Source organism: Pseudomonas oryzihabitans NBRC 102199, from assembly GCF_000730625.1.
GTDB lineage: Bacteria > Pseudomonadota > Gammaproteobacteria > Pseudomonadales > Pseudomonadaceae > Chryseomonas > Chryseomonas oryzihabitans.
This window is the reverse complement of sequence record NZ_BBIT01000021.1, coordinates 56,247-96,723: the sequence shown is the minus strand read 5'-3', so window position 1 is coordinate 96,723 and position 40,477 is coordinate 56,247. Positions and strand designations below refer to the sequence as shown.

Here is a 40,477-nt window from a genome sequence, read left to right as displayed (position 1 = left end):
CCTTTGAATAGGCTATCAGGGTGTCGGTGGGCCTATCCGCCACCAATGCCGCACCTGGCGCTGCCCGCGTGGTGCCTCCCAGCGACCCAGGGTCCAGCTCAGGGCGCCCCGCTCGGCGGTGTCGTAGGGCAGCACGCCGCGCTCGCGATAGCGCGCCAGTACCTGGGGATGGGGATGGTCATAGCGATTGTTCAGCCCCCGAGAGATGAGCACGCCACGTGGCTGGACGGCGTCGATGAAGGCGGCGCTGGAGCCGCTGCGACTGCCGTGGTGCGGAGCGATCAGCCATTCCGCTGCCACGGGCACACCGCTGGCCAGCAGTTCGGCTTCACGGCGGGCGTCGATGTCGCCGGTCAGCAACAGGCGCTCGCCCCTCGCCACGACGCTGAGCACGCAGGAGGAAGCGTTGGAATCCGCCGCGGGGCGCCACCAGGTGGTGAAGGCGACCTCGTTCCAGCGCCACTCGGCCCCATCCGTGCAGTCCCGGGCGTGCAGTTCCGGCGTGAGGCGTCCCGCCTCGCCACTGAGCACCTGTCCTGGCGGCAGTCCCCTGGCCACGGCCGGCGCACCACCGGCGTGGTCGGCATCGGCATGACTGAGCAGCATGACGTCCAGGGCGCCGATGCCGAAGGCCTTCAGGTTGGGCAGGACGACCCGGGCGCCGCTGTCGTAGCTGCCCTGGCGCGGACCGGCATCATAGAGCAGTGCATGGTCACGGGTGCGCACCAGCACTGCCAGGCCCTGCCCCACGTCCAGCACGGTGATCCGTGCCAGGCCCTCCGCGGGTAGCGGTGGCGGGGGAAACAGCCCCGGCAGCATCAGCAGCGCGCCGAATAATCGCAGCGGCACCCCCGCGGGCAGCAGGGCCAGCAGCGCGCCCAGCCCCGCCAGCCATAGCGCCCAGGTGGGTGCCATTACCGGTTGCCAGGCCGCCCCCAGGTGCGCCAAGCCGCCCAGCAGCCAGAGCAGTCCCTGCAGCAGGCCACCCGCCAGCAGCAAGGCCGGAGTTCCCAGCGGCGACCAGAGCAGGGACAGCAGCGTCCCCACCAGGGCCAGGGGCACGATGGTCAGGTCCATCAGCGGTACGGCCAGGGCATTGGCCAGCGGACCGCTCAGACTCAGCGGCAGGCCCAGCGCCAGCAGCAGCGGCGCCAGGCCCACGGCCATGCACCACTGAGCGCGTCCGAGGGTGAGCCACCAGGGCAGGCGGCCCAGGCGGCCAGCAAAGCTCCACAGCAGCAACAGCACGGCGCCAAAGGACAGCCAGAAGCCGGGCAGCAGACTGACCAGCGGATTGGCGGCCAGCACCAGCACCAAGGCCAGCAGCACGGCATCCGCCAGCCGCACCTGCTGGCGCCCGAGTTGCCAGACCAGGCCCAGGGTGACCATGACGCAGGCCCGCTGCACCGGCACCTCGAAGCCGGCCAGCAGTCCGTAGCCCAGCGCGGTGGCGATGGTCAGCGCCGCCGCGGACAGGCGCCAGGGCAGCCGGCGCGGCCAGCAGCCACGCCGCGCCAGGAGGACCACTCCGGCATAGACGCCCAGGGCGATCAGGCCGATGTGCTGCCCGGAGATGACCATCAGGTGCACGGTGCCGGTGTCCTGGAACAGCTGCCACTGGGCATCGGTGATGCCCGAGCCGTCACCCACCACCAGGGCGGCGAGCAGGCCGCCCTGCCCGGCCGGATCGCGCCTCTGCAGGTATTGCCGGATGCCGTCGCGCCAGGTCGCCAGGCCACTGGCGGCGGCCAGGCGCTGGCCATCCTTGACGCTGCCGGTGGCGCCTATGCCCTGGGCCAGCAGCCAGGCTTCGCGGTCCTGGCCGAGGGGGTTGACCAGGCCCGCCGGGCCGCGCAACTCCGCGGCCAGGCGCCAGCGTTCGCCGGCCAGCGGGCGCGGCCCGCCGTGCCAGCTCAGGCGGATCCGCGCCGGCAGCTCAAGCGCGCGGCGGCTGGTCGCCCCGGCGAGCACGAAACTCACCGAATCGGCGTCCACCGTGGGCAGCCCGCTGATCTGGCCGTCGATCCACAGCACCCGCTGTTCCAGCGCTGGATCCAGGCGATCGTCCAGCGCCCAGTGGCCATTGAGCAGCGCCCAGGCCAGACCCAGCCCGAGGGCACCGAGCGCCAGGAAGCGGGTGAACGGCAGCACCAGGGCCACGGCCGCGAGGGCCGCCAGCAGCGGTAGCGACGGCAGCGTGGCGAAGGCGCGCAGGAGCAGCACGCCCAGGGCGAAGGACAGCAGAGCGGCGCGCATCAGGACTCCATCCATGGAGAGCCGAAAGGGCTTCAGAAGCGCGGATTAGAGCAGTTTGGACGCCACAGGACCAGGGGCATGGCGCCCCCTGGCCCGGCAGGAGATCAGTCGTAGCGCAGGGCTTCGGCCGGTGAGGTGCGCGAGGCGCGCCAGGCGGGATAGAGGGTTGCCAGGAAACTCATGCTCAGGGCGGCCACGGCGATGAGCACCACGTCTTCCAGCTCCAGCCGCGACGGCAGGTTGCTGATGAAGTACATGTCGCCGCCAAACAGCTTGTGGCCGACCAGGCGCTCCAGGGCGGCGATCCAGCTGCTGACGTTGAGCGCCGCGATGACGCCCAGCACGCCGCCGATCAGGGTACCGACCAGGCCGATCACCGTGCCCTGCACCATGAACACCGCCATGATCTGCCCGGGCGTGGCGCCCAGGGTGCGCAGGATGGCGATGTCGGCCTTCTTGTCGGCCACCACCATGATCAGGGTGGCGATGATGTTGAAGGCGGCCACGGCGACGATCAGCAAGAGCAGCAGGCCGATCATGGTCTTTTCCATCTGCATGGCCTGGAACAGGCTGCCCTGGGAGATCGTCCAGTCGCGCGCCTGGTAGCCGTCGCCGAGGGCCTTGGCCACGTCACGGGAAATGCGCGGCGCCTGGAACAGATCGTCCAGCGCCAGGCGGATGCTTTCCACCTGGCCCGGCTGCCAGCCCTTGAGCGGCGCGGCATCGGCGACGTTGATCAGCGCCAGGGAGGCATCCAGTTCGGCGCCGACCTTGAAGGTGCCGACCACGGTGAAGCGCCGCAGCCGCGGGGTGATGCTGCCGGTGGCGCCGACCTCGGGGATGATCACCGTGACCTGGCTGCCCAGCTCCAGCTGGAAGCGCCGCGCGGCGATCTCGCCCAGCACGATGCCGAATTCGCCAGGCTTGAGGGCGTCGAGACTGCCCTGGGTCATGCGCTCGCCGACGATGGACACGCGTTTTTCCTGGGCGGGATCGATGCCGTCCACCAGCAGCGGCTGCATGCGCCCCCGTACCGAGAGCATGCCCTGCAACTGGGTATAGGGCACCGCCGCCAGCACATGGGGCTGCTGCTCGGCCTTGGCCGCCAGCGGGCGCCAGTCGTCCAGCGGCTGGGCCGCGCTGATGAAGGCATGGGGCACCATGCCGAGGATGCGGCCACGCATTTCCTCCTGGAAGCCGTTCATCACCGACAGCACCAGGATCATGGCCAGCACGCCCAGCGCCAGGCCGAACATGGAGACCAGCGAGAAGAAGGAGATGAACGACTTGCGCCGCTTGGCGCGGGTGTATCTCAGGCCGATGAACAGCGAAAGCGGTCTGAACATGGCGACCTCAGACCTGCCGGGCCGGCGTGGCGTCGACCAGATGGCCTTCGTCCAGGCGCAGCATCCGGTCCATCTGGCCGGCCAGCACCTGGTCGTGGGTCACCACCAGGAAGGCGGTGCGCAGCGAGGTGGACAGCTCCAGCATCAGATCCTGGATGCCGTGCGCGGTGTGCTGGTCGAGGTTGCCGGTGGGTTCGTCGAGCAGCACCAGCTTGGGCTGGTTGACCAGCGCCCGGGCGATGGCCACGCGCTGGCGCTCGCCACCGGACAGCTCGGCCGGCTTGTGGCCCAGGCGATGGCCGAGACCGACCCGCTCCAGCAGCTTGGCGGCGCGCTCGCGGGCCTCGCCGATGGAGGCCTTGCCGATCAACAGAGGCATGCAGACGTTTTCCAGGGCGCTGAATTCGGGCAGCAGGTGGTGGAACTGGTAGACGAAGCCCATGGCGCGATTGCGCAGGAGGCCGCGGGCCTTCTCGTTGAGCGCCGACAGCTCCTCGCCGTCGAGCCAGACACTGCCGCTGCTGGGGGTATCCAGGCCGCCGAGCAGGTTCAGCAGGGTGGTCTTGCCCGACCCGGAACTGCCGACGATGGACACCCGCTCGCCCGGTTGCAGGGTCAGCTGGACGTTGCTCAGCACCTCGACGGTCTGGGGGCCTTCCTCGTAGCGCTTGCCCAGGTCCTGGCAACGCAAAACGGCTCGATCATTCATAACGCAGGGCCTCGGCGGGTTGGGTACGGGCGGCGCTCCAGGAGGGATAGAGCGTGGCCAGGAAGCTCAGGGCAAAGGACGCGCCGCAGACCAGCAGGACGTCGTGCAGCTGCAGCTGCGCCGGCAGGTAGTCGATGAAGTACACCTCGGCGTTGAGGAACTGGTGCCCGGTGACCCGCTGCACCCAGGCCAGGGCGGCGCTGACGTTGAGCGCGGCGAGCACGCCCAGCAGGCAGCCGATGGCGGTGCCGATGACGCCGATGAAGGTCCCCTGGACCATGAACACCGCCATGATCTGCCGGGGCGTGGCGCCCAGGGTGCGCAGGATGGCGATGTCGGATTTCTTGTCGGTCACCACCATCACCAAGGTGGAGACGATATTGAAGGCGGCCACGGCGACGATCAGCAGCAGGAGCAGGCCGATCATGGTCTTTTCCATGCCGATGGCCTGGTAGAGATTGCCGTGGGTGCGGGTCCAGTCGCGGGCGTACCAGTCGTTGCCCGGCAGCTGGCGAGCGATGTTCCAGGACACGTCCGGCGCCTGGAACAGGTCGTGCAGCTTGAGGCGCACGCCCTGTACCGCGTTCGCCGGCCAGCGCTGCAGCCGTGCGGCGTCCTCGATGTCGATCAGGCCCACCGAGCCGTCCAGCTCACCGGCGCCAACGCTGAAGATGCCCACCACAGTGAATCTCTTCATGCGCGGAAACATGCCGGCCGGGGTCACGGCCACTTCCGGGGCGATATAGGTGAGCTTGTCGCCGACCTTGACGCCCAGTTTCTCGGCGGCCAGGGAGCCGATGATGATGCCGAATTCGCCCGGCTTGAGGTCGTCGAGCCGGCCCTCGCGCATGAAGCTGGGGATGATCGAGACCTTGGGCTCCTCGGCCGGATCGATGGCGTTGAGCAATACCGTCTGCACCGCCTTGTCGTGGGCCAGCATGCCCTGCAACTGGGTGAAGGGCGCCACCGCGGCCACCTGGCTGTTCTGCAGCGCCAATTCGCGCACGCTGCGCCAGTCGTTGACCGGCTGGTAGGACTCCACCGTCGCATGGGGAATCATGCCGAGGACGCGATCGCGCATCTCGCGGTCGAAGCCGTTCATGACCGACAGCACCACGATCATCACGACCACGCCGAGTGCCAGGCCGATCATGGAGGTGAGCGAGATGAAGGAGACGAAATGGTTGCGGCGCTTGGCGCGGACGTAACGCAGGCCAAGGTAGATCGGCAGGGGTCTGAACATAGGCTCGCTTGCACGGCGGAAAGACGTAGGCGCCCTGCGGGTTGGACGGCGACACCGTGCCGGCTCGCCGGCTACACTCGGGGCCATCACCCACGGAGCGGCCCGACATGACCACCCCAGACGCGCGTGAACGGCGGGAATACTATCGCATCACCGACCGTATCGCACTGCAAATCAGCCCTGCCGACGGGGTCCCCGGCGAGACCGCGCCGCTGTTCGCACTCCTGAGCGAACTGCATCAGCTGGAATTCGAATCCCGTCATCTGCTGCGCAATCTGGACGAGCGCGACCGCGCCGTCACCGCCTGCCTGCGCCTGGTGCACAAGCGCCTGGACCTGCTCGGCCAGGCCTTTACCTGGAATCTCCTGCACGACAGCGGCGCCACCCGCGACGTGGTGCTGTCCGAAGGCGGCCTGGCCTTCGTCGATGCCGAGCCCTATGCCCTGGGCACCCGCCTAGACCTGCGCATGGCACTGCCGCCCCAGGGCCTGGGCCTGCAGGTGCTGGCCGAGGTGACCGGTTGCCAGGCCGTCAAGGGCGGGTACGAGATCGGCACCAGTTTCATCGACCTGGAAGACGCCCAGCGCCAGCTGCTGGCGCGCCACGTCTTGCGTCAGCAGGCCCGGGTGCGCCGCGCCGACCGTGGAGACGAGGCGTGAAACGCCCCTGGCTGGCGCTCCTGCTGCTCGGCGCCGCCCTGCCCGGCTGGGCCGAGACCCTGCAGATCCCGCTGGGCCAGCAGGGCGATGGCAGTACCCCGCTGCCTCTGCGTGGCGACAGTCGCAGCCAGGTCTTGGAGCGCTTCGGCCTGCCCGATCAGGAGCACCCGCCGGTCGGTCGGCCAGCCATCCGCCGCTGGGACTACAGAGATTTCAGCGTCTATTTCGAAAACGACCGGGTGCTGGATGCGGTTCGCGAACCGCGGCGTCCGGTCCCCTCACCCTAGCGCCTAGGAGCCCTCATGACCCTTATTTACGGACACCGCGGCGCCCGCGGCGAAGCCCCGGAAAACACCCTGGCCGGTTTCGAGCTGTGCCTGGAACTGGGCGTCACGCGCTGCGAGCTGGACCTGCACCTCTCCCGGGACGGCGAGCTGGTGGTGATCCACGACCCGACCCTGAAACGCACCACCGGGCGTGGCGGCAAGGTCAGCGAAAAGGCGGTCGCCGATCTGGTCGCCCTGGATGCCCGCCAGGGGGGGCCGGTGTGGCCGCGCCCCTGCCCCATCCCGACCCTGCGCGAGCTGTTCGAGAAGTGTTCCTTCGAACACTGGCAGCTGGAGGTGAAGAGCGCCTCGCGAGTGCGGGCGGCGCAGACCGTGAGGGCCATCGCCCAGCTGGTCGAGGAATTCGGCCTGCAGAACAAGGTGACCGTCACCAGCTCCTCGCGCGAGGTCCTGCGCGCCCTGCAGCGCGACACCCCACAGCTGGCGCGTGGACTGGTGGCGGAATACGCCTGGCTGGATCCGCTCAAGGTGGCCGCTCACTACGACTGCCACCTGCTGGCGCTGAACTGGACGCTGTGCACCCCGGAACGGCTGCTCAAGGCTCAGCGCCAGGGCCTGCACGTCTCGGTCTGGACGGTGAACGACGCCAGCCTGATGCGCCGCCTGGCCGACTTCGGCGCGGACAGCCTGATCACCGATTTTCCGAGTCTGGCGCGACGGACGCTGGGGTAGGCTCCTGCCTGCCCGAGCAGTCGCGGCCATGGGGTCCGTCGCTGCGGCCGCCTCTGCGGGACTCTGATGCTTCACTGATCGCGGCCATGGGCCGCTCCTACAGGCTCGATGTAACCGTAGGAGCGGCCCATGGCCGCGATAAAGACAGCGCTCCTACCTCTAGGCAAACACCCGTAGGAGCGGCCGCAGCGGTGGACCGCCATGGCCGTGATGCGAGCCGACTCCGTAGCGTGGAAAACGCCGCAGCCTTTTCCACTGGAGACTGCTACGGGGAGCACCCTCACCCCAGCCCTCTCCCGAGGGGAGAGGGGGGCTAGCCGAGCGGACATTCGCCTCCGTCCGCTCAACCTGGGCCGACTCAAAACAACCGATTCAAGCCATCGAAAGCCGCTACCCGGTAGGCCTCGGCCATGGTCGGGTAATTGAAGGTGGTGTTGACGAAATAGCGGATGCTGTTCGCCTCGCCTTCCTGGTTCATGATCGCCTGGCCGATGTGCAGGATCTCCGAGGCCTGGTCGCCGAAGCAGTGCACGCCCAACACCTGCAGGGTCTCGCGGTGGAAGAGGATCTTCAGCATGCCCACCGGTTCGCCGGAGATCTGCGCCCGCGCCATGCTCTTGAAGAAGGCCTTGCCGACCTCATAGGGCACTCGCTCCTGGGTCAGCTCGCGCTCGGTCTTGCCCAGCGAACTGATCTCGGGAATGGTGTAGATGCCGGTGGGGATGTCGTTGACCACCCGCCCGTTGTTGTCGTGCAGGATATTGTCCGAGGCCGAACGCCCCTGGTCGTAGGCGGCACTGGCCAGGCTTGGCCAGCCGATGACGTCGCCCGCCGCATAGATGTTGGCGACCGAGGTCCGGTAGTTCTCGTCGACGGTGACCTGGCCCCGGCTGTTGACCGAGATGCCCACGTTCTGCAGGCCCAGCTGGTCGGTGTTGCCGGTCCGGCCGTTACACCACAGCAGGGCATCGGCGCGCAGCTTCTTGCCGGACTTCAGGTGCAGGACGACGCCGTTTTCCTGGCCTTCGATGCGCTCGTATTCCTCATTGTGACGAATGAGCACATTGTTGTTCTGCAGGTGATAGCTCAGGGCGTCCGAGATCTCGTCGTCGAGGAAGCTGAGCAGCTGGTCGCGGTTGTCGATCAGGTCCACCAGCACGCCGAGACCACTGAAGATGGAGGCGTATTCGCTGCCGATCACCCCGGCACCATAGATGATCAGCCGGCGCGGGGTATGGGTCAGCGACAGGATGGTGTCGCTGTCGTAGATGCGCGGATGGCTGAAGTCTACGTCCACCGGGCGATAGGGTCGCGAGCCGGTAGCGATGACGACCTGCTTGGCCACCAGGCGCTCCAGATCGCCACGCAGGTTGACGATCTCGATGGTGTTCTCGTCGGCGAAGCTGGCGGTACCGAAGAACAGGTCGACGCGATTGCGCGCGTAGTAGCTGGTGCGGGACGACACCTGGCGGGCGATCACCCGCTCGGCGCTGCGCAGCACATCGGGAAAGGAGAACCAGCGCGGCTCGCCGATGGAGCGGAACATCTCGTTGGTGTTGAACTGGATGATCTGCTTGACCGAATGGCGCAGCGCCTTGGAGGGAATGGTGCCCAGGTGGGTGCAGTTGCCGCCGACCACCTGGCGATTGTCCACCACCGCCACGCGACGGCCATTCTTGGCGGCGTTCATCGCCGCGCCCTCGCCTGCCGGTCCCGAACCCAGTACCACCACGTCGTAGCTATAGACCGCCATGCTTTCTCCTCAGAAGGTTAGCCGTCCGCAGGCGACGGCTGGAGCCGGACCGCCTCGCGAGAGGTCGGATCCGGCGCGAGATCGCCCCAGGGGGCTGCGACCTCTTGTCACGGGTCGCTATTGTGGCGCAAAACCCGGTCAAAACGAAAACGGGAGCCACGCGGGCTCCCGTTTTTTCTTGCAAGTCAGCCTTGCCTAGGACGCAAGACTCAGGCCGGGAAGGCCGGCGGATTGACGCCCGCCATCTCTTCCAGCACCCGCACGACCTGGCAGCTGTAGCCGAACTCGTTGTCGTACCAGACGTAGAGGACGACACGGTTGTCGCTGACGATGGTGGCACCGGCATCGACCACACCCGCATGGCGGGAGCCGACAAAGTCGCTGGACACCACTTCCGGCGAGTTCACGAAGTCGATCTGCTTGTGCAGCGGCGAGTGCAGCGCCATCTCGCGCAGGTACTCGTTGATCTCGTCCTTGCTGGTGGCGTTTTCCAGGTTCAGGTTGAGGATCGCCATGGAGACGTTGGGCGTCGGCACGCGGATGGCGTTGCCGGTCAGCTTGCCAGCCAGTTCCGGCAGTGCCTTGGCCACGGCCTTGGCGGCGCCGGTCTCGGTGATGACCATGTTCAGCGCGGCGCTGCGGCCACGGCGATCGCCCTTGTGGAAGTTGTCGATCAGGTTCTGGTCGTTGGTGTACGAATGCACGGTCTCGACGTGACCGTTGACGATGCCGTACTTGTCGTTGACCGCCTTCAGGATCGGCACGATGGCGTTGGTGGTGCAGGAGGCCGCGGTGACGATGGTGTCTTCGGCGGTAATGGTGTCATGGTTGATGCCATGCACGATGTTCTTCAGGCTGCCCTTGCCGGGTGCGGTCAGCACCACGCGGGAGACGCCCTTGCACTTGAGGTGCTGGCCCAGGCCTTCGGCATCGCGCCACTTGCCGGTGTTGTCGACCACGATGGCATCCTGGATGCCGTACTGGGTGTAGTCGACGGTGGTGGGATCGTTGGAGTAGATCACCTTGATCAGGGTGCCGTTGGCACACAGGGTGCTGTTGGCTTCGTCGACGGTGATGGTGCCGTCGAAGGAACCGTGCACGGAGTCGCGACGCAGCAGGCTGGCACGCTTGACCAGATCATTGTCGGCGCCCTTGCGCACGACGATGGCGCGCAGGCGCAGGCCGTCGCCGCTACCCTGGTGCTCGATGAGGATGCGCGCCAGCAGACGACCGATGCGACCGAAGCCGTAGAGGACCACGTCCTTGCCCTTGCGCTGCTCGACGCCCTGCTTGCCGACCACGGCGGACAGCTCGCTGCGCAGGAAGTCCTTGAGGTCGCGACCGGCGCCTTCGGCCTTGAATTTCAGGCTCAAGCGGGCGAGGTCGATGGAGGCGGCGCCCAGTTCCAGCTCGCTCAGGGCCTTGACCAGCGGGTAGGTGTCCTGCACGGACAGCTCGACGTTGTCGATCTGGCGGGCGAACCGGTGGGCCTTGAGAATGGAGATCACCGAACGGTTGACCAAACCGCGACCGTAAATGGAGGTCACAACATTGTTGTTACGGTACAGCTGACCAATCAGGGGAATCATGGCCTCGGCGAGCGCTTCGCGATCGATCCATTCTTCAAGGCACTGCTCAGGCTTCTGACTCACGACAAATCCTTCCCTATGTAGGAGCTGAAAAAAGGAACTACATTATGACCGCGCTGCCTGTCCCAGGCAATCTACGCGCGTCGCTGCACTGACAGCGTGAAAGCCCGGTCGTTACAATCCCAACCCTCCCGAAATCCACCGGAGTTCCGCCCGCGTGTCAGTTTTGCGTACCCCGTCAATTCCTGAAACCGCCGGCCGCCAGCAGTGGGGCAATCTGCCCGGCGCCGCGCTAGCCCTCGCCATCGCTGAAGCCGCCAAGGCCGCGACCCGCCGCTTCACCCTGCTGATCACCCAGGACAGCCAGACCGCTGATCGCCTGGAGCAGGAACTGCGCTTCTTCGCCCCTGAACTTCCGGTACTGAATTTTCCCGATTGGGAGACGCTGCCCTACGATGTCTTCTCGCCCCACCAGGACATCATCTCCCAGCGTGTCGCCACCCTTTATCGGCTGCCGGAGCTGTCCCACGGCATTTTGGTAGTCCCTCTGGCGACTGCCCTACACCGCCTGGCGCCCACTCGCTTCCTGCTCGGCAGCAGCCTGGTGCTGGACGTCGGCCAGCGGCTGGACGTGGAAGCCACCCGCGCGCGCCTGGAAGCGGCCGGCTATAGATATGTGGATACGGTGTACGAACACGGCGAATTCGCCGTGCGCGGCGCCCTGATCGATCTCTTTCCCATGGGCAGCAACCTGCCTTACCGGATCGACCTGTTCGACGACGAGATCGAGACGCTGCGTACCTTCGATCCGGAAACGCAGAGATCCATCGACAAGGTCGACAGCATCCGTCTCCTGCCGGCGCGGGAATTCCCGCTGCATAAGGAGGCGGTGACCGGCTTTCGTGCGCGATTCCGCGAAAGATTCGACGTGGACTATCGCCGCTGCCCCATCTATCAGGATCTGGCCAGCGGCATCACCCCGGCAGGCATCGAGTACTACCTGCCGCTGTTCTTCGACGAGACCTCGACCCTCTTCGACTATCTGCCGGCCAACACCCAGGTGTTTTCCCTGCCGGGTATCGAACAGGCGGCCGAGCAATTCTGGATCGATGTCCGTAATCGCTACGAAGACCGCCGGGTCGATCCGGAGCGGCCGCTGCTGCCGCCGGCCGATGTCTTCCTGCCGGTGGAAGACTGCTTCGCCCGGCTGAAGGCCTGGCCGCGGGTGGTCATCGGCGCGGACGACCTGGAAGCCGGCGTGGGCCGCGAGCGCTTCGCCGCACGCGCCCTGCCGGACCTGGCCATCGACGCCAAGGCCAGCCAGCCGCTGGCGGCCCTGGAGCACTTCATCACCGATTTCCCCGGTCGCGTGCTGTTCACCGCGGAAAGCGCCGGTCGCCGCGAGGTGCTGCTGGAGCTGCTCGCCCGACTGAACCTGCGCCCTGGCCAGGTCGACGGCTGGGCGGCCTTCCAGGCCAGCGCCGAGCGCATCGCCATCGCCCTGGCGCCGCTGGACGAAGGCCTGGTGCTGGATGACGCCGGGGTCGCCCTGATTCCGGAGAATCCGCTGTTCGGCCAGCGCATCATGCAGCGCCGCCGGCGCGAGAAAGGCCGTGACGCCGGCGAGAACGTCATCAAGAACCTCACCGAGCTGCGCGAAGGCGCGCCGGTGGTGCACATCGACCATGGCGTCGGCCGCTACATGGGCCTGATCACCCTGGAGCTGGACGACCAGCCCCAGGAATTCCTGCTGCTCGAATACGCCGACGACGCCAAGCTCTATGTGCCGGTGGCCAACCTGCACCTGATCGCCCGCTACTCGGGCACCGACGACGCCCTGGCGCCGTTGCACAAGCTGGGGTCCGAGACCTGGCAGAAGGCCAAGCGCAAGGCCGCCGAACAGGTGCGCGACGTGGCTGCCGAACTGCTCGACATCTATGCCCGGCGCGCCGCGCGCAAAGGCTATGCCTTCAAGGACCCGGCGGCGGACTACGCCACCTTCTCCGCCGGCTTCCCCTTCGAGGAGACGCCGGACCAGCAGGCCGCCATCGAGGCGGTGCACCGGGACATGCTGGCGGGCACGCCTATGGATCGCCTGGTCTGCGGCGACGTGGGCTTCGGCAAGACCGAGGTGGCCATGCGCGCGGCCTTCATCGCCGTGCACGGTGGCCGCCAGGTGGCGGTGCTGGTCCCCACCACCCTCCTCGCCCAGCAGCACTACAACAGCTTCCGCGATCGCTTCGCCGACTGGCCGGTACGCGTCGAGGTGATGAGCCGCTTCAAGTCGGCCCAGGAAGTCGCCGCCGCCGCACGCGAGCTGGCCGAAGGCAAGATCGACATCATCATCGGCACCCACAAGCTGTTGCAGGGCGACGTGAAGTTCAAGGACCTGGGCCTGGCCATCATCGACGAAGAGCACCGCTTCGGGGTGCGCCAGAAGGAACAGCTCAAGTCGCTGCGCAGCGAGGTGGACATCCTCACTCTCACCGCCACGCCGATCCCACGCACCCTGAACATGGCCGTGGCCGGCATGCGCGACCTGTCCATCATTGCGACCCCGCCGGCTCGGCGTCTCTCGGTGCGCACCTTCGTCATGGAGGAGCAGAACGCGGTGATCAAGGAAGCCCTGCTGCGCGAACTGCTGCGCGGCGGCCAGGTGTACTTCCTGCACAACGAGGTCAAGACCATCGAGAAGCGGGCCCGCGAACTGGCCGAGCTGGTGCCGGAGGCCCGCGTCGGCATCGGCCACGGACAGATGCGCGAACGCGATCTCGAACAGGTGATGAGCGATTTCTACCACAAGAGATTCAACGTGCTGGTGGCCTCGACCATCATCGAGACCGGCATCGACGTGCCCAATGCCAACACCATCATCATCGAGCGCGCCGACAAGTTCGGCCTGGCCCAGCTGCACCAGCTGCGCGGCCGGGTCGGCCGTAGTCACCACCAGGCCTATGCCTATCTGCTCACCCCGCCGCGCAAGGGCATGACGCCGGACGCCGAGAAGCGCCTGGAAGCCATCGCCGGTGCCCAGGACCTGGGGGCCGGCTTCATCCTGGCGACCCACGACCTGGAGATCCGCGGCGCCGGCGAACTGCTCGGCGAAGGCCAGAGCGGCCAGATCCAGGCGGTCGGCTTCACTCTCTACATGGAAATGCTGGAGCGCGCGGTCAAGGCCATCCGCAAGGGCGAGCAGCCCAACCTGGAACAACCCCTGGGCGGCGGTCCGGACATCAACATGCGCGTGCCCGCGCTGATCCCGGAAGACTACCTGCCCGACGTCCATGCGCGGCTGATCCTCTACAAGCGCATCGCCTCGGCGGCGGACGAAGACGCCCTCAAGGAATTGCAGGTGGAGATGATCGACCGCTTCGGGCTCCTGCCGGAACCGACCAAGAACCTGGTGCGCCTGACGCTGCTCAAGCTGCGTGCGGAAGGCCTGGGCATCGTCAAGGTGGATGCCGGGCCCCAGGGCGGACGGCTGGAATTCGCCGCCGACACCCAGGTGGATCCGCTGGTGCTGGTGAAGATGATCCAGGCGCAGCCGAAGAAGTACCGGCTGGAAGGCGCGACCCTGTTCAAGTTCCAGGTACCCATGGAGCGGGCGGAAGAGCGCTTCAACGTCCTGGAAGCCCTGTTCGACCGCCTGACGCCCGCCGCCAGCTGATCGAAGAGCCGCTCCCGGTCGATCCCGGGAGCGGCTTGAGCGCTATCAGCCGGCCAGCACCTCGGCCAGCACCTGCCGCACCTCGTCGATGCCGCTGGCCAGGACGGCTTCGATCTCGGCCATGGTGATTTCCCGCTGCACCTTGCCGGCCGCCGGATTCACCACCAGCGCCAGGCAGGCGTAGGGCAGGCCCAATTCGCGGGCCAGGGCCGCTTCCGGCATCCCGGTCATGCCAACGATGTCGCAACCGTCGCGCTCCAGCCGGACGATCTCCCCCGCCGTCTCCAGGCGCGGCCCCTGAGTCGCGGCATAGACGCCATGGTCGCTGTGCGGCAGCTGCAGCCTGCGCAGTGCCCCGAGCAGACGCTGCCGCAGGGGCTCATCGTAGGGAAAGCTGAAGTCGATGTGGGTGACGTGCGCAAGGTCGGCCCCTTCGAAGAAGGTATGGCCGCGCCCCCAGGTGTAGTCCACCAGTTGATGGGGCACGCACAGATGGCCGCTGCCCATGGCGGCGTGGATACCGCCCACGGCGTTCACCGCGACGATGGCCTCGGCCCCGGCCTCCTTGAGCGCCCAGAGATTGGCGCGGTAGTTGACCTGATGCGGCGGAATGCGATGGGGATGGCCATGGCGCGCCAGGAACAGCACCCGGCGCCCGGCATAGTGGCCGCGCTGCACGGGCGCCGAGGGCGCGCCCCAGGGCGTCTCGAAGGTCTGGGCCTGGTCCAGCTCCAGACCCGCGAGCGCGGTGAGGCCGGTACCGCCGATGATGGCGTAGGTAGTCATGGGAATGTCCTTTAGATGAGGTCAGCCTGGCGCAACCGCCGCAGGGCAAGACTCCACTGCGGTTGCTGCCGGTAATCGAGATCGACGTGGCGGCGGGCCCTCATGCTGGCCAGCCGCGGCGCGGGCGAGACGCCCAACTGCTGCACCCGGGTCAGGGCCAGCTCGGCCGCTGCGCGGTCATTGCACACCAGCCCCATGTCGCAGCCGGCGCTGAGCGCGGCCTCGACGCGCTGGCCGGCATCGCCCGCCACGTGGGCGCCCGCCATCGACAGGTCGTCACTGAAGATCACGCCCTGGTAATCCAGTTCGCCGCGCAGGATGTCCTGCAGCCAGCGCCGGGAAAAGCCGGCCGGCTGGGGATCCACCGCGGGATAGATGACGTGAGCGGGCATCACCGCGCCCAGGGTCGGCAACAGGGCCTGGAAGGGGCGCAGGTCGGTGCGCAGCAGGGTATCGAGATCGCGCTCGTCGGTGGGAATGGCATAGTGGGAATCGGCTTCGGCCCAGCCATGCCCGGGGAAGTGCTTGCCGGTGGCGGCCATACCGGCGTCGCCCATGCCGGCGATGAAGGCACCACCCAGCTCGATCACCTGCTCGGCCTTGCCGAACGAACGTGCGCCTATGACCTGACTGCGCCCATGGTCGACGTCCAGCACCGGTGCGAAGCTGAAGTCCAGGCCCACCGCCAGGATCTCGGTCGCCATCAGCCAGCCGCAGAGGCGGGCCAGTTCCGCGCTGTCCGCGCGACCGCCCAGTTGCCCCATGGCCGGCAGGCGGACCACGTCACGACGCAGGCGCTGCACGCGACCGCCTTCCTGGTCCACGGCCAGCAGCAGTTCCGGCCGCAGGGCGCGGATGGCACGGCATAGCTCGCGAACCTGGCCCGGGGTTTCGATGTTGCGGGCGAACAGGATCAGTCCGCCCACCTCCGGCTGACGCAGCAGCTGGCGATCCTCGGCGGTGAGCCAGGTGCCAGCGATATCGACCATCAGGGAGCCTTGCATGGGTACCTCGTCCGAATGCTCCGGCGCACGGCGCCGTGAAAGGGACGCAAGCTTACCCCAGCCACCCTTGATGCCGCAGCCTAGTAGGTCTCGGCCGTCTCCACGGCGACCGGCCGCCGCGGCCGATACTGGGCCTGGGCCAGTTCCGGTGCGTGCATCGCCGTGGGCGCCCGCATGCCGGTGGCGAGAAAGGGCACCATCAGCCGCAGCACCTGGTCGGTGTGGGTATCGACGCCGAAGTCGTTCTCGCCGATTGCCCGCAGCGCCTTGATGCCGGACATGCTGAACACCGCTGCGCCGAGCATGAAGTGGGCGCGCCAGAACAGCTCCAGGGGCGGAATCTCGGGAACTGCCCGGTTCACCAGCAGCAGGAAGCGGCGGAAGGCACGGCCATAGGTCTGCTCCAGGTATTTGCGCAGGTGGCCCTGGCTCTGGCTGAACGCCAGTCCCAGCAGCCGCATGAACACCGAGAGGTCATTGCCATGCCGCGGCTTGATGGCCAGGGAGTGATCCACCAGCAGATTCAGCAGCGCCTCCAGGCTCACCTCCTCGCCATTCCTGGGCTGCCACTGATCCAGATCCCGTTCCAGGTTGAAGCAGAAGGGATCGAGAAAGCGCGAGAACACCGCCTGGATCAGGGCCTTCTTGGATCCGAAGTGATAGTTGACCGCCGCCAGGTTGACCCCGGCTCTGGTGGTGATGAGTCGCAGCGAGGTCTCGGCAAAGCCGCGCTCGGCGAACAGTTGCTCGGCCGCATCCAGAATGCGCTCCACGGTATCCGACTGCGCCATGACCTTCCCCGGTAGATGAATTCCGTTTGAAACATATGTTTCAAACGCTATCGAAGTCAATCGCGGTTCGGCCGGCGAGCCACCAGCCAATGGCCTGGAAGCCGCGTCTTTCCACCCTCTGCGGGCTTCTGGTCACGATCGCGGCCTGTCGTCCGAAGTCGAGGTCGGCGGCCTTGCCTACCACCCGGACTTACTGTATATAATCACAGCATCATTAGACGACGCGACGTGCATCATGCTGAAACTGACACCGCGACAAGCCGAGATCCTGGCCTTCATCAAGCGTTGCCTCGAAGCCAATGGCTTTCCGCCTACCCGCGCGGAGATCGCGCAGGAGCTTGGTTTCAAATCGCCGAATGCGGCCGAGGAGCACCTCAAGGCGCTGGCCCGCAAGGGTGCCATCGAGATGACGCCGGGCGCCTCCCGGGGCATCCGCATCCCGGGTCTGGATACCTCGCGCAAGGCCGACGAGAGCCTGCCGGTCATCGGTCGGGTCGCTGCGGGCGCCCCCATCCTGGCCGAGCAGAACGTCGAGGAAAACTGCGCCATCAACCCGGCCTTCTTCCAGCCGCGTGCCGACTACCTGCTCAAGGTCAAGGGCATGAGCATGAGAGATGTCGGCATCCTCGATGGCGACCTGCTGGCCGTCCATGTGACCCGCGAAGTGCACAACGGCCAGATCGTCGTGGCCCGGGTGGGCGACGAAGTCACCGTGAAGAGATTCAAGCGCTCGGGCAACCAGGTCACCCTGCTGGCGGAAAATCCCGAGTTCTCCCCTATCGAAGTCGATCTTTCCACCCAGGAATTCGCCATCGAAGGGTTAAGCGTCGGCGTCATCCGCCGCTAACGTCTAAGGCTGGCCCTCGGGCCAGCCGTTATCACGCCTTTATGCCTTACGCCGAAGTCTTGATCGGGGGTATCTGTTCGCGCTCCGGAAAGCGCTCAAGACCAGGCTGAGCACAGTGACGTCATGTATCCGTGGTACATGATCTCGTGTGGATTTGATCGAGTCGCCTCCAGGAGGTCGCCATGCAATTTCCCCTGATGTTCGATGCGCCGCGCTCGTCGGTTCAAGAGCTGGATCTGGCACCGGAGTTCCTGCTGCAGGAGCTGACCGCCTTTCTGCCCAAGCCTGGCAAGCCGGCCCGAGAACTGCCCGCCGCTCCACTGCCGGACACCTTCAGCGAGATGTCCCTGCACGGCAGCCAGGAACAGTGCCTGCAGTTGCTGGCGCCCATCCTGCGCCAGCTGAGCGACAAGGACGATGCCCGCTGGCTGACCCTGGTCACCCCGCCGTCGCTGCTCAGCAACGCCTGGTTGCGCAGTACCCATCTGAATCCGGAGCGCGTACTGCTACTGCAGACGCCGAGCGCTGCCAAGACGCTGCAACTGGCCTGCGAGGTGCTGCGCAAGGGGCAGAGCCATACGGTGATCAGCTGGTTGCACGACCTGAGCGATGCGGGCAAGCAGCAGCTGGCACGTGCCGCGGCCCAGGGCAACAGCCAGAGTCTGAACGTCAGATTCGCGTAGGAAGCAGGCGGCGGGACGGGATGTAGCGGCGGCATTCCAGGACGGAATGCCGGATCTGGAAAAGAATCAGTGCAGGACGCGCGGTTGATCGTCGCGCTGGAGGCTATCGCCTTCGGCCAGGCGCCCGGCCATCTGCACACCCAGGTTGAACATGGCCTTGGCCACCTCTATCTGCTGTCCATGCAGGAAATCCTTGGCATCGCTGGAAAACTCCAGGGTAACGAGGGCTTCCTCGTCGTCCGCACGGCGCAACACGATGCGACCATCGGAGAGTTCAACGATTTCCAGGTAGGCAGTAGTCATTCAGTATCTCCACAGCTAAGCGGACAGTGTAACAGCGTGGGGTCTGAGAGGCTGACTTGCCTGAGCCTTTTTCGACGGTCTGCAAGGCCATCATCCTGACGGCCTCTACGGCATTGTAGCGAGAACTGCCCTACCACTCGGTCATGGCGCCACGGAATCTGAGCGCCGTCTGCTTGAGGCTTTCACGCCAGGCTTCCACCTCTTCGAGACCCAGCTCCGGCTCGGCCGGCTCCAGGCTGACCGCCTCGATCAAGGGCAGCATCGGATCCTGCTTGGGTCGCCGGGGTGCCTGGGGCGGCTGCAGCAGCCGCTGGTACTCGGCGATCAGTCGCGCCAGCCAGGTCTCCGGATTGCCGGCCAGTTCGACGAGCTCGCCTATCTCCGGGCTGGGTGCCTCATCCAGGGCGGCGGGCGCGAGCAGCACCGCCAGCGAGGTGGCCTCCATGGTGGGGTGCCGGTAAAAACCCGCCACCTCCTGGCAGAGACCGAGCAGCGCGCCGTGCAGGTGAAACAGGCAGGCTTCCCGCTCGGCCATGATCCGGCCCTGGCTTTGCGCGGCGGGCGCAGCCTGGGCCAGGCGCCAGTTTTCCAGGGCCAGACCGGCAAAGTACAGCTTCTGGTTGGTGCGGGTATAACGCTCGTTGGCCATGCCCTTCTCCTGGAGCCGGCTCACGCCGGCCTCCTGTCTGCAGTTGGCGCTAGAGACGCTAGCGCTTTTCTTCCACCTGCCACTTCTTGCCGTCGTAGAAGGCCTTCCAGCCGGTGGGCTTGCCCTCGACCTCGGTCTGCACGTACTGCTCCTTGGTCTTGCGGCTGAAGCGGATCACCGCCGGACGGCCTTCAGAGTCCTTCACCGGGGCACTGAGCAGATAATGGTACTTGGGATCGATCTCGTCGCGATGGGGCAGCAATTCGCTGACCAACGGCGCGCGGGTCTCGCGATTCTTCGGGAAGCCACTGGCAGCCAGGAACAGCCCCGAGGCGCCATCGCGCAGCACATAGGTGTCGTCGACCTTTTCGCAGCGCAGCTCCGGCATGGGCACGGCGTCCATCTTCGGCGGGGCCGGCTCGCCGTTCTTGAGCAGCTTGCGGGTGTTCTTGCAGGCCGGATTGGTGCAGCCGAAGAACTTGCCGAAGCGCCCGGTCTTGAGTTGCATCTCGCTGCCGCACTTGTCGCATTCCAGCGATGGGCCTTCGTAGCCCTTGATGCGATAGCTGCCCTCTTCGATCTCGTAGCCCGGGCAGTCCGGGTTGTTGCCGCAGACGTGCAGCTTGCGGTGCTCGTCGATCAGGTAGGCATCCATCGCCGTGCTGCAGATGGGGCAACGGTGCTTGCCGCGCAGGACCAGGGACTCGGATTCGCCCTCGTCGTCTTCGGCGATCTCGTCGCCCGGCACCAGGTTGATGGTGGCCTTGCAGCGTTCCTTGGGCGGCAGGGCATAGCCCGAGCAGCCGAGGAACACCCCGGTGGACGCGGTGCGGATCATCATCGGCCGGCCGCAGACCTGGCAGGGAATGTCGGTCAGGGTGGGCTGGTTGGCCCTCATGCCCTTCTCGCCGGCCTCGGCGGTCTCCAGCTTCTGCTTGAAGTCGCCATAGAATTCGTCGAGCAGGTTCTTCCAGTCCCGCTCGCCCTGGGCAACGTTGTCCAGGTTGCCTTCCATGTTGGCGGTGAAGCTGAAGTCCATCAGGTTGGCAAAGCTTTCGTTGAGGCGATCGGTGACGATGTCGCCCATCTTCTCGGCATAGAAGCGGCGGTTGTGCACCGTCACGTAGCCACGATCCTGGATGGTGGAAATGATGGCCGCGTAGGTGGAGGGTCGGCCGATGCCGCGCTTCTCCAGTTCCTTGACCAGGCTGGCTTCCGAGAAGCGCGCCGGCGGCTTGGTGAAATGCTGGCTCGGGTCGAGCTTGACCAGGCCGAGGTCCTCGCCCTGCTTCATCTCGGGCAGCACGTCGTCGTCGCCCGGCTTGCTCTGTTGCGGCAGGACGCGGGTGTAGCCATCGAACTTGAGAATGCGGCCGCGGGCACGCAGCTCGAAATCACCCGCCGCGGCGGTCACCGTGGTGGACAGGTACTCGGCCGGCGGCATCTGGCAGGCCAGGAACTGGCGCCAGATCAGTTCGTACAGGCGCTCGGCGTCACGCTCCATGCCTGACAGGCTGTTGGGCTTGACGTTGACGTCGGACGGGCGGATGGCCTCGTGCGCTTCCTGGGCGCCTTCACGGCTGCCGTAGACGTTGGCCTTTTCCGGCAGGTACTGCTTGCCGAATTCGCTCTCGATATAGCCGCGGGCCATGGCGATGGCATCGCCCGACAGGTTGGTCGAGTCGGTACGCATGTAGGTGATGTAGCCGGCCTCATAGAGACGCTGGGCCATCATCATGGTCTTCTTCACCCCGAAGCCCAGGCGATTGCTCGCCGCCTGCTGCAGGGTGGAGGTGATGAAAGGTGCCGAGGGCCGGCTGCTGGTCGGCTTGTCTTCGCGCTTGGCGATGCGATAGGCGGCCTTTTCCAGCTTGGCCAGGGCGGCCTTGGCCTGGGCTTCGTTCAGCGGCTTGAAGGCTTCGCCCTTCTCGCGCACCACTTCGAAGCGCACCTGGGCCTTTTTCGGCGTGGCCAGGTCGGCATGGATCTCCCAGTATTCCTCGGGGACGAAGGCGCGGATCTCGCGTTCGCGCTCCACCACCAGCTTGACCGCGACGGACTGCACCCGACCGGCGGACAGGCCACGGGCGATCTTCGACCACAGCAGCGGCGAGACCATGTAGCCGACCACGCGGTCGAGGAAGCGCCGCGCCTGCTGGGCGTTGACGCGATTGATGTCCAGCTCGCCGGGCTGGGAGAAGGCTTCCTGAATGGCCTTCTTGGTGATCTCGTTGAAGACCACGCGCTTGTAGCGCGAGTCGTCGCCACCGATGGCTTCCCGCAGGTGCCAGGCGATGGCCTCCCCTTCGCGGTCCAAGTCGGTTGCGAGATAGACGGTGTCGGCGTCCTTGGCGAGGCGGCGCAGCTCCTCGATCACCTTTTCCTTGCCGGGCAGGATCTCGTAGTGGGCCTTCCAGCCGTGCTCGGGGTCGACGCCCATGCGGGCGAACAGCTGGCGCCGGGCCTTTTCCTTGGGTGACAGCGCGGGCGCCTCGGCGGCGGTCTTGCGCGTCTTGGCGGCGGGCTCCTTGGCGGTGCCGGCGCCGCTGGTGGGAAGGTCGCGGATATGGCCGATGCTCGACTTCACCACGTACTGGTTGCCCAGGTACTTGTTGATGGTCTTGGCCTTGGCCGGGGATTCCACGATGACCAGCGATTTACCCATGGGAGAGTCAGATTCCTGCTTGAAAGCGATGAGCGAGCGAAAGGCGAGCGCCGGAACGGCGAATGGAGGACCAGAACTTCTTCAGTCTGGTGCGCCGGGGGCGGTCGGCCAACGCGGCACCGCTATATATAGTGGCGATGTCGGCAAGGTCAAGGCTGCGGCGTGGCATCCAGACCCAAGGGATCGGCTTCGACGCTGATCAGCGCGAAGCGCGGCACCTGCTCGCCATCGACCTGGACGCTCTCGCGAAACATGCTCAGAGGCCGGGCCCAGAGTCCGTATTCGCCGTACAGCGCCTGATAGATGACCAGCTCTTCCTCGGTCTCCGAATGCCGGGCCACGCCCAGTACCCGATACTGCTGCCCCTTGTAGTGCCGGTAGAGTCCCGTCTGCAATGCCATGTTCCACCTCGAAAAAAGAAAACCGGGGCAGCCCTGGGGGCGCCCCGGTCGGATGACGCACGCTGCGGCGGATCAGCGCAGGCGTTCGAACACCGTGGTGATGCCCTGGCCGAGACCCACGCACATGGTGGCCAGGCCGAAGGTGCCGTCATTCTGTTTCATGACATTTAACAGCGTGCCTGAAATTCTGGCGCCAGAGCAACCGAAGGGGTGACCCAGGGCGATGGCACCGCCGTGCAGATTGACCTTTTCCTCCATCTTGTCGAGCACCTTGAGGTCCTTGAGCACTGGCAGGGCCTGGGCCGCGAAGGCCTCGTTGAGTTCGATGAAATCGATGTCGGCGATGGTCAGACCGGCGCGCTTGAGCGCCTTCTGCGAAGCCGGGACCGGACCGTAGCCCATGATCGCCGGATCGACACCGGCCACGGCCATGGCGCGGATCCTGGCCAGCGGCTGCAGGCCGAGGTCCTGGGCGCGCTGGGCCGACATGACCAGCATGCAGGAGGCGCCGTCGGTGATCTGCGAAGAGGTACCGGCGGTCACGGTACCGCCCTTGGGGTTGAAGGCCGGCTTCAGCGCCGCCAGGCCTTCGAGGGTGGTTTCCGGACGGATGGTCTCGTCATGGCTGAAGACCTTGAGGAAACCGTTCTCGTCGTGACCTTCCAGGGGAATGATCTCGTCCTTGAACTTGCCTTCCTGGGTGGCCTTCCAGGCCAGCTGGTGCGAGCGATAGCCGAACTGGTCCTGGGCCTCGCGAGTGATGCCGTGCATCTTGCCCAGCATCTCGGCGGTCAGGCCCATCATGCCGGACGCCTTGGCGGCATGCAGCGACAGCTGGGGATTCGGGTCGACGCCGTGCATCATGCCGACGTGACCCATGTGCTCCACCCCGCCGACGACGAAGACGTCGCCGTTGCCGGTCTGGATCGCCTGGGCGGCGGTGTGCAGGGCGCTCATGGAGGAACCGCACAGGCGGCTCACCGTCTGGGCGCCGCTGGTGTGCGGGATGCGGGTCAGCAGCGACGCCATGCGGGCGATGTTCCAGCCCTGCTCCAGGGTCTGGTTGACGCAGCCCCAGATCACGTCTTCCACCTCGGCCGGATTGACCTGGGGATTGCGGTCGAGGACCGCGTCGATCAGCCGCGCGGACAGGGTCTCGGCGCGGGTGTTACGGTGCATGCCGCCCTTGGAGCGACCCATGGGCGTGCGGGCGAAGTCGACGATGACGACGTCTCTCGGATTCAGACTCATTTCTTTACTCCAGGCTCAACCGAAGAAGCGTTGGCCAGCGGCGGCCATTTCGCGGAGTTTGGGGGTCGGGTGGTACAGCGGCCCGAGGTCGGCGTACTTGTCGGCCATGGCGACGAATTCGGCCACGCCCAGGCTGTCGATGTAGCGCAGCGCACCACCGCGGAAGGGCGGGAAGCCGATGCCGTAGATCAGGCCCATGTCGGCCTCGGCGGCGCTCTCGACGATGCCGTCCTCCAGGCAGCGCACGGCTTCCAGGCACAGCGGCACCATCATCCGCTCGACGATCTCCTCGTCGGTGAATTCACGCTGCTCGTAGGTGACCGGTGCCAGCACCTCGGCCACGGCCGGGTCGGCGACCTTCTTCGGCTTGCCCTTCTTGTCGGTCTCGTAGACATAGAAGCCCTTGCCGTTCTTCTGGCCGAAGCGCTGGGCTTCGTAGAGAGCGTCCACCGCGGTCTTGCGGCTTTCCTTCATGCGCTCGGGGAAGCCCTCGGCCATGACGTCGCGGGCGTGGTGGGCGGTGTCCATGCCGACCACGTCCATCAGGTAGGCCGGGCCCATGGGCCAGCCGAACTTCTCCATCAGCCGGTCGACGCGCTGAAAATCGGCCCCCTGGGCCAGCAGCGCGGCGAAGCCGCCGAAGTACGGGAAGAGGATGCGGTTGACCAGGAAGCCGGGGCAGTCGTTGACCACGATGGGGTTCTTGCCCATCTGGCGGGCGTAGGCCACGGTGGTGGCGATGGCCTTCTCGCTGGTCTTCTCGCCGCGGATCACCTCGACCAGGGGCATCATGTGCACCGGGTTGAAGAAGTGCATGCCGCAGAAGTTTTCCGGACGCTTGAGCGCCTGGGCCAGCAGGCTGATGGAAATGGTGGAGGTGTTGGAGGTGAGGATGGCGTCCTCGCGCACCTGGCCTTCCACCTCGGCCAGCACGGCCTGCTTGACCTTGGGATTCTCGACCACGGCTTCGACCACCAGGTCGACGTTCTTGAAGTCGCCATAGGACAGCGTCGGGCGGATGCGATTGAGCGCCTCGGCCATCTTCGCCGGCTCCAGGCGGCCCTTCTCGACGCGCTTGTTGAGCAGCTTGCTGGCTTCGCTCAGGCCCAGCTCCAGGGCTTCGTCGCGAATGTCCTTCATCAGGATCGGGGTGCCCTTGAGCGCGGACTGGTAGGCGATGCCGCCACCCATGATGCCGGCGCCCAGCACGCTGGTCAGCTTGACCGGCGCGGCCTGCTTCTCCAACACCTTGGCCTTGCGCTTGAGCGCCTGGTCATTGAGGAACAGGCCGACCAGGCTGGCGGAGACCGAGGTCTGGGCCATCTTGGCGAAACCGGCGCCTTCGACTTCCAGTGCCTTGTCGCGGCCGTAGTTGGCGGACTTCTGGATGGCCTTGATGGCTTCCAGCGGTGCTGGATAGTGCGGACCGGCTTGGCTGGCGACGAAGCCCTTGGCCGATTCGAAGGCCATCATGGCTTCGATGGCATTGAGCTGCAGCTTTTCCAGCTTGGGCTTGCGCTTGGCGCGGTAGTCCAGCTCGCCGGCGGCGGCGCGGCGGACCAGGTCCAGGGCGGCGTCGAACAGGTGCTCGGGGGCGACCACGGCATCGGCCACGCCGACCTTGAGAGCGGTGGCGGCGTCGTTTTCCTTGCCGGACGCGATCCACTCGATGGCGTTGTCGCTGCCGATCAGGCGCGGCAGGCGGACGGTACCACCCCAGCCCGGATAGATGCCCAGCTTGACTTCCGGCAGGCCGATGCGCGCTGCGGTACTCAGCACCCGGTAGTCGGCGGCCAGGGTCATCTCGCAACCGCCACCCAGGGCGATGCCGCCCACGGCGGCCACGGTGGGCACCGGCAGGTCTTCGAAATCGTTGAAGATGCGGTTGATCTCGGCGATGCCGGCCTGCAGCTCTTCGGTCGGCCGACCGAACATCTCGACGAATTCGGTGATGTCGGCGCCGACGATGAAGACGTCCTTGCCGCTGGTGACGATGACGCCGCGCAGGCCGGCGTGGGCTTTCAGGGCATCCACGGCCTGGCGGAATTCGCGCAGGGTGATGGCGCTGAACTTGTTGACCGATTCGCCTTGGAGGTCGAAGCGAAGTTCGGCGATGCCGTCCTCCACGTCGCGCACCGAAAGGGCTTTGCCTTCGAAAATCATCAGCGGGTCTCCCTTGAGTCCTGGTCGCGAAGCGGGCGGCGGCTTGGGTGGAAGCCGAGAATCGCCAGCCCCGATATTGTTCTGTGGAGGGCACCGGCCGGGCCGGGGCGAAAATTCATACAACCGTTTGAACGGCTCGCACAACCTTCTGGCAAAAGCGGGCACTTGTCAATTGGGACGCAGGGGGAAAGCGCGACCGGGGGTTCCAACGGCCGGCGCTTGAGCTTGGCGCGCTTCTGTGCAAGATAGCCGTGGAGCTATCCCCGACTCCTGGAGTCGAAACTACAAGTGGGCTAGAGCCTGCGAATCGAGCGCCAGCCACGGTACGGTCTGGCGCCCCATCATGAAGGAGAGATGTGTATGGCCTACCAACACATATTGGTTGCCGTCGACCTGACCGAAGATTGCCAGCCGGTGATCCGCCGTGCGGTTGCCCTGGGTCAGTGCTGTGGCAGCAAGGTGTCGCTGGTGCACGTGGTCGAGCCCATGGCCATGGCCTTTGGCGGTGACGTGCCCATGGATCTGTCGTCGCTGCAGCAGCAGCAGATCGAGCAGGCCCGCGAGCGACTGGACGGTTTCACTACCCAGTATGCGGAGCTGGCCGGCAATTGCGTGCTGGCCTACGGCCAACCGCGCCAGGAAATCCACCGCATGGCCAAGGAACAGGGCTGCGACCTGATCGTGGTCGGCAGCCACGGTCGTCACGGCCTGGCGCTGCTGCTGGGCTCGACGTCCAACGACCTGCTGCACGGCGCGCCCTGCGATACCCTGGCGGTAGCCTTGAAGAAAGACAAGGCCTGATCCCGCGGCCGGGCTGGATTATTCCAGTTCGGCCCAGCGTTCGATGAGGCGATCCAGTTCGGCCTGCAGCGCGTCCATTCGGGCGAGCTTGGCCTGGGTGACCTCGTTCGGCAGCTGGTAGAAGCCCGGGTCGGCAATGGCGGTCTGCAGGGCCTCCAATTCGATCTCCGCGGTTTCGATGGCGCCCGGCAGGGCGTCCAGCTCACGCTGCTCCTTGTAGCTGAGCTTACGCTTGGCCGGTGCGGCGGCAGCGGCCACGGGTGCCGCAGCGGACGCGGGTTCGGCCTTGGCCGGCGCCGGCTTGCTGTCCTCCCGGGTCTGCACGCCGAGCAGACGCGGCGAGCCGCCCTGGCGCAGCCAGTCCTGGTAGCCACCGACGTATTCGCGGACCCGCCCTTCCCCCTCGAACACCAGGGTGCTGGTCACCACGTTGTCGAGGAAGGCCCGGTCGTGGCTGACCATCAGCACGGTGCCCTCGAAACTCAGCAGCACCTCTTCCAGCAGCTCCAGGGTCTCGACGTCGAGGTCGTTGGTGGGTTCGTCCAGCACCAGCAGGTTGGCCGGCTTGCTGAACAGCTTGGCCAGCAGCAGGCGCGCGCGTTCGCCACCGGACAGCGCCTTGACCGGCGTGCGGGCACGCTGGGGGCTGAACAGGAAGTCGCCCAGGTAGCTCAGCACATGCCGATCCTGGCCGTTGATGGTGATGAATTCGCGACCCTCGGCGAGGTTGTCGATCACCGACTTTTCCGGTTCCAGTTGCAGGCGCAGCTGGTCGAAATAGGCGATCTCCAGCTTGGTGCCGTACTGGATCTTGCCGGCGGTGGGCTGGAGGTCACCCAGCAGCAGCTTGAGCAGGGTGGTCTTGCCCGAGCCGTTGGGGCCGAGCAGACCGATGCGATCGCCGCGCTGGATCAGCAGGGTCAGGTCGCGGATCAGGGGTTCGCCGCCGGGATGGGCATAGCTCATGTGCTCGGCAAGGATGACCTGCTTGCCGGACTTGTCGGCGGTTTCCAGCAGCAGATTGGCCTTGCCTTGACGCTCACGGCGCTCGCTGCGCTCGTTGCGCATGGCCTTGAGCGCACGGACCCGACCTTCGTTGCGGGTACGGCGGGCCTTGATGCCCTGGCGGATCCAGACTTCTTCCTGGGCCAGGCGCTTGTCGAACAGGGCGTTGGCGGTCTCTTCGGCCGCCAGCTGCTGCTCCTTGTGCACCAGGAAGCTGGCGTAGTCGCCCTGCCAGTCGATCAGGTTGCCGCGATCCAGTTCGAGGATGCGGGTGGCCAGGGCCTGGAGGAAGGCACGGTCGTGGGTGATGAACAGCACGGCGCCCGGATAGCCGCGCAGGGCGTCTTCCAGCCAGGCGATGGCGCCGATGTCCAAGTGGTTGGTGGGTTCGTCGAGCAGCAGCAGATCCGGCTCGGCCACCAGCGCCTGGGCCAGCAGCACGCGCCGCCGCCAGCCGCCGGACAGTTCGGCGAGGGTCTTTTCCGCCGGCAGCTGCAGCCGGCTCAGGGTGCTTTCCACGAGTTGCTGCAGGCGCCAGCCATCGCGGGCCTCCAGCTCCTGCTGGACGTGCATGAGCCGCTCCATATCCAGTTCGCCGCTGGTGTCCTGGGTCAGGTGATGGTACTCGGCGAGCAATTCGCCGACGCCGGCCAGGCCCGCGGCCACCACGTCGAACACCGAGCGGTCGTCGGCGCGCGGCAATTCCTGCGGCAGTTCGCCGATCTTCAGCGCCGGGGCGCGCCAGACCTCGCCGTCATCGGCCTGCTGCTCGCCCTTGACGATGCGCAGGAGGCTGGATTTGCCGGTGCCGTTGCGGCCGATGATGCATACCCGCTCGCCCCGCTCGATCTGCCAGGACACCCCGTCCAGCAAGGGGGTGACGCCAAAGGCCAGGGATACGTTGGTGAACTTGAGCAGCGCCATGGGTTTCTCCGCGAAAAAGGCCAGCCAGTCTAGCAGAGACGCCCACCCCGGCGCCGGTCGACACGAGCCGGCGAAACGCCCGGACCGCCCGACGGCAGGCCATGGCCGACGCTTTCGCCGCCTGGCACCGGCACGTAAGCTAGACTGCCCCGTGACGGTCGGCCGCTTGCCTTGCGCAGTGCGCGCCGCCCCCTCCGCATCCAGCTTTTACGGAATTCCCATGCGCGGTCGCCTGTTCGTCATCCTGCCCCTGCTCCTCGCTCCCCTGATCGGCTCCACCACCTCGCAAGCCGCTCCCCTGGAGCAGCAGCGGCAACTCTACGACCAGGCCAAGGCGGCGCTGGACCGCGGCGATGCCAGTGTCTACCTGGCCAATCGCGGTGAATTGCGCACCTATCCGCTGGAGCCTTACCTGGCCTATGACGAGCTGATCAAGCGTGTTCCCGGGGCCAGCGATGCCGAGATCGAGACCTTTCTCGCCGAGCACGGCGATCTGCCGCAGTCCAACTGGCTGCGCCTGCGCTGGCTGCGCAGCCTGGCCGATCGCGGCGACTGGAATCGCTTCGAGAAATACTATTCGCCGGACTTCAACTTCACCGAGCTGGACTGCCTGCACGGCCAGTACCTGATCGCCCAGGGCAATGCCAGCGAGGGCTTCAAACTGGCGGAGAAATACTGGCTGGTGGGCAAGGCCCAGCCGACCACCTGCGACGGCCTGTTCCAGGCCTGGGCGGCGCGCGGGCAACTCACCGAGGAGCGCGTCTGGGAGCGTGCCAAGCTGGCCGCCGACAAGGGCGAGTACGGCCTGGTGCGCACCCTGTCCGCCCAGTTGCCGACGCTGTCCGGCCAGGCCCAGCGGCTGATCGACGTGGCCCAGAAGCCGCAGCAGATCGCCAATGTCCAGGCCTTCGCCCCGGCCAGCGAGAGTCTCGCCGACGTGGTCGGCCTGGGCCTGCGCAAGCTGGCGCGCCAGGACCCGGAACAGGCCATGAGCCTGCTCGAGGTCTACAGCCAGCGCATGCCCTTCACCCGCGATGAAAAGGTCGCCATCGCCCGCCAGATCGGCCTGACCCTGGCGAAGAACTTCGATCCGCGCGCCCTGCCGCTGATGGAGCGCTATGATCCCGAGTTGCGGGACGATGACGTCAGCGAATGGCGCGCCCGCCTGCTGCTGCGCCTGGGTCGCTGGAGCGATGCCCATGCGCTGATCGAGCGCTTTCCGCCGAGCCTGGCCAAGGCCAATCGCTGGGAATACTGGCGCGCCCGCACCCTGGAGCTGATGCAGCCGCAGAGTCCGGCGGTGCTGCGGGAATACGCCGAGGTCAGTCGCGAGCGCGACTACTATGGCTTCCTTGCCGCGGACCGCAGCAAGGCGCCCTATCAGCTCAACAACAAGCCGCTGATGCTCAGCGACGCCCTCAAGCGCAAGGTGCGCAACACCCCCGGCGTGCAGCGGGCCCTGGAATTCATCGCCCGTGGCGAGCCGATCAATGCTCGCCGCGAGTGGTTCTATGTCAGCCGTCACTTCAACCGTGACGAACTGGTGGCCCAGGCCCGCATGGCCTACGACATGCAGTGGTACTTCCCGGCGATCCGCACCATCAGCCTGGCCAAGTACTGGGACGACCTGGACATCCGCTTCCCCATCGCCTATCGCGAAAGCTTCGTGCGCGAGGCCCAGACCCGCGGTCTGCACAGCAGCTGGGTGTTCGCCATCACCCGCCAGGAGAGCGGCTTCATGGCCGATGCGCGCTCCGGGGTGGGCGCCATGGGGCTGATGCAGCTGATGCCGGCCACCGCCAGCCATACCGCCAGCAAGTTCGCCATTCCCCTGGCCTCGCCGCAACAGGCGCTGACCCCGGAGAAGAACATCCAGCTGGGCACCGCCTATCTGTCCATGGTCCATGCCCAGTTCAACGGCAACCGGGTGCTGGCCTCGGCGGCCTACAACGCCGGTCCCGGCCGGGTGAAGCGCTGGCTGACGGGCGCCCGCCACCTGGCCTTCGATGTCTGGGTGGAGACCATTCCCTTCGACGAGACGCGCCAGTACGTGCAGAACGTGCTGGCCTATGCGGTGATCTACGGGCAGAAGCTCAATTCGCCGCAACCCCTGGTGGACTGGAACGAGCGTTTCTTCGACGAGACCTGAGTGCTCGCCGACCCGTCCTGACACCACCGCAGCGGACTCGCACGCCGGGTCGCGTCCGCTGCCTGACCCCTTCCCAGAGCCGTCGCGCCACGCCGCAGCTGCATCCTGCCAGGCCCGCGGCCTCGTGGCGGCTGCGCAAAACAGCGCCACCCCCTATACTGCAGCCCCTTTTTTTCCGCTATTGAACCGGAGAAACCCATGCTCAAGCGTTCGCTGGCCCTGGCAGCAGGCCTGGCCCTGTCCCTGACCTCCCTGTTCTCCCACGCCACCGACGAACTGCGCGTCTCGGCCATTCCCGACGAGGCGCCCACCGAGCTGATCCGCAAGTTCAAGCCGCTGGGTGAATACCTGGAGCAGCGCCTGGGCATGCCGGTGAAATTCGTCCCGGTGTCCGACTATGCCGGCGTGGTGGAAGCCATGGCCTCGGATCGCCTGGACCTGGCCTGGTTCGGCGGTTTCACCTTCGTCCAGGCGCAGCGCAAGGCGCCGATGACCCCCCTGGTGCAGCGCGCAGAAGATCAGCAGTTCACCAGCAAGTTCATCACCGCCGACCCGGTCGTGAAGACCCTGCAGGACCTCAAGGGCAAGACCTTCGCCTTCGGTTCGGTCTCTTCCACCTCGGGCAGCCTGATGCCGCGCTACTTCATGCAGCAGGACGGCATCGTCCCCGAGCAGTTCTTCTCGCGGGTGGCCTATTCCGGCGCCCATGACGCCACCGTCGCCTGGGTCGCCGCGGGCAAGGCCGATGCCGGCGTGCTCAACGCCTCGGTGTGGAAGAAGCTGGTCGACGCCGGCAAGGTCGACACCAGCAAGGTCCGGGTCATCTCCACCACCCCGGCCTACTACGACTACAACTGGACGGTGCGCGGCAATCTGGATCCGCAACTGGCGGCCAAGATCAAGCAGGCCTTCCTCGACCTGGATCCGGCCAAGCCGGCCGACAAGGCGATCCTCGACCTGCAGGCAGCCAGCCGCTTCGTGCCGACCTCGCCGGACAACTACAAGAGCATCGAGGCTTCCGCCCTGGCGGCCGGCCTGCTCAAGTGAGTCTCGCCCTCAGGGGCGTGACGCTGGTACACGCCGACGGGTCGCCCGCCCTGGCCGATCTCGACCTCAACCTGCAACAGGGTGAGCAGGTCGCGCTGATCGGTCCGTCCGGGGCGGGCAAGACCAGCCTGCTGCGCCTGCTGGCCACCGGGCTGCGGCCGCTCGCGGGTGAGCTGGAGCTGCTCGGCCAGCAGCCCTGGAGCCTGGGCAACCGGGCGCGGCGCCAGTTGCGCGCCCGCATCGGCCTGATCCACCAGGCGCCGCCCTTGCCAGCGCGCCAGCGGGTCATCACCGCGGTGCTGGCCGGCCGTCTCGGCCAGTGGTCGCTGGCGCGCAGCCTGGTCAGCCTGGTGCATCCGCTGGATCGCGCCGGCGCCGCGGCGGCCCTGGCGCCGCTGGATCTCGCCGATCGCCTCTACTCCTCCTGCGATCAGCTGTCCGGTGGCCAGTTGCAGCGCATCGGCATCGCCCGGGCGCTCTACCAGCAGCCGCAGCTGCTGCTCGCCGACGAACCCGTGTCGGCCATGGACCCGGTGCTGGCCGCCCATACCCTGGAGGTGCTGAGCGACGCCGCGGCGCGCCAGGGCACCACCCTGGTCACCAGCCTGCACAACGTCGAACTGGCGTTGCAGCGCTTTCCGCGCATCCTCGGTCTGCGGGCCGGGCGGCTGCTGTGGGACAAGCCCGCCAGCGCGGTCACCCCGACCGACCTCGCCGACCTTTATGCCAATGAAGGCCTGAGCACCACCCTCAAGCCTGCCGCCCCGGCCCCAGCCGAGACACCGCTCGACCTGCCGCGATGCTGACCTCGCCCCGCCAGGACCCGGCCGCCCGGTCCCGACTGCTGCTCACCCTGCTGGCCCTGCTGCTGGCCTGGCCGACGCTGCGCCTGGCGGAATTCGATCTGCTGGGTCTCTTCACCGGCGACAACGCCCGCACCATGGGCAACTTTCTCGCCGGCTTCTGGCCGCCCGCCCATGACGCCGACTTTCTCGCCGTGCTCGGGCGCGCCACCCTGGAAACCCTGGCCATCGCCACCCTGGGCATGGCCCTGGCGGCGCTGATCGCCCTGCCCGCCGCCCTGCTCGCCACCCGTGTCCTGTCGATCTCCGCCCTGCCCCGCGGCGGACGTCCAGGCCGCCTGCCGCGCCTGCTCCGCGGACTGGTGCGCGGGGTGCTGATCGTCCTGCGCAGCGTGCCGGAGATCGTCTGGGCGCTGCTGTTCGTCCGCGCCGTAGGCCTGGGTCCCACCGCCGGGGTGCTGGCCATCGCCATCACCTACGGCGGCATGCTGGGCAAGGTCTATGCGGAAATCTTCGAATCGGTCGATCCACGCCCGGCGCGGGCCCTCCTGCTACAGGGCGCCAGTCGCCTGCAGGCCTTCGTCTATGGCGTGCTGCCCAACGCCGCGGGCGAGATGATTTCCTACAGCGTCTATCGCTGGGAGTGCGCCGTTCGCGCCTCGGTGGTGATGGGCTTCGTCGGCGCCGGCGGGCTCGGCCAGCAGGTCGATCTGTCGCTGCGCATGTTCGCCGGTGGCGAGGTGGCCAGCCTGCTGCTGACCTTCCTGGTGCTGGTGCTCCTGGCCGATGTGCTCAGTCGCCTGCTGCGCCAGGTGGAGCGTGGTCAGGGCCGGGGCCGGGGCGCTCTGACGGTGCTGGCCATGGGCGCCGCCCTGGTGGCGTCCGCCAGCTACCTGGGCACCGCCTTCGGCGAATTGCTGAGCGCTCGCGCCCTGGCGCAGATGGGCAGCTTCCTGGCTGACTTTCTCCAGCCGGACTTTTCCCTCGCCCAGCTGTCGGCCGTGGCCCATGGCGCCTTAGAAACCCTGGCCATGTCGGCCCTGGGTACCCTGCTCGCCGGGCTGCTCGGCATCCTGCTGGCGCTGCCGGCGGCCGGTCGCCTTGGCCTGGGCGCCCTGGCGCTGGCACGGCTGCTGCTCAATGCCCTGCGCGCCGTGCCAGAACTGGTCTGGGCGGCGCTGATGGTGCTGGCCGCCGGCCTGGGACCCAACGCCGGCACCCTGGCGCTGGCCCTGCACACCGCCGGGGTGCTCGGTCGGCTGTTCGCCGAAGCCCTGGAAAACACCCCCAAGGCGCCGGCCGAAGCCATTCGCCTGGCCGGCGGTGGCGCGCTGGCGGCCTTTCTCTACGGCACCCTGCCGGCGGTCTGGCCGCAGTTGCTGGCCTATCTGCTCTATCGCTGGGAAAACAATATCCGCATGGCCAGCATCCTCGGCTTCGTCGGCGCTGGTGGCCTGGGGCAGCAGCTGTACTTCAGCCTGAGCCTGTTCCAGCAGGCCCAGGCCGCCACCGTGATCCTCGGCATGCTGGTGCTGGTGCTGGGCGTGGATCTGCTGAGCAATTGGGCCCGGCAGCGCTGGGTCGTCCGTTAACGAATCTCCGGCAGCAGCAGCGCTGGCAATTGCGCGAGAAAGGCGGCTTCGTCGTCGAGCTGGCGCAGGTCCAGCCAGAGCGCATCGGCGTCGATGCGCCCCACCACCGGGATGGGTAGCTGGCGCAGGCCTTCTTCCAGTTGTCGCAAGGCGCGCCCACGCAGGCGCTTGCTGACCTGGGGGCGACAGCACAGCGCCGCCCCGGGCAGGCGGGCCACCGGCTGGGCGCCACTGCCGATCATGCCGAGCGCCGGCTCCACGCTGACCGCATAGGTCGTGCCCAGCACGGCGGCGAAGGCCGGTAGCAGCCGCTCGGCCTGGGTGGTGATGGCCTCGGCCGGGCGCGACAGCAGGCGCAGGCTGGGCAACCGCTCGGCCAGTCGATCCGGATCGCGATAGAGCGCCAGGGTCGCCTCCAGGGCGACCAGGGTCAGCTTGTCGACCCGCAACGCCCGCTTGAGCGGATTCTTCTTGATGCGCTCGATGAGGTCGCGGCGACCGACGATGAGGCCGCACTGGGGGCCGCCGAGCAGCTTGTCGCCACTGAAGGTCACCAGGTCGGCGCCGTCGCGCAGGGCCTGCTGCACCGTGGGTTCGGCGGGCAGTCCCCAACGGGTCAGGTCCACCAGGGTGCCGCTGCCCAGGTCTTCCAACAGCGGCACTTTATGGGCGCGGGCGATGGCGGCCAGCTCCGCCGTAGCCACGCTGGCGGTAAAGCCCTGGACGCTGTAGTTGCTGGTGTGCACCCGCATCAGCAGCGCGGTGCGCGGGCCGATGGCGGCTTCGTAGTCGCGGGCATGGGTACGGTTGGTGGTGCCCACCTCCACCAGCTTGACCCCGGCGCGGGCCATGATGTCGGGGATGCGGAAGGCGCCACCGATCTCGATCAGCTCGCCGCGGGACAGCACCCCTTCCTTGCGTGCGCCTATGGCATGCAGGGCCAGCAGGACCGCCGCGGCGTTGTTGTTGACCACCGTCACCGCCTCGGCGCCGGTGAGTTCGCGCACCAGGTCGGCGACCAGGTCGTCGCGATCGCCGCGCTTACCGGTAGCCAGGTCGAATTCCAGATTCATCGGCTGACGCGCGGCCTCGACTACCGCGGCGATGGCCTCTTCCGCCAGCAGCGCCCGCCCCAGGTTGGTGTGCAGCACCGTGCCGGTGAGGTTGAACACCCGCCGCACCCGCGGCTGGCTGTGCAACGCCAGGCGCTCGCCCAGACGGCCGGCCAGCACGCCCTCCTCCACCTCCACCGCGGTCAGGGTGCCGGCCCTCAGGGCCTCGCGCAGATCGTCCAGCAGCGAGCGATAGCCGCCAAGGACCTGCTCGCGACCGTGGCGCTCCTCCAGCGGACGCGAAGCGGGATGGCGCAGCAGGCGGTCGATGGACGGCAGGCGGATGGCGGTCATGGGAGCCTCTTGGGTCGAGTCGACCCCCAGTGTAGCCCGAACCCGCGGCGGGTCGACCAGGGGCGCCGGACTGCCGCAGGCTCGTCCCGCCCTGGGAGAGAGCGGCCCGAACCCGGACCCGGGGCGTCCGGAAATGACCCCCGGGTTCCCGGTTTGCCGCGTGCCAGAGCCCGTCCTAGGATGGTTTCGCGGGCTCTTCCCAGCCACCTGCCGCGGTCTTGGTGTGGAGGGCCCTGGCCACCACGTCCACCTCACGACAATAACAAAGGTGCCGTCATGTCCAAGAAATCCTCCCTCTGGGCCAGCGATGGCCTGCTCGACAGCAGCGACATCGTCAGCCTCGGCAACTTCACCTACCTGCACACGCTGAAGAGCGCCGCGGCCACGCCGCTGGCGCAGACCCACTCGGCCAGCACCCCTACCGTCAGCGAATTCCTCAACGGCGCCATCAGCGAGTACGTACTGGGTGGCACGCCCGACGGCATGCGGCCGTTCCTCGTCGATGGCCATCAGCTGACGCTGCACAACTCGCTCAACGGCGCCACGGCCCACACCTGGATCACCGCCGAGAACCAGGTGCTCATCACCTATGCCGGCACCACTAGAGGCGAGAATCTGCTGATCGATCCCCTCTCCACCGCCGGTGGCCTGCTGAGCGATCTGCAGATCCTCGGCCAGCAGGTCTCCAGCGCCCAGCGGCAGTCGCTGGACTTCGCCCACCAGGTCATCGAGGCGGCGGCCAAGCAGGGTTATGGCACCCAGGACATCTTCGTCACCGGCCACTCCCTAGGTGGCATCTCGGCGGCCTACGTCGCCCAGCAGACCGGTCTCGGCGGCATCAGCTTCGAGGCCTCGGGCATTCCCCGCGATGCTCAGGCCGTGGGCCATGGGGGCAATTTCGTCAATGTGGTCACCCTGGGCGATCCGGTGGCCAACTACAGCTCCGACATCCGCGGCGAACAGCCCTTCGCGCCGAGCTTCGTCAGCCAGGCCGAGGGTGGCGGCAGCCTGCCCCACTATGGCTCGCTGTTCCTGATCGGTGCCCAGGCCGACCAGCACGACCTGACCCAGGCGGCGGCCAAGGTCGGCCACCTGTTCAACGGCGACAACGGTGGCCAGGTCAATCCACTGGGGGCGGCCCTGCATCCGCTCAGCGTGGCCGCCGGAATCGCCGAAGCGGCGCGCCTGATCGCCGAATTCCATCTGCCGGCCGCCGAATACACCAACCTCGGGGTGACCCCTACCGGTGGTTTTCTGGACACCCTGCCGGCGCAGATCGGCACGGCCCATGGCCCGGTGCTGATGGTCGGCAACTACAGCGTGGCGGAATTGCAGGCCTATGCCGAGACCCACGCCACCTTCGGCTGAGAGCCGCTTATAAAACTACTGCGCGTCCGCCATACAGGCACGTGCGGCGGCCTTGTTTCGCCGCTGCGGGAGAACTCCCTCCTGCCGTTCGGGTCTGCCCTCCTATCGCCCGGGACCCCGAGGGTCCCGTCCGCCTTAGCCCAGGAGAACCCCATGACCGCAGACGGTCCCCAGCGCATGACCGATGAAGAAGCCCAGGAATTCGCCACCGAGGTGTTCAACCTCGCGCGCACCGGCAATGCCGAGGTGCTGGCCCTGGTGCTGGAAAAGGGGCTGACGCCCAATCTGCGCAATCACAAGGGCGACAGCCTGCTGATGCTGGCCAGCTACCACGGTCACCTGGAGGCCAGTCGTGTCCTGCTGGAGCACCGGGCCGATCCGAACCTCGCCAACGACATGGGCCAGTCGCCCCTGGCCGGGGCGGCCTTCAAGAACAACCTGCCGATGGCCGAACTGCTGCTGGAGCACGGCGCCGCCGTGGAGGGCGCCATGCCCGACGGCAAGACCGCACTGATGATGGCGGCCATGTTCAATCACGTGCAGATGGTGGAATTGCTGGTCGCCCGCGGCGCCGATCCCAAGGCCCGGGACGCCGCCGGCAACACGGCGCTGAGCGTGGCCCGCGCCATGGGCGCCCAGGACACCCCTGCCGTGCTGGAGCGACTGGGCGGCGTCTGATCAGCGCTTCTGGTAGCGATAGAACAGATTGGGTTCGCTGACCACATAGAGGTTGCCGGCGGTATCCAGGGTGACGCCCTCGGGCTGGCGGATCCGCCGTGACAGGCCGCCGAAGGGCGCCACCAGGGAACGGGTATCCAGGGTATGGCCCTGGTCATCGAGCTCGATCAGCACCCGCGACTCGTCGCTGAGCAGCAGCAGGTGGCCGGTGCGGCGATCGACATGGACCGCGGAAAGGTCGCCGGTGCTGGGCGCCTGGTCCAGCCAGGCCTGGCGATCGATGATGCGCAGGGCGAAGTCGCCGTCGAAGCTCCTGAGCAGGCCCCGGATTTCATAGAGCTTGCGCGGCGAGTGCTCCTTGACCACGAACAGGCGATCGCGGGCGGCGTCGTAGTCCAGGCCTTCGAAGCCCTGGTTGGCGCGGGGGAAGAGATCCAGGGTCAGGCTGCGATAGTCCTTGCGCCGGAGCACGTCGTCGCCTTCGGGGATGCCTACCAGGGTCAGGGCGTTGGCGCCCTCTTCCGCCAGCAGCAGGCGGTCGTTGCCTAGATAGGTCACGCCTTCGACATCATCGAAGCCTTCCAGGCGATGGCGTTGCAGCAGCTCGCCGTCCCGGCTCAGCGCCAGCAACTCCGGCGGATTGTTGACCACCGCCCAGAGGCGATCCCGCTCCGGGTCATAGCTGAGGTCGGACAGATTCTCGGTGACGCCGGCCACCGGCTTGGCTTCCACCGCCACCCGGTAGCGACCGAGTTCCAGGGAGGCTCGGGGTTCGCTCTGCCACTGCTGGCCGACCCAGAACAGCAACTGGCTGTCCAGATGGCTGCTGCGCAGGCCCTGGGTCACCCCCAGTGCCAGCAGCAGGGCCAGGCCCAGCAGCCAGCCGGTCCGTCCGATCCTGATCCGTCGTACCCACGCCGTCATCGCCTTGCCCCGTCATCGTTGTACGGGGCGGAGTATCCAGGGCTGTCTTTATGGTTGTGTGACAGTCCTAGCGCCGGGGCTGAACGGGGTTACCCTCCCAGCGCGAGCGACCCGGCAGGGTTTCGCCCTTCATCACCAGCGACAGCGGACCCAGTTCCACGTCGTCGCCGACGCGGGCGCCATAGAGCACCACGCTGCGCGGCCCCAGGTTGACCCCGGCCCCCAGCTCGACTTCGCCGACCTTCATCACCCGGTCTTCGAACAGGTGGGTCTGGGGACCGGCCAGGGCGTTGAGTTCGCCGTAGTCACCGAGGCGCACGCAGTCGAATTCGGTGAGGTCGGTGGTATCCAGGTAGGTGCCGCGACCCAGGCGGGCGCCGAGCAGGCGCAGCGCCAGCGGCAGCCAGGGCGTGCCGCGCAGGGTGCCGAGCAGATTGGGCACCGCCAGGGTTTCGTAGAGGCTGGTGATGGCTTCGCTGCGCCAGACGAAAAAGGTCCACATGGGCGCCGAACGCGGACGATAACGGCCCACCACCAGCCACTTGAGCCCCAGCACGACCAGGAAGCTGGCCAGGGCGAAGGCGCTGCCGGCCAGCAGGGTCTCGCCGAGCAGCTGCAGCCAGGCGCCCTGCTGCCACAGCGGCACCAGGGCCTCGGCGATGGCGCAGCCGGCGGCCACGGTGAAGCCGGTGGGCAGCACGATGCGCAGGGCTTCGATCAGGCCACGCGCCACCCGGCGCCAGGGGGCCGGGCGGAAGGTCAGGCTTTCCGGGTAGCCAGTCAGGGTTTCCCGCGCCGGCAGCCGGACCGCCGGCGAGCCGAGCCAGGTTTCGCCCTGGCGCAGGGGCACACCCTCGTCGAGTCGACCCAGGACACCGATCAGGGCGTCTTCGGGGATGTGGCAGCCGTCGGCGACATAGGCGCCGTTGCCGACGAAACTGCGCCGGGCGATGGAGGTGCGTCTGAGGGTCATCCAGCCCTGGGCGACCTGTTCGTCACCGAGCATCACGGCATCGGCGATAAAGGTCTCGGCGCCCAGCTCCAGCAACGAGGAGACCGGACCCTGGGCGGTGGATATCTCGGCATCGCGACCGACCCGGGCACCCAGCAGGCGATACCAGAGCGCCGAATAGACGGTGGCATAGAGGCCCTGCAAGCTTTGCAGCGCCGACTCCTGGATCAGGTTGGCCAGCCACTTGCGCCAGTAGAAGAGGCTGTCGATCGACCACTGGCCTTCTTCCAGGCGTGGCAGGATCAGCCGCCGCGCCAGGGCGCAGCCGAGCAGGGTCAGGGCGACGCTGACCACGCCCAGCGGCAGGGCCAGTACGCCGTACTGCAGGGCATCGAGCAGCAGCGAAGAGGTGTGCCACCAGGGTAGTCCACCAAAGCTTTCCAGTTCGTCGATCAGCAGCGCCAGGGGAAACAGCGGCATGAAGAACAGCACCGAGACCACCAGGCCGCTGAGGGCATAGAGGCCCTTGAGCAGGGCACGCTGGGCACGGGACACCGGGGCCGGCGGCAGCACGCGGGCACCGGCGGCACCCTGATCGCGGGCCGGCGCGCCGCCCCAGTGGCGGCCGGCCGGGATGCGCTGACCGCTGCGCAGGGCGGATTGGGCCTGCAGGCGCGCACCGTCACCGAGGGCGGTGTCGCCTTCGAGGATGGCATAGGAGCCGACCTGGGCTTCGCGCCCCAGGGTCACGGCGCCGAGCAGCAATTCGCCGCGCAGCACCCGGGCGTTTTCGAAATTGACGCCGTTGCCCAGGCTGGCGCCCTGCCCCAGGGTCAGCAACTCGGGGACGCGCAGGGTCAGGGTGCCGACGAAGGCTTCGGCGCCGACGCGTGCGCCAAGCAGGCGCAGCCAGCCCCGCGCCAGGGGCGAGCCGCTGAGCAGGTAGGCCGGCGCCAGAGCGAGGAAACGCTCACCCAGCCACCAGCGGTAGTAGGTCAGTCCCCAGAGCGGATAGCGACCGGGCTGCAGGCGGCCGGTGAGGCG

At 67.2% G+C, this 40,477-nt stretch carries 32 protein-coding genes and 1 pseudogene (1 of these 33 running past the window's edge); 14 read left to right on the top strand and 19 right to left on the bottom strand.

Annotated features, from left to right (window positions below):
• Positions 1-15: 15 nt before the first annotated feature.
• The 4 genes from POR01S_RS20985 to POR01S_RS20970 all read right to left on the bottom strand — a co-directional run bounded on the left by POR01S_RS20985 (position 16) and on the right by POR01S_RS20970 (position 5,554).
• Positions 16-2,256 carry a DNA internalization-related competence protein ComEC/Rec2 gene (locus POR01S_RS20985; protein WP_042138155.1) on the bottom strand — a complete coding sequence of 747 codons (2,241 nt, stop codon included), beginning with the start codon at positions 2,254-2,256 and terminating at the stop codon, positions 16-18.
• A 104-nt stretch (positions 2,257-2,360) separates the two neighbouring features.
• Entirely contained in the window at positions 2,361-3,602 is a 1,242-nt protein-coding gene (locus POR01S_RS20980; RefSeq protein ID WP_027598358.1) for a lipoprotein-releasing ABC transporter permease subunit, read from the bottom strand.
• A gap of 7 nt (positions 3,603-3,609) precedes the next feature.
• Positions 3,610-4,311 carry a lipoprotein-releasing ABC transporter ATP-binding protein LolD gene (gene lolD / locus POR01S_RS20975; RefSeq protein WP_026083696.1) on the bottom strand — a complete coding sequence of 234 codons (702 nt, stop codon included), beginning with the start codon at positions 4,309-4,311 and terminating at the stop codon, positions 3,610-3,612.
• Entirely contained in the window at positions 4,304-5,554 is a 1,251-nt protein-coding gene (locus tag POR01S_RS20970) for a lipoprotein-releasing ABC transporter permease subunit (protein ID WP_027598359.1), read from the bottom strand. Before POR01S_RS20970 ends, lolD begins: the two co-directional genes overlap by 8 nt.
• Positions 5,555-5,661: 107 nt before the next feature.
• Between POR01S_RS20970 and POR01S_RS20965 the strand changes: the two genes are divergently transcribed.
• Genes POR01S_RS20965 through POR01S_RS20955 form a run of 3 tightly spaced genes read left to right on the top strand, consistent with a single transcriptional unit; the run spans position 5,662 to position 7,232 of the window.
• Positions 5,662-6,213, top strand: coding sequence for a PilZ domain-containing protein (locus POR01S_RS20965; protein WP_027598360.1), 552 nt, complete (start codon positions 5,662-5,664; stop codon positions 6,211-6,213).
• Positions 6,210-6,500, top strand: a complete 291-nt coding sequence (locus tag POR01S_RS20960) for a phosphodiesterase (RefSeq protein WP_042138153.1) — start codon at positions 6,210-6,212, stop codon at positions 6,498-6,500. The genes POR01S_RS20965 and POR01S_RS20960 overlap by 4 nt, the downstream gene beginning before the upstream one ends.
• Before the next feature lie 15 nt (positions 6,501-6,515).
• Positions 6,516-7,232, top strand: coding sequence for a glycerophosphodiester phosphodiesterase (locus tag POR01S_RS20955; RefSeq protein ID WP_042138151.1), 717 nt, complete (start codon positions 6,516-6,518; stop codon positions 7,230-7,232).
• Between the two features lie 358 nt (positions 7,233-7,590).
• Here POR01S_RS20955 and sthA read toward each other — a convergent pair whose 3' ends face one another.
• On the bottom strand, positions 7,591-8,985 hold the full coding sequence (gene sthA / locus POR01S_RS20950) for a Si-specific NAD(P)(+) transhydrogenase (protein WP_027598363.1): 1,395 nt from the start codon (positions 8,983-8,985) through the stop codon (positions 7,591-7,593).
• 209 nt (positions 8,986-9,194) lie between these two features.
• Positions 9,195-10,637, bottom strand: coding sequence for a glyceraldehyde-3-phosphate dehydrogenase (locus POR01S_RS20945; RefSeq protein ID WP_007162394.1), 1,443 nt, complete (start codon positions 10,635-10,637; stop codon positions 9,195-9,197).
• Between the two features lie 154 nt (positions 10,638-10,791).
• On the opposite strand from POR01S_RS20945, the gene mfd reads away from it, so the two are divergent.
• Complete coding sequence (mfd, locus tag POR01S_RS20940) at positions 10,792-14,241, top strand: transcription-repair coupling factor (RefSeq protein ID WP_042138149.1); 3,450 nt, start codon at positions 10,792-10,794, stop codon at positions 14,239-14,241.
• A gap of 45 nt (positions 14,242-14,286) precedes the next feature.
• Here the strand turns inward: mfd and POR01S_RS20935 are convergent, their stop codons facing one another.
• The 3 genes from POR01S_RS20935 to POR01S_RS20925 all read right to left on the bottom strand — a co-directional run bounded on the left by POR01S_RS20935 (position 14,287) and on the right by POR01S_RS20925 (position 16,822).
• On the bottom strand, positions 14,287-15,027 hold the full coding sequence (locus POR01S_RS20935) for an S-methyl-5'-thioinosine phosphorylase (protein WP_042138147.1): 741 nt from the start codon (positions 15,025-15,027) through the stop codon (positions 14,287-14,289).
• Between the two features lie 11 nt (positions 15,028-15,038).
• The gene (gene nagZ / locus POR01S_RS20930) at positions 15,039-16,031 is read right to left on the bottom strand and encodes a beta-N-acetylhexosaminidase (RefSeq protein ID WP_027598366.1); all 993 of its coding nucleotides are present in this window, start codon (positions 16,029-16,031) and stop codon (positions 15,039-15,041) included.
• 80 nt (positions 16,032-16,111) lie between these two features.
• Complete coding sequence (locus POR01S_RS20925; protein WP_007162390.1) at positions 16,112-16,822, bottom strand: TetR/AcrR family transcriptional regulator; 711 nt, start codon at positions 16,820-16,822, stop codon at positions 16,112-16,114.
• Between the two features lie 235 nt (positions 16,823-17,057).
• Between POR01S_RS20925 and lexA the strand changes: the two genes are divergently transcribed.
• Complete coding sequence (gene lexA / locus POR01S_RS20920; RefSeq protein ID WP_007162389.1) at positions 17,058-17,669, top strand: transcriptional repressor LexA; 612 nt, start codon at positions 17,058-17,060, stop codon at positions 17,667-17,669.
• Between the two features lie 182 nt (positions 17,670-17,851).
• Positions 17,852-18,352, top strand: coding sequence for an SOS-induced cell division inhibitor SulA (gene sulA / locus POR01S_RS20915; protein WP_007162388.1), 501 nt, complete (start codon positions 17,852-17,854; stop codon positions 18,350-18,352).
• A 66-nt stretch (positions 18,353-18,418) separates the two neighbouring features.
• On the opposite strand, the gene POR01S_RS20910 is transcribed toward sulA, so the two are convergent.
• The 6 genes from POR01S_RS20910 to fadB form a co-directional block, all read right to left on the bottom strand.
• Positions 18,419-18,655 (bottom strand): hypothetical protein, encoded by a 237-nt coding sequence (locus tag POR01S_RS20910; protein WP_007162387.1) that lies wholly within the window; start codon positions 18,653-18,655, stop codon positions 18,419-18,421.
• Between the two features lie 130 nt (positions 18,656-18,785).
• On the bottom strand, positions 18,786-19,304 hold the full coding sequence (locus tag POR01S_RS20905) for a DUF6586 family protein (RefSeq protein ID WP_042138145.1): 519 nt from the start codon (positions 19,302-19,304) through the stop codon (positions 18,786-18,788).
• A gap of 58 nt (positions 19,305-19,362) precedes the next feature.
• Positions 19,363-21,969, bottom strand: coding sequence for a type I DNA topoisomerase (gene topA / locus POR01S_RS20900; protein ID WP_027598369.1), 2,607 nt, complete (start codon positions 21,967-21,969; stop codon positions 19,363-19,365).
• Positions 21,970-22,118: 149 nt separating this feature from the next.
• Positions 22,119-22,370: a DUF1653 domain-containing protein gene (locus POR01S_RS20895; protein WP_027598370.1), complete on the bottom strand. Its 252-nt coding sequence runs from the start codon at positions 22,368-22,370 to the stop codon at positions 22,119-22,121.
• Between the two features lie 72 nt (positions 22,371-22,442).
• Positions 22,443-23,621, bottom strand: coding sequence for an acetyl-CoA C-acyltransferase FadA (gene fadA, locus POR01S_RS20890; RefSeq protein WP_007162383.1), 1,179 nt, complete (start codon positions 23,619-23,621; stop codon positions 22,443-22,445).
• Positions 23,622-23,636: 15 nt separating this feature from the next.
• Entirely contained in the window at positions 23,637-25,784 is a 2,148-nt protein-coding gene (gene fadB / locus POR01S_RS20885) for a fatty acid oxidation complex subunit alpha FadB (protein WP_042138142.1), read from the bottom strand.
• Between the two features lie 360 nt (positions 25,785-26,144).
• On the opposite strand from fadB, the gene POR01S_RS20880 reads away from it, so the two are divergent.
• Positions 26,145-26,585 (top strand): universal stress protein, encoded by a 441-nt coding sequence (locus POR01S_RS20880; protein ID WP_007162381.1) that lies wholly within the window; start codon positions 26,145-26,147, stop codon positions 26,583-26,585.
• Between the two features lie 18 nt (positions 26,586-26,603).
• On the opposite strand, the gene POR01S_RS20875 is transcribed toward POR01S_RS20880, so the two are convergent.
• On the bottom strand, positions 26,604-28,514 hold the full coding sequence (locus POR01S_RS20875; protein ID WP_042138140.1) for an ATP-binding cassette domain-containing protein: 1,911 nt from the start codon (positions 28,512-28,514) through the stop codon (positions 26,604-26,606).
• 220 nt (positions 28,515-28,734) lie between these two features.
• Here POR01S_RS20875 and POR01S_RS20870 point away from each other — a divergent pair, with 220 nt between their 5' ends.
• From POR01S_RS20870 to phnE, 5 genes and pseudogenes are all read left to right on the top strand, one after another.
• A complete protein-coding gene (locus POR01S_RS20870) occupies positions 28,735-30,663 on the top strand; it encodes a transglycosylase SLT domain-containing protein (protein WP_007162379.1) in 1,929 nt (642 codons plus the stop codon).
• Between the two features lie 198 nt (positions 30,664-30,861).
• Positions 30,862-31,710: a putative selenate ABC transporter substrate-binding protein gene (locus POR01S_RS20865; RefSeq protein WP_042138139.1), complete on the top strand. Its 849-nt coding sequence runs from the start codon at positions 30,862-30,864 to the stop codon at positions 31,708-31,710.
• The gene (locus POR01S_RS20860) at positions 31,707-32,516 is read left to right on the top strand and encodes a phosphonate ABC transporter ATP-binding protein (protein WP_042138135.1); all 810 of its coding nucleotides are present in this window, start codon (positions 31,707-31,709) and stop codon (positions 32,514-32,516) included. The genes POR01S_RS20865 and POR01S_RS20860 overlap by 4 nt, the downstream gene beginning before the upstream one ends.
• Positions 32,510-33,322: pseudogene (locus POR01S_RS24075) on the top strand (PhnE/PtxC family ABC transporter permease); the annotation flags it as partial. The gene POR01S_RS20860 and the pseudogene POR01S_RS24075, both read left to right, overlap by 7 nt.
• A gap of 51 nt (positions 33,323-33,373) precedes the next feature.
• Positions 33,374-34,105 carry a phosphonate ABC transporter, permease protein PhnE gene (gene phnE, locus POR01S_RS24070; protein ID WP_223855474.1) on the top strand — a complete coding sequence of 244 codons (732 nt, stop codon included), beginning with the start codon at positions 33,374-33,376 and terminating at the stop codon, positions 34,103-34,105.
• Here the strand turns inward: phnE and selA are convergent.
• Positions 34,102-35,511, bottom strand: a complete 1,410-nt coding sequence (gene selA / locus POR01S_RS20850) for an L-seryl-tRNA(Sec) selenium transferase (protein WP_042138133.1) — start codon at positions 35,509-35,511, stop codon at positions 34,102-34,104. The genes phnE and selA overlap by 4 nt on opposite strands.
• A gap of 276 nt (positions 35,512-35,787) precedes the next feature.
• Here selA and POR01S_RS20845 point away from each other — a divergent pair, with 276 nt between their 5' ends.
• Both POR01S_RS20845 and POR01S_RS20840 read left to right on the top strand, forming a co-directional pair.
• A complete protein-coding gene (locus tag POR01S_RS20845; RefSeq protein ID WP_027598378.1) occupies positions 35,788-36,879 on the top strand; it encodes a hypothetical protein in 1,092 nt (363 codons plus the stop codon).
• A 153-nt stretch (positions 36,880-37,032) separates the two neighbouring features.
• Complete coding sequence (locus tag POR01S_RS20840; RefSeq protein WP_007162373.1) at positions 37,033-37,557, top strand: ankyrin repeat domain-containing protein; 525 nt, start codon at positions 37,033-37,035, stop codon at positions 37,555-37,557.
• Here POR01S_RS20840 and POR01S_RS20835 read toward each other — a convergent pair whose 3' ends face one another.
• Both POR01S_RS20835 and POR01S_RS20830 read right to left on the bottom strand, forming a co-directional pair.
• Positions 37,558-38,481, bottom strand: coding sequence for an SdiA-regulated domain-containing protein (locus POR01S_RS20835; protein WP_042138130.1), 924 nt, complete (start codon positions 38,479-38,481; stop codon positions 37,558-37,560).
• Positions 38,482-38,548: 67 nt separating this feature from the next.
• On the bottom strand, positions 38,549-40,477 hold the 3' portion of the coding sequence (locus tag POR01S_RS20830; RefSeq protein ID WP_042138127.1) for a Pls/PosA family non-ribosomal peptide synthetase. 2,067 nt of this gene lie beyond the right edge of the window; the window shows 1,929 of its 3,996 coding nt (coding positions 2,068-3,996); its start codon lies beyond the right edge, outside the window; it ends in the stop codon at positions 38,549-38,551.

Coding starts and splice junctions, on each gene's coding strand:
- POR01S_RS20870 (WP_007162379.1), top strand. CDS start 28,735: ATGCGCGGTCGCCTGTTCGTCATCCTGCCCCTGCTCCTCGCTCCCCTG.
- lexA (WP_007162389.1), top strand. CDS start 17,058: ATGCTGAAACTGACACCGCGACAAGCCGAGATCCTGGCCTTCATCAAG.
- selA (WP_042138133.1), bottom strand. CDS start 35,511: ATGACCGCCATCCGCCTGCCGTCCATCGACCGCCTGCTGCGCCATCCC.
- POR01S_RS20965 (WP_027598360.1), top strand. CDS start 5,662: ATGACCACCCCAGACGCGCGTGAACGGCGGGAATACTATCGCATCACC.
- POR01S_RS20955 (WP_042138151.1), top strand. CDS start 6,516: ATGACCCTTATTTACGGACACCGCGGCGCCCGCGGCGAAGCCCCGGAA.
- POR01S_RS20875 (WP_042138140.1), bottom strand. CDS start 28,514: ATGGCGCTGCTCAAGTTCACCAACGTATCCCTGGCCTTTGGCGTCACC.
- POR01S_RS20845 (WP_027598378.1), top strand. CDS start 35,788: ATGTCCAAGAAATCCTCCCTCTGGGCCAGCGATGGCCTGCTCGACAGC.
- fadA (WP_007162383.1), bottom strand. CDS start 23,621: ATGAGTCTGAATCCGAGAGACGTCGTCATCGTCGACTTCGCCCGCACG.
- POR01S_RS20905 (WP_042138145.1), bottom strand. CDS start 19,304: ATGGCCAACGAGCGTTATACCCGCACCAACCAGAAGCTGTACTTTGCC.
- POR01S_RS20880 (WP_007162381.1), top strand. CDS start 26,145: ATGGCCTACCAACACATATTGGTTGCCGTCGACCTGACCGAAGATTGC.
- phnE (WP_223855474.1), top strand. CDS start 33,374: ATGGGCGCCGCCCTGGTGGCGTCCGCCAGCTACCTGGGCACCGCCTTC.
- POR01S_RS20925 (WP_007162390.1), bottom strand. CDS start 16,822: ATGGCGCAGTCGGATACCGTGGAGCGCATTCTGGATGCGGCCGAGCAA.
- lolD (WP_026083696.1), bottom strand. CDS start 4,311: ATGAATGATCGAGCCGTTTTGCGTTGCCAGGACCTGGGCAAGCGCTAC.
- POR01S_RS20835 (WP_042138130.1), bottom strand. CDS start 38,481: ATGACGGCGTGGGTACGACGGATCAGGATCGGACGGACCGGCTGGCTG.
- POR01S_RS20895 (WP_027598370.1), bottom strand. CDS start 22,370: ATGGCATTGCAGACGGGACTCTACCGGCACTACAAGGGGCAGCAGTAT.
- POR01S_RS20865 (WP_042138139.1), top strand. CDS start 30,862: ATGCTCAAGCGTTCGCTGGCCCTGGCAGCAGGCCTGGCCCTGTCCCTG.
- POR01S_RS20970 (WP_027598359.1), bottom strand. CDS start 5,554: ATGTTCAGACCCCTGCCGATCTACCTTGGCCTGCGTTACGTCCGCGCC.
- POR01S_RS20985 (WP_042138155.1), bottom strand. CDS start 2,256: ATGCGCGCCGCTCTGCTGTCCTTCGCCCTGGGCGTGCTGCTCCTGCGC.
- POR01S_RS20840 (WP_007162373.1), top strand. CDS start 37,033: ATGACCGCAGACGGTCCCCAGCGCATGACCGATGAAGAAGCCCAGGAA.
- nagZ (WP_027598366.1), bottom strand. CDS start 16,031: ATGCAAGGCTCCCTGATGGTCGATATCGCTGGCACCTGGCTCACCGCC.
- POR01S_RS20980 (WP_027598358.1), bottom strand. CDS start 3,602: ATGTTCAGACCGCTTTCGCTGTTCATCGGCCTGAGATACACCCGCGCC.
- POR01S_RS20910 (WP_007162387.1), bottom strand. CDS start 18,655: ATGACTACTGCCTACCTGGAAATCGTTGAACTCTCCGATGGTCGCATC.
- sulA (WP_007162388.1), top strand. CDS start 17,852: ATGCAATTTCCCCTGATGTTCGATGCGCCGCGCTCGTCGGTTCAAGAG.
- POR01S_RS20935 (WP_042138147.1), bottom strand. CDS start 15,027: ATGACTACCTACGCCATCATCGGCGGTACCGGCCTCACCGCGCTCGCG.
- fadB (WP_042138142.1), bottom strand. CDS start 25,784: ATGATTTTCGAAGGCAAAGCCCTTTCGGTGCGCGACGTGGAGGACGGC.
- sthA (WP_027598363.1), bottom strand. CDS start 8,985: ATGGCGGTCTATAGCTACGACGTGGTGGTACTGGGTTCGGGACCGGCA.
- topA (WP_027598369.1), bottom strand. CDS start 21,969: ATGGGTAAATCGCTGGTCATCGTGGAATCCCCGGCCAAGGCCAAGACC.